The sequence below is a fragment of the Variovorax sp. Varisp85 genome (assembly GCF_047304045.1).
Lineage (GTDB): Bacteria > Pseudomonadota > Gammaproteobacteria > Burkholderiales > Burkholderiaceae_C > Variovorax.
In genome coordinates, this window is record NZ_JBGLYN010000020.1 from 1 (window position 1) to 55944 (window position 55944).

Here is a 55944-nt window from a genome sequence, read left to right on the forward strand (position 1 = left end):
CCTGCGCTTCGCCATCCGCGAAGGCGGCCGCACCGTGGGTTCGGGCGTCGTGGCGAAAATCCTCGACATCTAAGCCGAGCGAAAAGAGTACCGGAGGGGTATAGCTCAATTGGCAGAGCGTCGGTCTCCAAAACCGAAGGTTGTAGGTTCGATTCCTACTGCCCCTGCCACCTAGGTGGCACCCCGAAAAGCCCATCGTGACCCGATGGGCTTCGGCGTCTCAAGAGGCGCATTGAATAGAAGGCCGAAAGGCGCAGGAAATCAGCCAACCATGGCCACTTCTCAAATCGAAACCGTGAGCACCGGCGCAGACAAGGCCAAGTTGGCCGCGGCTGTTGTGCTGGCAGTGGGCGCCATTGTGGCGTTCTATCTGCTGTCGCGCCAAGGTTCGCTGGTCCAGTGGGCTGCGCTGCTGGTCGGCCTGGCCGCTGCGGTGGGTGCCTTTGGCAGTTCGGAGAATGGCCGTCAGTTGTGGGCTTTTGGCCGCGACTCGTGGCGCGAGGTCAAGAAGGTCGTGTGGCCGACCCGCAAGGAAGCAATGCAGATGACGGCTTATGTGTTCGCCTTTGTGGCGATCATGTCCGTCTTCCTCTGGCTCACCGACAAGACGCTCGAATGGGTGTTTTTCGACCTCATTCTGGGCTGGAGAAAGTAAGCAATGACCGACGACGTAGTTGAAACCACGCCTGAAGAGGAAAACACTCCGATTCTGGCTCCCGCCGCCAACCCCGATCTGCGTTGGTATGTGGTGCATGCCTATTCGGGCATGGAAAAGGCCGTCGAGCGCAACATCACCGAGCGCATCAACCGCGCCGGCATGCAGGACAAGTTCGGCCGCATCCTGGTTCCGACCGAGGAAGTGGTCGAGATCAAGAACGGCCAGAAGCGCACCACCGAGCGCCGCTTCTTTCCTGGCTACGTCCTGGTCGAAATGATCATGGACGACGAGAGCTGGCACCTGGTGAAGCACACCAACAAGGTGACGGGTTTCGTGGGTGGCGCCAAGAACCGTCCGGCCCCGATCTCGCAGAAAGAGGTCGAGGACATCGTCAGCCAGATGCAGCAGGGCACCGAGAAGCCGCGCCACAAGGTCGAGTTCACCGTCGGCGAATTCGTGCGCGTCAAGGAAGGCCCGTTCACCGACTTCAACGGCACGGTCGAAGAAGTCAACTACGAGAAGAGCAAGGTCAGCGTGTCGGTCATGATTTTCGGCCGCGCGACGCCTGTGGAGCTCGAATTCAGCCAGGTCGAAAAGACCTGAGCCACAGGCCGCAAGGCCTGAAGCATTCCCGGCTGCGCGTTGTCCGACTCGGCGCGCGGCCTTGATCGAAGAGTCGTTCAACCCCGGGGAGCCCTGGCCGCAAGCCAAGGCGATATCACCCGCAAGGAGCAAAAAGCATGGCGAAAAAAATCGTCGGCTTCATCAAGCTGCAAGTGCCAGCTGGTAAGGCCAACCCGTCCCCGCCGATCGGTCCCGCACTCGGTCAGCGCGGTCTGAACATCATGGAGTTCTGCAAGGCGTTCAATGCGCAAACCCAAGGCGTCGAGCCGGGTCTGCCGCTGCCGGTGGTCATCACCGCGTTCGCTGACAAGAGCTTCACCTTCATCATCAAGACGCCCCCGGCGATCACCTTGATCAAGAAGGCCATCAAGCTGGAAAAGGGCTCGGCCCGTCCGCACACCGACAAGGTCGGCAAGATCACTCGCGCACAGCTCGAAGAAATTGCCAAGGCCAAGATGAAGGACCTGACTGCCGCCGACCTCGACGCAGCAGTTCGCACCATCGCCGGCTCGGCCCGCTCGATGGGCGTGAATGTGGAGGGCGTGTAAATGTCCAAGATCACCAAGAAGCAGAAGTCGCTCGCAGGCAAGGTCGACAGCAACAAGCTGTACCCGCTGGCTGACGCGATCGTCATCGTCAAGGACGCCGCCACCGCCAAGTTCGACGAATCGATCGACGTGGCTGTGCAGCTCGGCATCGACGCGAAGAAGTCGGACCAGGTCGTGCGTGGCGCCGTCGTGCTGCCCAACGGCACCGGCAAGACCAAGCGCGTCGCCGTGTTCGCCCAAGGCGCCAAGGCTGAAGAAGCCAAGGCCGCCGGCGCCGACATCGTCGGCATGGACGACCTCGCTGCCATGGTCAAGGCTGGCGACATGCCTTTCGACGTCGTGATCGCTGCCCCTGACGCGATGCGCGTCGTCGGTACGCTCGGCCAGATCCTCGGCCCGCGCGGCCTGATGCCCAATCCCAAGGTTGGCACCGTGACTCCGGACGTCGCCACGGCCGTGAAGAACGCCAAGGCTGGCCAGGTCCAGTTCCGCGTCGACAAGGCCGGCATCGTGCACGGCACGATCGGCCGCCGCTCGTTCGACAATGACAAGCTGCAGGGCAACCTCGCCGCGCTGATCGACGCTCTGGTCAAGGCCAAGCCGGCGACCAGCAAGGGCGTGTACCTGCGCAAGGTGGCTGTGTCGTCGACCATGGGTCTGGGTGTCCGCGTGGACACGCAAACCATCTCGGCGAGCTAAAGAGATTTGCCTTGCTCCTGATCTAACGTGAAGGGGCGGGGCGAATGTGGTGGGTCGCGGCAGCTCAGGTTGCTGCGGGCCATCCAAGACCGCTGGTGTGCAGGGCGCTGCACTTAATCGCCGGATCGATCCTTCCGGTATCCAGCGCAGATGGCGATCCCGCTGCAAGGAATTTGATTTTTGTTCCGAAACAGTTGTTGGTCGCTGCATGAAGCGCGATCCCAGGCCCCGGCCGAAGATCGCATTAAAAGGAGTAGACCTTGAGTCTGAATCGCAGTGAGAAAGAAGCGGTCATCAGTGATGTGACCAGCCTCGCCGCAAAAGCTCAAACGCTCGTGATGGCGGAATACCGTGGCATCACGGTGGCCGATATGACCAAACTGCGCATCGAAGCGCGCAGCAAGGGTGTGACCCTGAGTGTTCTGAAGAACACCCTGGCACGCCGTGCTGTCGCCGGTAGCGCGTTTGAGATTGTTGGCGACCAGATGACCGGTCCGCTGATCTACGGCTTTTCCGAAGACGCAGTGGCTGCCGCCAAGGTGGTGGCCGACTTCGCGAAGACCAACGACAAGTTGGTGATTCGCGGTGGCGCGTTTGGCGGCAAGGCCCTGGACGTGAACGGCGTGAAGCAACTGGCCAACATCCCTTCGAAGGAAGTGCTGCTGGCGCAATTGCTGGGCTTGATGCAATCCCCGATCTCTCGTACCGCCCGCGTGCTCGCGGCGCTGGCCGAGAAGCGCGGTGGTGGCGAAGCTGCACCCGTTGCCGATGCACCGGCAGAAGCGCAGGCCGCTTGAGCCTCGCGTTTGAAACATTCAACCCAATTGTTAGGAAACAAAAATGGCATTCGATAAAGACGCATTTCTGACCGCACTCGACGCGATGACGGTCCTGGAACTCAACGACCTGGTGAAAGCCATCGAAGAGAAGTTCGGCGTGAGCGCCGCTGCAATGTCGGCTCCGGCCGCCGGTGGTGGCGCTGCCGCCGCTGTGGTCGAAGAGAAGACCGAATTCAATGTCGTGCTGGCCGATGTCGGCGCGAACAAGGTGTCGGTCATCAAGGCCGTGCGCGAAATCACCGGCCTGGGCCTCAAGGAAGCCAAGGACCTGGTGGAAGCCGCTCCCAAGGCTGTCAAGGAAGGCCTGTCGAAGGCTGACGCTGACGCTGCCAAGAAGAAGCTGGAAGAAGCTGGCGCCAAGGTGGAACTGAAGTAATTCAGACCCCCTAGAGGGCTGGAGGTGCTTGAAAAGGCCCTCCAGCCTTTGCCGCTTTCAGAGCGCACCCGAAAGTCGGCTTGATTGCCGGCTTCCCCGGAGATCTTCAGGTCGAAGGGAAAGTCAAAATCAAGCGGATTTTCGAGTGTCTTCTGACCCCGACTGCAGAAGATCCCTTGGTTCGGGCGATGTGCAACGCATCGCTGTCCGCCAACGGCTGGTAGTGGCCAGCCGCCAAGCAGTGGTGCCTCGGCACTGCTGACAAGTCGCTGAAGATCTCAAGCACCGGAGCTCTCATGGCCCAATCGTCCGCGTACAGTTACACCGAACGCAAGCGCATCCGAAAAAGTTTCGGCAATCGCGACAGCGTCGTCGAAATCCCCTACCTGCTGCAGATGCAGAAAGACGCGTACACCGCGTTCCTGCAAGCCGGCATTCCCCCGAAACAACGCACCGTCGAAGGCCTGCAGGCCGCGTTCGACGCCGCCTTCCCGATCGTCTCGCACAACGGTTTCGTCGAGATGAAGTTCCTCGAGTACAACCTGGCGAAGCCGGCGTTCGACGTGCGTGAATGCCAGACCCGTGGTCTGACCTTCGCCTCGGCCGTGCGCGCCAAGGTCCAGCTCATCATCTATGACCGCGAGTCGTCGACGTCGCAGTCGAAGGTGGTCAAGGAAGTGAAGGAGCAAGAGGTCTACATGGGCGAAGTTCCGCTCATGACCGACAAGGGTTCGTTCATCATCAACGGCACCGAGCGCGTGATCGTCTCGCAGCTGCACCGTTCGCCGGGCGTGTTCTTCGAACACGACAAGGGCAAGACGCACAGCTCGGGCAAGCTGCTGTTCTCGGCCCGCGTGATTCCTTACCGCGGTTCGTGGCTCGACTTCGAGTTCGACCCGAAGGACATGCTGTACTTCCGCGTGGACCGTCGCCGCAAGATGCCGGTCACGATCCTGCTGAAGGCCATCGGCCTGAACCCGGAATCGATCCTCGCGAACTTCTTCGTGAACGACAACTTCCGCCTGATGGACAGCGGTGCGCAGATGGAGTTCGTCTCCGAGCGCCTGCGCGGCGAAGTCGCGCGCTTCGACATCACTGACAAGTCGGGCAAGGTCGTGGTCGCCAAGGACAAGCGCGTCACCGCGCGTCACACGCGTGAGCTTGAGCAGGGCGGCACCACGCACATCAGCGTGCCGGAAGACTTCCTGGTCGGCCGCGTGATCGCCCGCAACATCGTCGACGCCGACTCCGGCGAAATCCTGGCCAAGGCCAACGACGAGCTGACCGAAGCGCTGCTGAAGAAGCTGCGTACGGCTGGCGTGCAGGACATCCAGGTCATCTACACGAACGAACTGGACCAGGGCGCGTACATCTCGCAGACGCTGCGCATCGACGAAACGGTGGACGAATTCGCCGCCCGCGTGGCCATCTACCGCATGATGCGCCCCGGCGAGCCGCCGACGGAAGACGCCGTGCAAGCGCTGTTCCAGCGCCTGTTCTACAACCCGGACACGTACGACCTGTCGCGCGTCGGCCGCATGAAGTTCAACGCCAAGGTCGGCCGCGACGAGTCGACCGGCCCGATGGTGCTGACCAACGAAGACATCCTGGCCGTGGTCAAGATCCTCGTCGACCTGCGCAACGGCAACGGCGAAGTCGACGACATCGACCACCTGGGCAACCGCCGCGTGCGTTGCGTCGGCGAACTGGCCGAGAACCAGTACCGCACCGGCCTGGCACGTATCGAAAAGGCCGTGAAGGAACGTCTGGGTCAAGCGGAACAAGAGCCGCTGATGCCGCACGACCTGATCAACAGCAAGCCGATCTCGGCCGCGCTGAAGGAATTCTTCGGTGCGTCGCAGCTGTCGCAGTTCATGGACCAGACGAACCCGCTGTCCGAAATCACCCACAAGCGCCGCGTGTCGGCCCTTGGCCCGGGCGGTCTGACGCGCGAACGTGCAGGCTTCGAAGTGCGCGACGTGCACGTGACCCACTACGGCCGCGTGTGCCCGATCGAAACGCCTGAAGGCCCGAACATCGGCCTGATCAACTCGCTGGCCCTGTACGCCCGCCTGAACGAATACGGCTTCATCGAGACGCCGTACCGCCGCGTGGTGGACAGCAAGGTCACCCACGAGATCGACTACCTGTCGGCCATCGAGGAAGGCAAGTACGTCATCGCCCAGGCCAATGCGGCCCTGGACAAGGACGGCGTGCTGACCGGCGACCTGGTCTCCGCGCGTGAAGCCGGCGAATCGATCCTGGTCGGTGCCGAGCGCATCCAGTACATGGACGTGTCGCCCGCACAGATCGTATCGGTGGCCGCATCGCTCGTGCCGTTCCTGGAGCACGACGACGCGAACCGCGCGTTGATGGGCGCCAACATGCAGCGTCAGGCCGTGCCCGTGCTGCGTCCCGAGAAGCCGATGGTCGGTACCGGTATCGAGCGCGTCTCCGCGGTCGACTCGGGCACCGTGGTCACGGCCACCCGTGGCGGTATCGTCGACTACGTCGATGCGACCCGTGTCGTGGTGCGCGTGAACGACGCCGAAGCGGCTGCCGGTGAAGTCGGTGTGGACATCTACAACCTGATCAAGTATCAGCGTTCGAACCAGAACACCAACATTCATCAGCGTCCGATCGTCAAGCGCGGCGACAAGATCGCCAAGGGCGACGTGGTGGCCGACGGCGCATCGACCGACCTCGGCGAACTGGCCCTCGGCCAGAACATGCTGATCGCGTTCATGCCCTGGAACGGCTACAACTTCGAAGACTCGATCCTGATCTCGGAACGTGTCGTTGCCGAAGACCGCTATACCTCGATCCACATCGAGGAACTGGTGGTGATGGCTCGCGACACGAAGCTGGGCGCTGAAGAAATCACGCGCGACATCCCGAACCTGGCCGAGCAGCAGCTCAACCGCCTCGACGAATCCGGCATCATCTATGTCGGCGCCGAAGTGCAGCCGGGCGACACGCTGGTGGGCAAGGTCACGCCGAAGGGCGAGACCACGCTGACGCCTGAAGAGAAGCTGCTGCGCGCCATCTTCGGCGAGAAGGCTTCCGACGTGAAGGACACCTCGCTGCGTGTGGACCAGGGCTCGCAAGGCACCGTGATCGATGTGCAGGTCTTCACCCGCGAAGGCATCACGCGCGACAAGCGCGCCCAGCAGATCATCGACGATGAACTCAAGCGCTTCCGCCTCGACCTGAACGACCAGCTTCGCATCGTCGAAGCCGACGCGTTCGACCGTATCGAGAAGCTGCTGACCGGCAAGGTCGCCAACGGCGGCCCGAACAAGCTGGCCAAGGGCACCAAGCTCGACAAGGCCTACCTGTCGTCGGTCGAGAAGTTCCACTGGTTCGACATCCGCCCGGCGGAAGACGAAGTGGCCACGCAGCTCGAGTCGATCAAGAACTCGCTGGAGCAGACGCGCCACAGCTTCGACCTCGCGTTCGAAGAAAAGCGCAAGAAGCTCACGCAGGGCGACGAGCTGCCCGCGGGCGTGCTCAAGATGGTCAAGGTCTACCTGGCCGTCAAGCGCCGCCTGCAACCCGGCGACAAGATGGCCGGCCGCCACGGCAACAAGGGTGTGGTGTCGAAGATCGTTCCGGTCGAAGACATGCCCCACATGGCCGACGGCACGCCGTGCGACATCTGCCTGAACCCGCTGGGCGTGCCCTCGCGGATGAACGTGGGCCAGGTGTTGGAAGTGCACCTGGGCTGGGCCGGCAAGGGCATTGGCCAGCGCATCGGTGACCTGCTGCAGCAGGAGGCCAAGGTGGCCGAGCTGCGCAAGTTCATGGAGCAGCTGTACAACGGCTCGGGCCGCCAGGAAAACATCAGCTCGCTGAACGACACCGAACTGCTCGAAATGGCAGCGAACCTGCAGAACGGCGCGACCTTCGCGACGCCTGTGTTCGACGGTGCTTCGGAAGAAGAAATCCGCGGCATGCTGAAGCTCGCCTACCCGGACGACATCGCCAAGCTCAAGGGCCTGACCGATACGCGCACGCAGGCCTACCTGTTCGACGGCCGCACCGGCGACCAGTTCGAACGCCCCGTCACCGTCGGCTACATGCACTTCCTGAAGCTGCACCACCTGGTGGACGACAAGATGCACGCCCGTTCGACCGGCCCGTACTCGCTCGTCACGCAGCAACCGCTGGGCGGCAAGGCGCAGTTCGGCGGCCAGCGTTTCGGGGAAATGGAAGTGTGGGCGCTGGAAGCTTACGGCGCCGCCTACGTCCTGCAGGAAATGCTGACCGTGAAGTCCGACGACGTGCAAGGCCGTACCAAGGTGTACGAAAGCATCGTCAAGGGCGAGCACTCGATCGAAGCCGGCATGCCGGAATCGTTCAACGTGCTGGTCAAGGAAATCCGTTCGCTGGGGCTCGACATCGAGCTTGAGCGTTCTTAAGTTGAAAAGGGAAAGAGTCTTATGAAATCGCTACTCGACCTGTTCAAGCAATTCACGCCCGATGAGCATTTCGATGCCATCAAGATCGGCATGGCTTCGCCCGAGAAGATCCGCTCGTGGTCTTTCGGCGAAGTGAAGAAGCCCGAGACGATCAACTACCGCACGTTCAAGCCCGAGCGCGACGGCCTGTTCTGCGCCAAGATCTTCGGCCCCATCAAGGACTACGAGTGCCTGTGCGGCAAGTACAAGCGCCTGAAGCACCGCGGCGTGATCTGCGAGAAGTGCGGCGTCGAAGTCACGCAGACCAAGGTGCGCCGCGAGCGCATGGGTCACATCGACCTGGCCGCGCCCTGTGCCCACATCTGGTTCCTGAAGTCGCTGCCGTCGCGCCTGGGCCTCGTGCTCGACATGACGCTGCGCGACATCGAACGCGTGCTGTACTTCGAAGCCTACGTGATCACCGACCCTGGCATGACCCCGCTGAAGAAGTTCGGCATCATGTCCGAGGACGACTACGACGCGAAGCGCAAGGAATACGGCGACGAGTTCGTCGCCAAGATGGGCGCCGAAGGCATCAAGGACCTGCTCGAGGGCATCGAACTCGACAGCGAGATCGAACGCCTGCGCGGCGACCTGACCGGCTCCGAAGTCAAGGTCAAGAAGAACTCCAAGCGCCTGAAGGTGCTGGAAGCCTTCCGCAAGTCGGGCATCAAGCCCGAGTGGATGGTGCTCGACGTGCTGCCCGTGCTGCCGCCGGACCTGCGTCCGCTGGTGCCGCTGGACGGCGGCCGCTTCGCGACCTCCGACCTGAACGACCTGTACCGCCGCGTCATCAACCGCAATTCGCGCCTGCGCCGCCTGCTGGAGCTGAAGGCTCCGGAAATCATCGCGCGCAACGAAAAGCGGATGCTGCAGGAAGCTGTCGACTCGCTGCTCGACAACGGCCGCCGCGGCAAGGCCATGACGGGCGCCAACAAGCGCGCGCTGAAGTCGCTGGCCGACATGATCAAGGGCAAGAGCGGCCGCTTCCGCCAGAATCTGCTGGGCAAGCGCGTCGACTACTCGGGCCGTTCGGTCATCGTGGTGGGCCCGACGCTCAAGCTGCACCAGTGCGGCCTGCCGAAGCTGATGGCGCTCGAGCTGTTCAAGCCCTTCATCTTCTCGCGCCTCGAGGCCATGGGCATCGCGACGACGATCAAGGCTGCCAAGAAGGAAGTCGAATCGGGCACGCCGGTGGTCTGGGACATCCTGGAAGAGGTCATCAAGGAGCACCCGGTCATGCTGAACCGCGCTCCGACGCTGCACCGCCTGGGCATCCAGGCCTTCGAGCCGATCCTGATCGAAGGCAAGGCCATCCAGCTGCATCCGCTCGTTTGCGCGGCCTTCAACGCCGACTTCGACGGCGACCAGATGGCTGTCCACGTGCCGCTGTCGGTGGAAGCGCAGATGGAAGCCCGCACGCTGATGCTGGCCTCCAACAACGTGCTGTTCCCGGCCTCGGGCGAACCGTCGATCGTTCCTTCGCAGGACGTGGTGCTGGGTCTGTACTACACGACCCGCGACCGCATCAACGGCAAGGGCGAGGGCCTGATCTTCTCCGACATCGGTGAAGTGCAGCGCGCGCTCGACGCCAACGAAGTCGAACTCACCGCCAAGGTGGCGGTGCGCATCACGGAGTACACCAAGGACAAGGAAACCGGCGTCTTCACGCCGTCGACCTCGCTCGTGGACACCACCGTGGGCCGCGCACTGCTGTCCGAGATCCTGCCGAAGGGCCTGCCGTTCTCGAACATCAACAAGGCGCTGAAGAAGAAGGAAATCTCCAAGCTCATCAACGTCTCGTTCCGCAAGTGCGGCCTGAAAGAGACCGTCGTGTTCGCCGACAAGCTGCTGCAGAACGGCTTCCGCCTGGCGACCAAGGCCGGCATCTCGATCGCGATCGACGACATGCTGGTGCCCGCTGAAAAGCACGGCATCATCGAACGCTCGGCCAAGGAAGTGAAGGAGATCGAACAGCAGTACGTCTCCGGTCTCGTGACCTCCGGCGAGCGCTACAACAAGGTGGTGGACATCTGGGGCAAGGCCGGCGACGAAGTGTCGAAGGTCATGATGGCCAAGCTCTCGAAGCAGAAGGTCATCGACCGCCACGGCAAGGAAGTCGAGCAGGAGTCGTTCAACTCCATCTACATGATGGCCGACTCGGGCGCCCGCGGTTCCGCAGCGCAGATTCGCCAGGTGGCCGGTATGCGGGGCCTGATGGCCAAGCCGGACGGCTCGATCATCGAGACGCCCATTACCGCGAACTTCCGCGAAGGCCTGAACGTGCTGGAGTACTTCATCTCCACCCACGGTGCCCGTAAGGGTCTGGCCGACACGGCGCTGAAGACGGCGAACTCGGGTTACCTGACCCGTCGTCTGGTCGACGTGACGCAGGATCTGGTCGTGACCGAGCAGGACTGCGGCACGCACGGCGGCTACCTGATGCGCGCGATCGTCGAAGGCGGTGAAGTGATCGAATCGCTGCGCGACCGTATCCTCGGCCGCTCGGCTGCGGACGACGTGCTGCACCCGGAAAACCGTTCGGTGCTGCTGAAGGCCGGCGAGATGTTCGACGAAGACAACATCGAAGTCCTGGAAGCCCAGGGCGTCGACGAAGTCAAGGTCCGCACCGCGCTGACCTGCGAAACCCGCTTCGGCATCTGCGCGACCTGCTACGGACGCGACCTGGGCCGCGGCGGCCTGATCAACATCGGCGAAGCCGTTGGTGTGATCGCTGCCCAGTCCATCGGCGAACCCGGCACGCAGCTGACGATGCGTACCTTCCACATCGGCGGCGCCGCTTCGCGCGCTGCCATCGCTTCGAGCGTGGAAGCCAAGTCGAACGGCTCGATCGGCTTCAATGCCACGATGCGCTACGTGACCAACAGCAAGGGCGAGCTGGTCGTGATTTCGCGTTCGGGCGAGATCGTCATCCATGACGAGCACGGCCGTGAGCGCGAACGTCACAAGGTGCCGTACGGCGCCACGCTGACGGTCAAGGCCGACCAGCAGATCAAGGCCGGCCACGTGCTCGCCAACTGGGACCCGCTGACCCGCCCGATCATCACGGAATTCGCCGGCAAGACGCAGTTCGAAAACGTCGAGGAAGGCCTCACGGTTGCGAAGCAGGTGGACGAAGTGACCGGTCTGTCGACCCTGGTCGTGATCGATCCGAAGCGCCGCGGCGCTGCCAAGGTCGTTCGCCCGCAGGTGAAGCTGATCGATGCGCAAGGCCAGGAAGTGAAGATCCCCGGCACCGATCACTCGGTGACGATCGGCTTCCCGATCGGCGCGCTGGTGCAGATCCGCGACGGCCAGGACGTGGGCCCCGGCGAGGTGCTGGCGCGTATTCCGGTCGAAGGCCAGAAGACCCGCGACATCACCGGCGGTCTGCCGCGCGTCGCCGAGCTGTTCGAAGCCCGTTCGCCTAAGGACAAGGGAATGCTGGCCGAAATGACCGGTACCGTGTCGTTCGGCAAGGAAACCAAGGGCAAGATCCGCCTGCAGATCACCGATCCGGAAGGCACGGTCTGGGAAGACCTCGTGCCGAAGGAAAAGAACATCCTGGTGCACGAAGGCCAGGTGGTGAACAAGGGCGAAAGCGTGGTCGACGGCCCGGCGGACCCGCAGGACATCCTGCGCCTGCTGGGTTCGGAAGAACTCGCGCGCTACATCGTGGACGAAGTGCAGGACGTGTACCGTTTGCAGGGTGTGAAGATCAACGACAAGCACATCGAGGTGATCGTTCGCCAGATGCTGCGCCGCGTCGTGGTCGACAACATCGGCGAGACCGGCTACATCTCCGGCGAACAGGTCGAACGCAGCGAAATGCTCAACACCAACGACGCCCTGCGCGCCGAAGGCAAGATCCCCGCGACGTTCACCAACCTGCTGCTCGGTATCACGAAGGCATCGCTGTCGACCGACTCGTTCATCTCGGCCGCGTCGTTCCAGGAAACGACGCGCGTGCTGACCGAAGCCGCGATCATGGGCAAGCGCGACGAGCTGCGCGGCCTGAAGGAAAACGTCATCGTCGGCCGCCTGATTCCCGCAGGCACCGGCATGGCGTACCACCAGGCCCGCAAGGTCAAGGACGCCATGGACGAAGCCGAGCGCCGCGCCATCGCCGAATCGGAAGCTGCCGAACTGGCAGGCTCCGCCGACAGCGATGCGACGACCAGTACGGCGGACGCCAGCGAAGGCGCTGCGACCGAATAACTGGGTAGCATCACCGGCCATGACCGGTACACACGCCCCCCGACCGCCCCCGGTTGGGGGGCGTTTTTCTTTGTGTTTTCCATGAGGCGTTGTCGTCGATGAGCGTGTTGCCCGAATCGCTGGCCAGCTGGATCGTCATTGCGATCCTGTTGTTCTGGTTTGTCGGTGCCTACAACCGGCTGGTGCGTTTGCGCGCGGCTGTGCTGCAGGCCTACGGCCTGCTCGACGCGGCCCTGGGCAAGCAGCTGGATTTCGTGCAGGCCAGCATCACCGCCGCGCCAGCGCCAGAAGCAGCGCCAACGGGGGAGTCGCTGTCGTCCATCGCGCCATTGCAGGCCGCGACGACCCAGCTCGCGACCTTGCTCGGTGCGACCCGGCTGCACCCGTTGGACAGCGGCGGCATGGCCGCGCTGGCCACTGCGCTCCAGGTGTGGGCCAATGCATGGCGCCGCCAGCACCCGGACGAAGTGACGGTGTTCGATGCCGACGGCACGCTGTCGCGGCCGGCGCAACTGCAGCCCGGGGCCGAGGCCATGTCGCCCAGCGCCAGCGAGCCGATCGCGTGGCCCGAGCCTTCGGCCGCGGCGGAGATCGCTCGGGGCCAGTTCAATCAGGCGGTGGGGCACTACAACGCCGCGATCGCGCAATTCCCGGCACTGCTGGTGGCATGGGCCGTGCGTCTGCGTCCGGCTGCGCCACTGCTCTGAACGAACCCGGCGCGATTCTTTTCCATCTTTCCATTGCGTGGCGCCCGGCTTTTCGGGCGCCCGTTACCATCGTCCCAACTTGTCAGAACTACCTTCCGATCCTTCCTCGAGCAGCAGCGGCACGCCGTCATTGCAGCCCCCGCTCTGGCGCCAGCTGCAACTGACCGCAGCGGCGCTGGCGTCGATCCGCGCCGGCACCTCGGGTTCCGTCGCGTTCGAAGCCGTCGAGCCCGCGCTGCGGCCCGGCGTGCAGGCGCTCGGCTTCCAGGTGCTGCGATGGCTCGGCCGCGCCGAAGCGCTGCGCCGCCACCTGGCCAAGCGCACGCCGCCGCCCCTGCCCGATGCATTGCTGTGCACCGCGCTGGCGCTGGCCTGGGACGCCGAGCGCGCGCCCTACGAACCGTTCACGCTGGTCGACCAGGCCGTCGAGGCCGCCAAGCGCAACCCCGCGACGCGGGCGCAGGCCAGCTTCATCAACGCCTGCCTGCGGCGCTTCCTGCGCGAGCGCGACGAATTGGTGGCCGCCACCGACTCCGAGCCGGTCGCGCAATGGAACCACCCTCGCTGGTGGATCGAGCGCCTCAAGCGCGACCATCCGCGCGAGTGGCAACGGGTGCTGGGCGCAGACAACGCGCAGGCGCCGATGACGCTGCGGGTCAATGTTCAGAAGTCGACCGCGGCTTCCTATCTTGTGGAGCTGGAGGCCGCCGGTCTCGGCGCGACGCGCGTGGGTCCCAGCGGCCTGCAACTGACGCGTGCACGCCCCGTGCAGCAACTGCCCGGCTTTGCCGACGGTGCCTGCTCGGTGCAGGATGCCGCTGCGCAGATGGCCGCGCCGCTGCTGCTCGAAGGCCTGTTGCCGGCGAAGCCCGGTGCCGCAGTGCCGCTGCGGGTGCTCGATGCCTGCGCGGCTCCCGGCGGCAAGACCGCGCACCTGCTCGAAATGGCGGCTCCCGGCGCCATCGACGTGACCGCGCTCGAAGTCGATGCCGCCCGCAGCCGCCGCATCGACGAAACCCTCGCCCGCCTCGGACTGAGCGCCAAGGTGCTCGTGGCCGACGCGGGGCGTCCGGCGCAGTGGTGGGACGGCACGCCTTTCGACGCCATCCTGCTCGATGCGCCATGCACCGCCTCGGGCATCGTGCGGCGCCATCCCGACGTTCGCTGGCTGCGCCGCGAGAGCGACACCGCCCAGCTCGCCGCCCAGCAGGCCGCGTTGCTGGCCGCGCTCTGGCCGCTGGTGCGGCGCGGCGGCCGGCTCCTTTACTGCACCTGCTCCGTGTTTCGCGAAGAAGGTTCGCAACAAATTGATGCGTTTCTTGTACACAACACCGACGCCCGATTGCTGCCATCGCCAGGCCATTTGCTGCCCCAAAGCGGGTCGAATGCCCGCGGCGTCCCGGACAATCCCTCTGGTGACCACGACGGTTTCTTCTACGCCCTGCTTGAAAAGCGCCCGCACTGAGCGGCGCTGGCCGGTCTGGCTGCCCATCCTGTTCTGGGCCTGGGCGATGTGCATGGCCTGGCTGCCGGCTCCGGCGGCCGCCCAGGCCCGCACCGGCGCGTCGATCACGCAGATGCGCCTCGAACAGGCCGACGACGGCGTTTATTTCAGTGCTGCGGTGCAGTTCGAACTGCCCTCGCTGGTGGAGGAGGTGCTCGACAAGGGCATCGCCATCTATTTCGTGGCCGAGGCCGAGCTCTACCAGGAGCGCTGGTACTGGACCGACCGAAAAGTCGCCCAGGTCACGCGCCACATGCGACTGGCCTACCAGCCCCTCACGCGCCGCTGGCGGCTCAACGTATCGGCAGCGCCGATGACGGGCGCGGCCGGCCTGGGCATCTCGCTGAACCAGAACTTCGACACGCTGGCCGATGCGCTCGACGCCATCAAGCGCGTCGGCCGCCTGCGGTTGGCCGACGTGTCGGAGGTCGGCGACGATCCGCTGCACCAGGTCACCTTCCGCTTCCGGCTCGACACCTCGCAGCTGCCGCGCCCGTTCCAGATCGGCGTGGTCGGGCAGGCCGACTGGAACATCGCCACCGAGCGCACGGCCCGGCTCGCAATGGAGAAGCAGAAGTGAGCATTTCCGGGCGCAGCGGCGCAGCGGCCACGCCGGCCGCGCGCCGCGCGCGGGCCACGCGCTGGGCCATTGGCGTCGGTGCCGCGCTGGTCACGGCCATCGGCCTGGTGCTGATGTTCCTGCTGGCGCAGGCCACCAACAACCGCGCGCTGTACGAGCGCTACTACGTGCGCCTGTTCGGCATCAACGTCGTGGTGGCGGTGCTGCTGGTGCTGGTGATCGGCTGGGTCGCCTTCCGGTTGCTGCGGCGGCTGCGGCAAGGCAAGTTCGGCAGCCGGCTGCTCATCAAGCTGGCGGCCATCTTCGCGCTGGTGGCCGTGGTGCCCGGGGCGCTGGTCTACGTGGTGTCCTATCAGTTCGTTGCGCGCTCGATCGAGAGCTGGTTCGACGTCAAGGTCGAAGGTGCGCTCGATGCCGGCCTGAACCTCGGGCGCGCCACGCTCGATTCGCTGTCAGACGATCTCGCCGCCAAGACGCGCGGCGCCAGCGCACAGCTGGCGCAGGTGCCCGACACGAGCGCGGGCCTGGTGCTCGAACGCATCCGCGACCAGCTCGAGGCCACCGACGTGATCCTCTGGACCGGTTCCGGGCAACTGGTGGCCAGCGCCGGCAGCTCCCGTTTCCAGCTCAGCCCCGAGCGTCCGACCCCCCAGCAGTTCCGCCAGGTCCGACCGGAGCGCGCCGTCGCGCACGTCGAGGGTCTGGACGAAACCGCCCCACCGGGCGCGACCCCGCCGGTGGCGAGCGTGCGCGCGCTCGCCATGGTGCAGAGGCCGGGCTTCGACTTCGACACCGCGCCCCGGTATCTGCAAGTCACGCGGCCGCTGCCGCCGGCCGTGGTCGCCAACGCGCTGGCCGTGCAGGAGGCCAACCGCGAATACCAGGAGCGGGCGCTCGCTCGCGAGGGCCTGCGCCGCATGTATATCGGCACGCTCACGCTGAGCCTGTTCCTCGCCGTGTTCGGTGCGGTGCTGCTGGCCGTGCTGTTCGGCAACCAGCTCGCGCGGCCGCTGCTCGTGCTGGCCGACGGTGTGCGCCAGGTGGCCGCCGGCGACCTGCGGCCCACCGCGGTGCTTCAGGGCAAGGACGAACTGGGCGGCCTCACGCGCTCGTTCGCCGTCATGACCCAGCAGCTGGCCGATGCCCGCGGCGCCGTCGAGAAGACCGTGGGCGAGCTCGATGCCGCGCGCGCCAACCTGCAGACCATTCTCGACAACCTGACCTCCGGCGTGATCGTGCTCGACGCCAAGGGCACCGTGCTGTCGACCAATCCGGGCGCGACCCGTGTGCTGCGCGCGCCGCTCGCGGCCTACGAAGGCCGGGCACTCGTCGACGTGCCGGGCCTGGCCGACTTCGGCGCCAAGGTGCAGCAGCAATTCGAGGACTTTCTCGTCGAGCGCGTGCAGCACGGCCTCGACCACTGGCAACACGCCTTCGAACTGCACGCTTCCGGCACCGACCTGCCGCAGCAGGACGGCGCCATCAACATCGTCGCGCGCGGCGCGGAACTGCCCGGCGCCGCACGGCTGCTGGTGTTCGACGACATCTCCGAGATCGTCTCGGCCCAGCGCGCGCAGGCCTGGGGCGAGGTCGCGCGCCGGCTGGCACATGAAATCAAGAACCCGCTCACGCCGATCCAGCTCTCGGCCGAGCGGCTGGAGATGAAACTGTCGGGCAAGGTCCAGCCGCCCGAACAGGCCGTGCTCGTGAAGTCGGTGAAGACCATCGTCGACCAGGTCGATGCGATGAAGCGGCTGGTGAACGAATTCCGCGACTACGCGCGACTGCCCGCTGCCGACCTCAAGCCGGTGGATCTCAACGCCTTGCTGGTTGACGTGCTCCAGCTCTACAGCGCGGAGAACCTGCCGATCACGCTGCGCTCCGAACTCGACGAGCGCTGCCCGCCCATTCGCGGCGATGCGCAGCAGATCCGCCAAGTGATACACAACCTGTTGCAGAACGCGCAGGACGCCGCCGAGGCTGCCGCCAGCGGGACCGGCAGGGCGGGCGAGGTCGTGGTGCGCACGCGGCTCGGAGATTCGGGTCAGCGCGTGCGCCTGACCGTGCAGGACAGCGGCCCTGGTTTTGCCGAGAACATCCTGAAGCGCGCGTTCGAACCCTACGTCACCACGAAAACAAAAGGTACCGGTTTGGGCCTTGCGGTCGTCAAGAAAATCGCCGACGAGCATGGCGCGCGCATCGAGCTTTCCAACCGTGTCGTCGACGGGGCTGTAGCAGGGGCGCAAGTCTCGCTATCATTCGCGCTGGCAAGCGGGCCGCGGGCAGCGGCCGCTCACACCGAAGATTCAAAGTCTTCCGCCGCCTGAGCCGCACGAATATCCGTCGCACAGGCGACGGATGGGCCCGCGGACCCTACACACATTGCAGACACCAGCGCAAACAACAAGCAGCACTCATGGCAAACATTCTCGTGGTCGATGACGAGCTGGGCATCCGGGACCTGCTCTTCGAAATTCTCAATGACGAAGGCCACAACGTGGAGCTCGCGGAAAACGCCGCCGAGGCGCGCGCTGCGCGCCAGCGCGCGCGGCCCGACCTCGTTCTGCTCGACATCTGGATGCCCGACACCGACGGCGTCACCTTGCTCAAGGAGTGGTCCACCGCCGGCCTGCTGAGCATGCCCGTCATCATGATGAGCGGCCACGCCACCATCGACACCGCGGTCGACGCCACGCGCATCGGTGCGTTCGCCTTCCTCGAGAAGCCCATCACCATGCAGAAGCTGCTCAAGGCGGTGGAGCAGGGCCTGGCGCGCGAGAGCGCGCGCCGCGCTGCTGCAGGCGTGGTGCCCGCGCCCGTCGCCGGCAGCCAGGCGGCCGCCATCACGACGACGGGCGACAGCCTGCTGATGGCCTCGCTGGCTTCCGTGCCCGTGGCCGACGCCGGCCCCCAGTCGACGCAGAGCTTCGATCTCGACCGCCCGCTGCGCGACGCGCGCGACGGTTTCGAGAAGGCGTACTTCGAGTTCCACCTCGCGATGGAGAATGGTTCGATGACCCGCGTCGCCGAGAAAACTGGCCTCGAACGCACCCATCTCTATCGAAAGCTCAAACAACTTGGTGTGGATCTTTCAAGAGGGCGCAGAAGCGCTGTATAATTTAGGGCTGCACTCAAATGCAATGGCCCGGTAGCTCAGTTGGTAGAGCAGCGGATTGAAAATCCGCGTGTCGGTGGTTCGATTCCGCCCCAGGCCACCACTCTTCTAAGCCCTTGATTCTTAACGGAATCAGGGGCTTTTCAGTTTGTGGCGCCTCGCTATCCGCTTGATTTGGTACACCAAGCAGGTACACCGTGGCATTTACGCTTCATAGAATCGGCGACGCATCAACTGTTCGCCGACGCTCGTTCATGGCCCAGCCGTTCAAGTCCCCGACTGGGATCTATCAGTTGCGCCGCAAGGTGCCGCCCGAGTTGCGATCTGCGCTCGGTCACGAGTACAAGCGATCGCTCAAGACCCGCGATCCGTACGAAGCGAAGACGAGATTTGCCGAGGAGTGGGCGAGATCGGACGATGCTTTCGCGCTCGCTCGGGCTCAATCAGACGGTCTCGATGCGCTGGGCGAACGAGACATCCAGCAGCTGGCCGCGCGATGGTTTCGCTCGGAGCAGCAGAAGCTCGAAAACACAGGTGACTTTGCGTCATGGCTCTTCGAAGCTGAGACCTGGGTCAATGAGCAAGGCAACCAATACCAAGAGTACACGCGCCTTGTCAGTGCCAGGACGGCGTTGAATGAGGGGCTCCTGGAGGAGATGGACTTCGCGCGAGACGTGGAGCGCAATGTTGCCCAGACGTTGAAAGAGAGCGGCATGCCGATGCCAGCAGACGCTCGCCTGCATGCGCGCCTCGTTCTCGCGTTTCGTGAACATTGGCTCAGGCTTTCGGAGCTTGCATCGCAGCGGTACGAAGGCAACTGGACGGCGCAACCTGATGTTCTGCCACACGAGCCGCTGACGGTGGAAGCCAAGCGGAAGGCATCGAAGCGGCCAACGAAACTGCTTGACCTCTTCAAGACCTACAGCGCCGACAAGAAGCTCAACGATGGCGACACGCGAGGCGTCCGCAAGACGCTGGACGGCTACGAAGCAACACTCAAGCAATTCATCGAACTCTGTGGCGATCTTTCTATCGAGAAGATCAGCCGCGAGACTGTCCGTGAGTATCGAGCCTACTTGGCTCAAATGCCTGCAAAGGGAGACGGCATCCGCAAGCTATCGGCAAAGCAATTGATCGCGAAAGCCGAAGCTGAGGGACTACCCAAGGTTTCTGCGCCGACCATCCGAAACAAGCTGCGAGCCCTGTCCGCCGTGCTTAGTCACGGTGTGAGGTTGGGGCTGCTTGCGGAAAATCCGGTCATCGCGGGCGGCATTGGCAGGGCCGCAGCCAAGGCCGCTGGCAGTCGTGGCGCTGCATCACGGCGGCGCAAGGATTACACCAAGGACGAACTGCGCAGCATTTTCACGAGCCCGATTTTTACTGAGGTTGACTGGTCTGCGCCCCGTGCGGATTTTGGTCGAGCGTGGTACTGGATGCCGCTGCTGATGTATTACACGGGGGCACGGCGTGAAGAACTGGCGCAACTCGCCGCAAGAGACGTGCTGACCAGGGAAGGGATTCCCTGTTTGAGCATCCTGGCAATGCCAGATGACGATGACGCAGATCGCGGAGTGAAGACGGAAGGGAGTCGGCGGATGATTCCGCTTCATCCTGATTTGGTCGAGCGAGGGTTTCTGGAATATGCGCAAAGTGTCCCGGTAGGTGGGCAGTTGTTCCCCAAGCTGAAGCCAAGTCCAGCCGGTTTTTACGGCGCAAACTTCGGTAAGCGCTGGGCAGCATATTTGCGCGACGTTGTGGGTCTAGATACTTCAGTTAGCCCTTCGCATGGTTTCCGCCACACGTTCAAAACGTTATGCCGAGAGGTGGGCATACCGGAGGACGTACACGATGCGATCACCGGTCATGCTGGGGCTGGGATGGTGGCGCGTGACTACGGGCAAATGCCGCTGGTGCGTATGGCCGCCGAAATCGCTCGCTACCCATCGTTGGACGTGCTGGAAGACGGCGTGCAAGATATTCAGGGACTGTAGCTCCGAGGCTGGCGCAGTGGTCCGGCGCGCATTGACCGCGCGAGCGGCGAGCAAAGGGTGTAAGTCGGCGGGCGCGTACGAGTGGACGTGCTTTCTCTCTTTATAGGTGGTCCCGATTTCAATCCGGCCCATGAAGACAGGTCAGGCGGAGGCCGCCTACTTGTCAATCGATGCGATTGTCTCCGTGGCAGACAAGCCGACGGCGCGGCATACCTGAACGAATTCGACAACGTCCAACCTGCGCTCCCCGCTCTCGTACTTGGAGACGAACGATTGGGGCCGTCTCATGTACTTGGCGACATCAGCCTGCGTGAGCCCGGCCTCGCGCCGTGCTTCGGCCAGCAGACGCAGTAGCTTGCGATACGGTTGAGAGTTGAGCGCGCCGGACACCCTTTGACGCTATATTCCGCTTTGGGATAACCCAACTTTGGATTTTTAAGTTGAGGGCTTCCCTCGATGTGCAAGGCACGAAGAGACTTCGCTCAAGGGGTTCGTATGAGAACGTTCGAGAAATTGCTGGCGGTCGTCGCCATGCTTGTTGTGGCGGGTGGTGCCGCTGCCGGTGCTCAGGCCGCCGATAGTTCGGCCGTCGCTGGAAGGGCTTCGGACTGGCCCCGGCTGCCCACCTACCAGCCCCCCGAGAAGGCTGCCCATGATGCTTGGCTGGCGGGCGTCCTGGCAGAGTCCACCCGCCAACTTGTAGAAGCCGAGGGGACACGAGGTGCCAGCGTGGCCCAGACCGAAGCCAGCATTGCGCAGGATCAGCAAGTACAGGCCCGCAAGGACGCCGCCACGCTCGGCGCTGCTCTTAAGACGGTGGCGAATGATTCCCGCCTGCCGGTCGGCGCGGATCGCTTGGCCGACAGCGACAAGCGGGATAAGGGCGTCCGGCCCGACTACTACTTGCAGAACATGGACAAGATCGAGGCGGGGATTGGTTCCGATGAAGAGCGCCAGTTCCTTCGGGAAAACGTCCGAGGCCCGGAATCGCTGGCTTGGGCAAGGAGGGAACTGGAATTGCGAAGGCGTGCCGATCAGGTGTACACCGACGCGGGGCCGGTGACGACATTCTTTGCAAAGGCCGCAGCGCGGTTGTTTGACCCGCTGACCTGGGTGCTGCTGGCTGTTTCAGCGTTCTTTCTTGTCCACCTCATTCGGAAGAAAGGTAAGGGCCAGAAGGCCGAGCTTTCACCAAGGCGCGAGCCTGCATTTGGTTTGCCTTCAAAGGAGGAGGGGCAAAAAGGCTGATGCTCTGAAGATTTCGCGGAATTGAGATTGACAGGTCGCATCCCCAGTATTGCGGCGATGAAGCAAGAATAAGAGGGAATATGGTTAAGTCACTATTTTCCGCTGTGGTACTCACGGCGCTCACGGGATGTGCATCATCCATTATTCAGGGCTATGTGGGAAAGCCAATTTCCGAAATCATTGAAGACTACGGCTTCCCGTCCGGCGCGTATGACACGGCACCAGGAAGGCGGACGTTTATTTGGACGAGAAAACGAGCCGACACTTTCGGGGGGTCGTCAACGACGAATGCCTCTATTGTCGGAAATCAACTCTTTGCAACCACAATCACCAGTCCCCCAACGACGATGATCAGTTCTTGCAACTATGTGGGGTATGCGGCCCGGACCCGAACGGATATCACCGGGCCGGCTGCTTGGACTCTTGTAGGATTCAAAAAGCCTAAACTTCTTTGCGAGTAGCCGGGAAGCCGTGACCCGGGAGCTTTGCTGGCTCGGTGATGCGTCAGCGGCATCTATCGCAATCGGCCATCGTTACATTAATGTTACACAAAAACGAAAAACAGGGCCTATAAGGCCATGATGTGGCATTTGGCTACTGCCCTAGCGACCCTTCGTCAATCGTGCCTTGGCGGCCCGATTTGGTGCCTTCCTGGGGCTCTAGGAGGGTTGGGGTCTGAGGATAAGTCCCTGGCCTAGGAGAAGTCTGATTTCCGTGCCCAGCATGTGCATCCAGAAACTCATGCTAAAGCCGCATCTGCAGCCGCGCGTTGAACAGCGCCAGTGTATCTCAATAAAGCGTGAATCTCCGGCTTTGGGTGCGGATGCTTTGTATTGCCTGTCAAAAGCGGGAAGGTATTTATCCTGCTCATTTCTCGCCATCCCTGGCAGACGATAATAATTTAAATGCCAACTGCCTTGGATATCAATACAGAGTAGAGATATCAATACAGAGATATCAATACAGAGATATCAATACAGAGATATCAATACCGTATCTAGCAATAATATCTATACTCAGGGATATCTATGCTCTTCTAGTCTTATCTGGGCTAGCCTAGTCTTATCTATCTCTTACCTATCTATATACTCATGCAGATGTTAGGGAAAACCCTTGGTTTTCTGTTCCGGCGAAACACCGGCTTCCGCTGATCGCTCAATCTATCGTGATGCCAATTGAATCCCTGACTCGCATGATTGTCTGACGACTGGTATTGAGATCGCGGGCAATTGCGGCGACCGCCTCCCCGTTTCGAATGCGTTGCTGGACTTCAGCAACCTGCCGCTTATCCAGGCTTTGGGGGCGGCCGAGCACCTTGCCCTCTGCCTTGGCCCGCATCAGTCCCGACTGAGTGCGTTCCACCAATAGGTCGCGCTCGAACTCCGCGACGGCCGCGATAACACCCATGGTCATCTTGCCCGCTGGGCTTGTGAGGTCTACTCCCCCAAGGGCCAAACAGTGCACTCGAACCCCCATCCCCGACAGACCCTCTACCGTGGCCCGGACATCCATTGCGTTCCGCCCGAGGCGGTCTAGCTTCGTGACCACCAGCACGTCTCCGTGCTCCAGCTTGTTGAGGAGTTGACAGAAGCCCGCACGCTCCGCAGCCGCTACGCTCCCCGACACCGTTTCCGTGATCGTTCGCGAGGCGATAACGTTGAAGCCTGCCGCCCCGATTTCCCGTACTTGGTTGTCGGTGGTTTGATCGGCGGTGGAGACGCGGCAATAAGCGAAGACGCGGGACATGGTGGGGCCTAGGTGTTCGTTAAGGGAGTCCGAATCATCTTGCATGTCCAAAAGACTGTCAAGCTAGATTTTGGACACGCCCGCAGGGTCTGTCCGTATACGGTCGTTTTTGGACAATGCAAGCTGCGGTCCAAAAGAGCTGTGCTGGAGTGGCAGCAGCTGGACAATTGGGCGAAATCCGTCCGTACAGGGACGCTTGCTGTCAGCCGCGAGGGGGGTATGGGGGCGTGGCGAGGATTTCGGGTCGGACTTGCCCCGGCGCAAATCCGGTTCAATTTTTCGGTCCGATGAGGGCTCCTGGTTGAAGAAGGGAAGGGGGCGGGGGCGCCGAGCTAACATCCGCAAATGCCTCCTCGCAAACTATCGGGCAAGCCCCCTGTGATCGAACGCGTCTTTGATCAACTGTGGGACCCAATTTCTAAAACCTTGGCGCGCACGGTTGTTACTAGTGCCGATCTTGTGGAGGCCATTGCGTGGTGCAAAGAGCATCACGGCATCACGCTTTCTGCGAAGAACCCGGCGAATTTTTTCAAAGACATCATTCGGGGCTCTGGCGCGGAAGGCATGTGGCCTCAGAAGCTCAAGGACTTGAGATGGTCGGCGCGTCAACGAACCGGTGACGGTGACGTTTTGGAGTTTGTGCCGTACAAGCACGGGCAGAACGAAGCGTTTCCGGACTTGTTTGCGTATAGGCCCGACATCCCTCATCGGCAGATTCAGAGTCTGTCGATGCCGCTTGCTTCCAAAGAACTCGGCCGCGACGATGAAACCTACCTGATCCAGGTTGCAGTCAAGCTCGCCGTAGTTGAGACCCATTTTGCGCTGGAGTCTCCACTGGATGTGGCAGAGCTCAATCATCTGCAAATGGGCATCAAGTTGCGAAAAACCGAGATTGATTCCCTATTCTCCGCGCAGTTCACGGACGAAGATAAGGTGAAGAAGCGCCTGATCATTACCGCCGAAGCGAAGAACAAGCATCAGCGAATTCTTCCCGAACAGATCATCAGCCAAGTGCGGGCCGCGTTCACGGTCGCACCTTCCGTAGAGGCTGTTGCTCCTGTCGCCATGGTTGCCCGCGCTGGCGGGATCTATTTCGTTGAGTTCAAAATCGTTCGGCGTTCTGAGCTCGCTGGCTTCGAGGAGCTAGTTCTCGAACGCGAGGCTTTCTACGAGCTCGTCCCGCACGTCAAGGGCATCTGAATTTTTAGGTTGGAGCTTCTTGGGTTTCGATATGGGCAATGGCTCCGGTACCTTGCGGTCCCGTTGGGCAATGGCAACCGGGATGCCAAAGTGGGCGGCGGCCTCGCTCATTCCAAACCGAAGAAGCGTAACGGAGCCTAGTTCGATCAATTCGGCGGGCTTGACCGGTGTTACTTTCATGGCAGAAATCAATGCCGCCGCAACTGCGCGGGCTAGCGGAGGAGGAACTGCGTTGCCAATTTGTCTCGCACCGTGCCACTTGGTCGGGTGAAAGCGAAACCAGTCCGGAAACCCGTGCAGTCGAGCCATTTCCCTTACCGTGATGCAACGGGGGTGCTTGTAGTGAATGGGTCGGGGAGACGTGAAGGCCCCCCTCGCGCTGTCTGTACCCGCTCGTAGCGTATTACTGACGCCATTGCTTGGAAGCTTGAAAAAGCGCGAGACGGGCTCCACTGCGCCTTCCTCCGTCTCCGCGAATCGCTGGCGGGAGAGTTCTGTGTGTTCTGTCCGCGTACTGCTCGTGAGCAGCTTCGGATCCCATCTGCGCTCGTAGCTAAAGTCTTGAGGGTCGATGGCTGCGCCCCTTAGCACCCTCGCGTACTGGCTGCCGCGCTTCCATTTGGCACGAACTTGGTCGGTATTCCAGAGCTCTTCGAACTCTTCGGCATCGGGAATGTCGTCTAGTGCGTCAGCGCACGATGGGCTTTCAGGCAGCAGCAGCCCCTTCGCTGTCGTTCCAGCTGGACGGCTTGTCGGCAAAGGGTAGTCAGGGAGCTTCAGCCCCTTTTTGCAACCCATGAGTATCAGCCTTTCACGGTTCTGGGGAACGCCGTAGTTGGCCGCATTCAGCACCTTCCAGGGAAGTCGAATCGAGTATCCGATGGCTTCGAACGCCTCGATAACTTCTTCCAGGAACTGAGCGTGCTTCCCCACCGTAATCCCTTTCACGTTCTCGAAAACGAAGTACTTGGCATCCAGCTCGTGAACAAGCCGAACGAAGTCTCGAACAAGTGAGTTGCGAGGATCGTCAAGGGCGCGTCGCCCCATCATCGAAAATCCCTGGCAAGGAGCTCCGCCGAACACCACGTCAACCTTTCGCCGACCAATCTTGGCAGCTTTGCGGATGGCCTCGCCTGTGAGATCTCTCACCGTAGTAGGTATGACCGCACACTGAGGGAAGTTAAAGGCATGAATGCTTGCGTGGATCGGATCGATTTCGACCGCCGCAACTACGTCGAAACCTGCCTGTTCGAAGCCGAGAGAGAGGCCGCCTGCGCCCGCAAAAAGATCCACCCCGATTGGCCGTGCCATCAAATCTCCATTGAAAACTGTGCCCACCGTGGGCCCGCAAATCGTACAAGCGTCCGAGCAAAAAGTCGATCGAATTCCGCTATGGCTCATCAAGGAATGCTCGAAGACGCTGCTCAAGCGCTTTCATCTCGCTTAGCTCACACTGCCAAACGGTGAGAATGGTCCAGCCCTCGGCTCGAAGGGCCGCGGCGTTTGCTGCATCTCTTGCCACGTTTTTCGCCAGCTTGGGGCCCCAGTACTCCAATCGAGACTTGGGCGCGCGCCCTTTCGCGCACTCGTGGGCATGCCAGAAGCAACCGTTAACGAAGATCGCTTTCCTTCGCCCTGGGAAAACGATATCCGGTTTCCCAGGGAGGTCCTTTCGATGAAGTCGGTAGCGGTATCCCAGGCCATGGAGGAGGCTGCGCACTGCCATCTCCGGACCGGTGTTCTTAGTCCGGACGGACTGCATGATCATGCGGCGCTGGGTCGGCGTTCTGGTATCGGACACTGGGGTATGCCGAACTGTCCGTTGGCTCCCGTGGTTGCTGAGAGCTAACCGTACAGGAGTGGTGTTTTTTGCGCGATGGCTTGCCGTAAAGCCCTACGTCTGGTAGTTTGTCAACCGGAGTGTAAACTCGCAGCAAAACGGAGAATACATGGGAACGCCGCTCAAGCATCCGCCAGTCTATTTCACTGTTGCCCAAGCGCGCTTTAATGCTCTTCTGAACCTTAGTGAGTACTTGCCCTCGATCCAGGACAGCCTGCGTAGAGCCGGGTTCCCTGACTACACCGCACAAAAATCGGTCGTACTTCAAATTGTGCAGGATGAAAGCGGGCAGGCTACACCGCTTCCGGTTGCGCATGAAAGCTATGTGTTTGGCAATGCTGATAGGACTCACAGTTTTATTCTTAGCCAAGATCGGCTCACTCTTCAATCGACGAACTACGGCCAGTTTGAGCTCTTCTCGGAGAAGTTTTTGAAGGGATTGGCCATCCTGCATGACGTTGTCACGCTTGATTTCACCGAGCGTGTCGGCCTGAGGTATCTGGATCGAGTTGTCCCGCGAGCGGGAGACAGTATGGGCCGGTATCTAGCGCCAGAAGTGCTCGGGCTCAGTGAGCGCTTAGACGGAACTCCGCTGCACTCCTACTCGGAAACCTTTATCGCATTTGGAGCGGTGAAGCTTCGTGCTCGGGCGGTTCTCCAAGCCGGACCGCTGGCTTTCCCTCCGGATCTTCTCCTGGGAAACCTAGTAGTCCAAGAGCGGTTCACCACTCATGATGGAGCGCACGCAATCCTCGACAATGATGGGTTCATTGAGCAACGTGAAACTTACTCGCAAGACACTGTGGCACAGCATCTAAGCGAAATCCATGGTGTTATTGACAAGGCCTTTCATGTCACAGCGATGCCGTACGCCTTTGATGTCTGGAATTCACCATGATCGCGCTCGATGCAGAATCCTTCTCGACGGGATATGTAGTTCCGCCGGCGGTGCATCGACGAGCAACGACTGAGGGCCGCCCTCCTCTCCCAACATTCGGAGACGCTGGAACGGGTGGCGTCGAAACACAGGACTTTTACATCCTGCGTACAGGCTATCGCCCATTTGAGGTCGTGGTACAGCTATCTCTGAACGGCGGCCGGCCATTTGCGAAGCAGATGGAAGCCGTCAAAGCAGGATTTGGGCGAACTATGAGCCGGTTGCCAACAGTGTTCGGCGTCTCTCGCCAAACGCTGTACAACTGGCTCGATGGTGAAACGCCCAAACTGCAGCATCGCGAAAAGCTCAGTGCCTTGGTTGACGCTGCAGCAGAGTTCAAGCGAAGGAGCTTTGTGCCTACGTCGGCGGCGCTGGATCGCAAACTTGTACGAGGTAAGTCGTTTCTGGATCTTTTGGCCGAGGGAGCTAACGGGACTGCTGTTGCAAAACAACTCATGGACATCGAAACCCGTGGGCAATCTGCACGTAGCAAACTCGACGCTCTCTTGGGGGGAAGGCGAGCGCGATTGGACGCCGCCGACATTGGTAGCCCTTCATTTCCGGAGGAGGTCTAACTCCTCATGAGTGGGCCAAGTCAGCTCTGGTCGCGGGAAATACCTTGGCGGCAGGGCCACGTTTTGCCGGCAGATGCAATCGTCGCCCTGGGGCTCGCTCATTTAGAGGCCGAGCAGACTTGTGTGGTCGTAATCTCGCATGATTGCGACTTGGCTAGTGACAATCTCGACGCTGAACCGGATGTCGAAGTCATCATCGGCCGTTTGGTCAATAAAGGCGGTGGCAACTTCACATGGGGAAAATCTCCGCGCACACTCCATATTGACATGCTTCAGGGCGAGCAGGCAGTTTCCATCGAGCTTGTATCCACCGGCAAAGCTATCGTGCCAAAGGAGGAGCTCGCCAAGTTCGTGCCGGATAGCTCGTATTCGCTTTCACCGCAGGGCCTTTCCACTCTCCGAAGCTGGTTGGCTGCTCGATACAACCGCGCCGCATTTCCCGATGCATTCGTGGATCGGATGAAAGCGACAAAGGTGGAGGAGAGGCTCGCCAAAGCGATTGAGCCCCACGGATCTCTTATCTCATTTGTGTACTTCGATATTGATGGCGGAGCGGAATTGAATCACAGCGATGGGACGCCTTATGTCCTTTCAATCGTGCTCGTCTATCCTCCAGGCGACGACGCCGATGCAGCGGCGGATGCTGCTGACGCGGTCGCCGCTGCGGTTGAAGCCTCGTGCAATGGGCGCCTTGTCAAAGAAGGAAAACAATCCCAAGATATCGTGCTCAAACAATGCATCGCCATCTCTGAGGATGACATCTCTATTAGCCAAGCCAAACTCTTGATGCATTGGCGGCTGGAACATCTCAGTAGTCGAGCCACGGATGCGCAGCCCACGCCCGTTGTGTTGTAAAGCCAGAACGCCCTCATATCATTGAGCGGCGAGCCTGCAGACCACACACGAAATCGCTCTTCGGCGACAGTCGTAAGGTACCTCGAATTGGTACACTGCCGACCTCAGTAAATTGTAAAAACCCAATCAAATCAACGGGCTAGTGAGGCAGAAAGCGTGTCGGTGGTTCGATTCCGCCCCAGGCCACCATCTTTTCATCCTCGGAAGTCCGGGGAATGCCCAAAAGCCCTCACGTGACAACACGTCAGGGCTTTTTTGTTGTCCAGGTGAATCCGGGACAAACCAACTCACTGCAGTCGGTCGAACAACGGATCGTCGGTGACCCGGAGCGGGGTGTGCCTGCCGAACTAAGATGTGCCCGGACAGCGCCACAGCACTTCGCTTACATGCCGACCGCACACTGCCCCAACAACCGATTCGGCCAACACCTGGCGAAGCAGTACGGCGTCGATGTCGTCCCGTCGCTCGTCGCTACGTCGCGCTGGGGGTCGGAGCTCGGCATTGCGCGCCTTCACTACGATCTCCCGCATCTTTTCGTCCTGCCGCCCTTGCCGGCCGAAGACGCTTTCGTGCTCAGCGTGGAAATCTCGTCGGGCGGCTCCCGGCGGATTCGCAGCGGCGGCACCGTGCTGCGGCTCGGCCCGCAGCGGGAAGGCGCTTTTCACATCACCGACCTGTCGGAATGCAACTCTGCCTATGTGTGCAGTCCGTTCCATTCGATGCTGTTCCACGTGCCGCGCGAAACCATCGACTCCTTCGCAGAGGAAATGGACGTACCCCGCGTGCGTGCACTGCGTTGCGACGCGGGCACGGTCGACACCGTGGTGGCGAGCCTCGGCCGCGCGATGCTGCCGGCATTGATGCAGCCCGGAGAGGCGAGCACCTTGTTCGTCGATCACCTCGCGCTGGCATTGAAGGCCCATGTGCTGCATGCCTACGGTGGCGCGGCGGGCGTGGCCAATGCAGACTCACGAGGCCTGGCGCCCTGGCAGGAGCGCCGTGCCAAGGCCTTCCTGATGGCGCACCTGGCCAGTGATGTGTCACTCGCCGAGGTGGCGCGCGAGTGCGGGCTGTCGCGCAGCCATTTCAGCAAGGCCTTCAAGCAGACTTTCGGCCAGGCCCCGCACGCGTGGCTGGTGGCGCAGCGCGTCGATGCCGCGCGCCGCCTGCTGCGCCAGCCCGATCTTCCAATCGCGGAGATCGCCGCGACCTGCGGCTTTGCCGATCAGAGCCATCTGACGCGTGTGTTCTCCGCGCACATCGGGACTCCGCCGGCGCGCTGGCGTCGCCTGAACGCCGGCTGATCCGCGCGCCGCTTCCGGCTGCGGCTCACGGCATCACGCCGAGCGTGGCAATAAGGCCGGCACCAACGGCCGATTCAGCTGCTTCACCCACCACTGCAGCGCCTGCCCCGTGGCACCTGTCTTCCACCCCAGCCAGAACGCCTCCGGCGCGCGCGGCTCCTCGGTCTGCAATTCAATCAGCGTGCCGCGCGCCAACTCGCCCTCGACGCAGGCGCGCGGCAGGAAACCGTGGCCGAGCCCGGCCACCTGGCACGCGACCTTCGCGGTCATCGACGGCACCGCGATGCGCGGCTGGCCCGCCAGCAGGCCCACGGTGCGGTCCGACAAGGTACGCGCGCTGTCGCTCACCACGATGGCGTTGTGCTCCAGCAGGTCGCCTCGCCGCACCGGGCGCATCACACGCGCCAGCGCATGCGTAGGGGCGACGCAGAAGGCGAAATCGAGACTGCCCACCATCACGGCCTGGTAGCCACCGCCCGCCGGACCTTCGCCAGCGGCAATGACCACGTCGGCGCGGCCCTCGCGCAGCGCCTCCCAGCTGCCGGTGAGCGCCTCGCAGCCGATGCGCAGCCGCGTGCCGCAGCGCAGCTCTTCGAAGGCGCGGACGTCGTCGATGAGCGACTGCGTGGGAATGAGCGAGTCGTGCACGAGCCGCAGCTCCGACTCGAAGCCGGTGGCGATCTGGCGCATGCGCGATTCGAGGTCGCTCGCCGCGCCGAGCAGCCAGCGCCCCTCCTTGAGCATCTCGCGGCCCGCGTCCGTGAGCGCGATGCGCGGCCCGTTGCGCTCGAACAGCTGCATGCCCAGTTGCTCCTCCAGCTTGCCCACGGCGTACGAGATGGTGGAAGGCACCTTGTTCAGGCGCGTGGCGGCGGCGGCGAAGGAGCCGTGGCGGTCGATCGCATCGACCACCTCGATGGCTTCCAGGCTGAGCTTGAGCATGCGGCGTTTCCTTCAAAAAAATGGTGCCCGGATCAATGATCGAAAAATTCGATGATAGATGGCAAAAACGTTCGTCAACAAGACCTTCTTGAAGGTCGATGATTCATCCCATGCCTCGGAAACTCCTCCGATGCCAATTATGAATTCAATCGAATTCAAGAACCGCAAAGGAATGAACCATGTTGGAAATTCGCAGTGCCGCCGACCGCGGAATCGCAGACTTCGGATGGCTGAAGTCCCGCCACACCTTCTCGTTCGGCCATTACCACGACCCGAAGCAGGAAGGCTTCTCCGACCTGCTGGTGATCAACGACGACCGCGTGACCCCCGGCCGCGGCTTCGGCACCCATCCGCACCGCGACATGGAGATCTTCTCGTACGTGCTCGACGGCGCGCTCGAGCACAAGGACTCGATGGGCACCGGCTCGGTCATCCGCCCCGGTGACGTGCAGATGATGAGCGCCGGCACCGGCGTGCGCCACAGCGAGTTCAATTCTTCGTCCACCGAGGCGCTGCATTTCCTGCAGATCTGGATCGTGCCGGCCAAGAAGGGCGTGCCGCCGCGCTACCAGCAGGTGCACTTCGCACCGGAAGAAAAGCGCGGCCGCCTGCGCCTGATCATTTCGCCCGAAGGCACCGACGGCTCGCTCGCGGTGCACCAGGACGCCCGCGTCTACGCAGGGCTGTTCGACGGCGCCGAGCAGGCCTCGCTCACGCTCGATGCCGACCGTTACGCCTATGTCCATGTGGCTCGCGGCAGCGTGGCGCTCAACGGCCAGCGCCTGAACGAGGGCGACGGTGTGCGGCTGCGCGACGTGCGCCAGCTCGACCTGGCCCAGGGTGAGGGCGCCGAAGTGCTGGTGTTCGACCTTCGCCCCAACGAGCTGCCTGCGTTCTGAGCCACGCGACGGCAAATGTCCAAACCGCCTCATTAATCGACAAGACACGCACCCTCGCTCCCAACGAGGATTGCTTCACGGGTTAACCCCAGTTTTTTCTCTCGCCGATCTCTCGTCCCATCCCATTCACGGAGTTATTTCATGTCCATCAAAGCCACCCCCACCGCCGGCGCCAAGCTGCTCACTCCCAAGGACCACACGCTCGTCATGATCGACTTCCAGTCGCAGATGGCCTTCGCCACGCACTCGATCGACGCGGTCAATTTGCGCAACAACGCTGCGCTGGTAGCCAACGCGGCCGCAGGCTTCGGTGTGTCGACCATCCTCACGACGGTGGCCGAGAAGAGTTTTTCGGGCCCGATGTTCAGCGAGATCACCGACGCCTTCCCGGGCCAGAAGATGCTCGACCGTACCTCGATGAACACCTGGGAAGATGCCGCCGTGATCGACCGCATCAACGAGATCGGCAAGAAGCGCATCGTGCTGTCCGGCCTGTGGACCGGCGTGTGCATCGTCGGCCCCGCGCTGTCGGCGCTGGACCAGGGCTTCGAGGTGTATGTGATCGCCGACGCCTGCGGCGACGTGTCCGCCGAGGCGCACAACCGCGCGATGGACCGCATGGTGCAGGCCGGCGCGCAGCCCATGACCTCGCTGCAATACCTGCTCGAGCTGCAACGCGACTGGGCTCGCACCGACACCTACGAGCTGACCACCGGCATCGCCAAGAAGTTCGGCGGCGCCTACGGCCTGGGCGTGACCTACGCCAAGACCATGTTCGGCGCGCACGAAGGCTGAATCCCGCGGTGAGCACGAAGATGAAGCCCTATGTCCTGTCGCTTGCGCTCGGCCTGCTGGTCGGCGTGATCTACGCACTGTTCCAGGTGCGCTCGCCGGCCCCGCCGGTCATCGCCCTGGTGGGGCTTCTCGGGATCCTGCTCGGCGAGCAGATCCCGCCGCTCATCAAGAGCGTGATCAAGCCCGATACCGTGGCCACCTCGTGGCTGCAGCACCAAGTCGCGCCGCATGTGTTCGGCGAGTTGCCGCAGCGCGCGAAGGCCGAGCCCGCTGCCGCAGCCGCCGCCGTATCGACCACACACAAAGAGTCATGAGCGATCTGTTCGACGAACAACGCCGCCGCCTGTGCCTGGGCACACTCGGTGCCGCCATTGCCGGCTCGGCAATGACCCCCTCTCATGCCCAAAGGAAGTCTGACATGGCCAGTTCCTCCGCCCCCGATCTGATCCTGCATAACGGCCGCTTCACCACGCTGGACCGCGCCAACCCCGAGGCCAGCGCCGTGGCCATCAAGGACGGCCGCTTCCTGCGGGTCGGTCGCAGCGAAGACGTGCTGCCGCTGGCCGGCACCGGCACCCGCGTGGTCGACCTGCAGGGCAAGCGCGTGCTGCCGGGGTTGATCGACAACCACCTGCACATCATTCGCGGCGGGCTCAACTACAACCTCGAACTGCGCTGGGACGGCGTGCGCAGCCTGGCCGATGCCATGGGCATGCTCAAGCGCCAGGTCGCCATCACGCCGGCGCCCCAGTGGGTGCGCGTGGTGGGCGGCTTCACCGAGCACCAGTTCGCCGAGAAGCGCCTGCCGACCATCGAGGAACTGAACGCCGTGGCGCCCGACACGCCGGTGTTCATCCTGCACCTGTACGACCGCGCGCTGCTCAACGGCGCTGCCATGCGCGCCGTGGGCTACACCAAGGACACACCCGCACCGCCCGGCGGCGAGATCGTGCGCGACAGCGCCGGCAACCCGACCGGCCTGCTGCTGGCCAAGCCCAACGCGTCCGTCCTGTATGCCACGCTGGCCAAGGGCCCGAAGCTGCCGTTCGACTACCAGGTGAACTCCACGCGCCACTTCATGCGCGAGCTCAACCGCCTGGGCGTGACCGGCGCCATCGACGCGGGCGGCGGCTTCCAGAACTACCCCGAGGACTACCAGGTGATCCAGCAGCTGGCCGATGCCGGCCAGCTCACCATCCGCCTGGCCTACAACCTGTTCACGCAGAAGCCCAAGCAGGAGAAGCAGGACTTCCTGAACTGGACCGCCACCTCCAAATACAAGCAGGGCGACGACTACTTCCGCCACAACGGCGCGGGCGAAATGCTGGTGTTCTCGGCCGCCGACTTCGAGGACTTCCGCCAGCCGCGCCCCGACATGGCGCCTGAGATGGAAGGCGAGCTGGAAGAAGTGGTGCGCGTGCTCGCGCAGAACCGCTGGCCCTGGCGCCTGCACGCCACTTACGACGAAACCATCGACCGCGCGCTCGATGTGTTCGAGAAGGTCAACCGCGACACGCCGCTGGCCGGCCTGAACTGGTTCTTCGATCACTGCGAGACCATCTCCGAGAAGTCGATCGACCGCATCGCGGCGCTCGGCGGCGGCATTGCCGTGCAGCACCGCATGGCCTACCAGGGCGAGTACTTCGTCGAGCGCTACGGTGCCGGCGCGGCCGAGGCCACGCCGCCCGTGAAGCGCATGCTCGAGAAGGGCGTGAACGTGTCCGCCGGCACCGACGCCACGCGCGTCGCGTCGTACAACCCGTGGGTGTCGCTGTCGTGGCTCGTCACCGGCAAGACCGTGGGCGGCATGCAGCTCACGCCGCAGCGCAACTGCATCGACCGCGAGACGGCGCTGCGCATGTGGACCGAGAAGGTCACCTGGTTCTCCAACGAGGTCGGCAAGAAGGGCCGCATCGAGGCCGGCCAGCTGGCCGACCTGATGGTGCCCGACCGCGACTTCTTCGCCTGCGCCGAATCGGACATCGCCGGCACCACCGCGCTGCTCACCATGGTGGGCGGCAAGGTGGTCTTTGGCGCCGGGCCGTTCGCGCCGCTTGACGAAGGCACACCGCCGCCGGCCATGCCCGACTGGTCGCCCGCGCGCACCTTCGGTGGCTACGCGGGCTGGGGCGACAAGGAAGGGCGCCCCTTGCAGCAGACGATCCGCCGCATGGCGGCGGATTGCGCCTGTGCCAACGACTGCAACGTGCACGGCCACCAGCACGCCACGGCCTGGAGCAGCAAGCTGCCCATTGCCGATCTGAAGAGTTTCTGGGGCGCGCTGGGCTGCGCCTGCTGGGCGGTGTGATGATGACGATGCGCTGGCAACCTTCACCCGTGCTGCGCTGGATCGCGCTGCTGCTGCTGTGCGCGGCCTACCTGCAGGGTGGTTTCAACAAGGCGATGGACTTCGGCTCGGCCATCGCCGAGATGAACCACTTCGGCGTGTCACCCGCGGCACCGATGGCGGCCGCCGTCATCGTGCTGGAGCTGGGCGCCTCGGTGCTCATCCTCACGGGCTTCTATCGTTGGCTGGGTGCCGTGGCGCTGGCTGCGTTCACACTGTTCGCCACCTTCGTGGCGCTGCGCTTCTGGCAGATGCCGGTGGGCCAGGAACGCTTCATGGCCGCCAACTCGTTCTTCGAGCACCTTGGACTGGTTGGCGGCTTCCTGCTGGTGGCCTGGCACGACTTGCAGGGACGCAAGAATGATTGAGGCCGCCAAAGCCGCGCAGCCAGCCGGTGGCGGCGGTGGCAGCTTCGCGCCGCTGCGCCAGCCCGTCTTCGCCGTGCTGTGGACCGCCACTGTGCTCGGCAACATTGGCAGCTTCATGCGCGACGTGGCGAGTTCATGGCTGGTGACCGACCTGTCGGCCAGCCCGACGGCCGTGGCGCTGATCCAGACGGCGGCCACGCTGCCGATCTTCCTGCTGGCCATTCCGGCGGGCGTGCTGTCGGACATCCTCGATCGCCGGCGCTTCCTGATCTTCGTGCAGCTGGTGCTGGCCAGCGTGAGCAGTACGTTGCTGGTGCTGTCGCACACAGGCGCGCTCACCGTCGAGTACCTGATTGCGCTGACCTTCGTCGGCGGCATCGGCGCGGCGCTGATGGGGCCGACCTGGCAGTCGATCGTGCCGGAGCTGGTGCCCAGATCCGACCTGAAGAGCGCGGTGGCGCTGAACTCGCTGGGCATCAACATCGCGCGTTCCATCGGCCCTGCGGCGGGCGGCCTGATCCTCGCGAGCTTCGGTGCGGCCCTGACCTACGGCGCCGACGTGCTGAGCTACGTGTTCGTCATTGCCGCGCTGATCTGGTGGAAGCGCCCGGCCGCGGTCGACAGCGGCCTGTCGGAGAACTTCCTCGGCGCCTTCCGTGCCGGCCTGCGCTACACGCGCGCCAGCAAGGAACTGCACCGCGTGCTGTTGCGCGCGGCCGTGTTCTTCCTGTTCGCAAGTTCGGTGTGGGCATTGCTGCCGCTGGTGGCACGCCAGATGCTGGGCGGCACCGCCGGCTTCTACGGCGTGCTGCTGGGCGCCGTTGGCGCGGGCGCCATTGCCGGTGCGCTGGTCATGCCGCGGCTGCGCCAGCGGCTCGATGCCGATGGCCTCGTGCTGCTGGCCTCGGTGATTACCGCCGCCGTGATGGGCGCGCTCGTGTTCGCACCGCCGAAGTGGCTGGCCATCGTGCTGCTGTTGCTGCTGGGCCTGGGCTGGATCATTGCGCTGACCACGCTCAACGGCGTGGCGCAGGCCATCCTGCCGAACTGGGTGCGCGGCCGCGGGCTGGCGGTGTACCTCACCGTGTTCAACGGCGCCATGGCGGCCGGCAGCCTCGGCTGGGGCCTGGTTGCACAGGAAATTGGCGTGCCCTACACGCTGGTGGCCGGCGCCATCGGCCTGGTGATCGTGGCCGTGCTGTTCCACCGTGCGCGGCTGCCCACGGGCGAGTCGGACCTGCAGGCTTCCAACCATTGGCCCGAACCGCTGGTGGCCGAGCCCATTGCGCACGACCGTGGCCCGGTGATGATCCAGGTCGAGTACCGCATCCGCAAGGAAGACCGCCCGGCCTTCCTCGACGCGATGAAGCGCCTCTCGCTGGAGCGCCGCCGCGATGGGGCGTACGCATGGGGCATCACCGAGCACACCGGTGACACCGAGCGCGTGATGGAGTGGTTCCTCGTCGAATCGTGGGCCGAGCACCTGCGCCAGCACCACCGCGTTTCGCACGCCGACGCCGACTTGCAGAGCGAGGCCGTGCGCTTTCACATCGGGCCGGACAAGCCCGCGGTGCATCACTTTCTTTCTCTCTGACGACAGATGAATTTCGCCGACAACCCGGGCGTACCAAGGAAAAACATGGCTACTTCAAAATCCACCAAGGCCGCCAAGGCCCTGGCCAGCAGCACCAAGGCGCGCCGCGTCGCGTCGCTGCACACCCCGAGCGACCTGGGCGCCGACGCCACGCGCGACATCTCCGCGGCGCTCAATGTGCTGCTGGCCGACGTGTTCGCGCTGTACTTCAAGACGAAGAACTTCCACTGGCACATGTCGGGCCCCTCGTTCCGCGACTACCACCTGCTGCTGGACGAGCAGGCCGACCAGATCTTCGCCACGGTCGACCCCATTGCCGAGCGCGTGCGCAAGGTGGGCGGCACCACGCTGCGCTCCACCGGCCACGCCGCGCGGCTGCAGCGCCTGTCGGACAACGACGCCGACTTCGTGACCCCCATCGGCATGCTGGCCGAGCTGCGCGAGGACAACCAGCGCCTGGCCGGCTTCATGCGCGGCACGCACGCAGTGTGCGACGAGTACGGCGACGTGGCCACGGCCAGCGTGCTGGAGAACTGGATCGACGAGGCCGAGCAGCGCACGTGGTTCCTGTTCGAGTCCGTGCGCCAAGGCTGAGCGCACCCGCCTTCCTGCATCTTTTTTTCCCCTTCACACCATTCCGAAAAGGAAGACCATGACCACACTCACCCTGCGCGACGGCACCGAGCTCTACTACAAGGACTGGGGCTCGGGCCAGCCCATCCTGTTCAGCCACGGCTGGCCGCTGAGCGCCGACATGTGGGACGCGCAGATGCTGTTCTTCGCGGAGCGCGGCTACCGCACGATCGCGTTCGACCGCCGCGGCTTCGGCCGTTCGAGCCAGCCCTGGACCGGCTACGACTACGACACCTTCGCCGACGACATCGCCGAGCTGATCGAGAAACTCGACCTGAAGGACGTGATCCTCGCGGGCTTTTCCATGGGCGGCGGCGACGTCACGCGCTACATCGCACGCAAGGGCAGCTCACGCGTCGCCAAGCTCGCGCTCATCAGCGCCGTGACGCCGCTGTTCATGAAGACGGCCGACCATCCCGGGGGCCCCGATGCGTCGCTGTTCTCCAGCATCCGCGCCGGCCTGGCTGCCGATCGGCCGCAGTTCCTGGACGACTTCAGCACGCTGTTCTACGGCACCAACCGCCCGGGCGCCAAGGTGTCCCAGGGCGTGTTCAAGCAGACGCTGCAGATCGCGCTGCAGGCCTCCATCAAGGCCACCATCGACTGCGTGACGGCCTTCTCCGAAACCGATTTCCGCCCCGACATGGCGAAGATCGACGTGCCCACGCTCGTGATCCACGGCGACGACGACCAGGTCGTGCCCATCGAGGCCACGGGCAAGCTGGCGGCCGAGATGATCAAGGGCAGCCAGTTCAAGGCGTACGCCGGCGCGCCGCATGCCACCTGCAACACGCACGCCGACCAGGTGAATGCCGACCTGCTGGCTTTCATCAAGGGCTGATGCTGCCGCCGCCCCGTCAGGGCGCCTGTAGCGACCTGCCGGGACGGTGCTGCATGCGCGCCCGGCACATCAAGAATTTCTCATGACCACTTCTCCTTCTTCTATCCAGGTCCGCGACAACCCCGCAAAGCACCGCTTCGAATACGCGGCTCAGGGTGAGCGTGCCGTCGCAATCTATTCGCTCGAAGGCAACGTCATCACCTTCATCCACACGCTGGTGCCCGAAGCCCTGCAAGGCCAGGGCATCGCGAAGCAACTGGTGCTGGCCGGCCTCGCTTCGGCGCGTGAGCGCGGGCTGCGCGTGGTGCCGCAGTGCCCCGTGTTCAACGCCTACATGCGGTCTCACCCCGAGACGCACGACCTGCTGGCCGACGAAGGCCGCAAGCTGCTCGGCCTCTGAGAAAAGGCACCGCGCATGACCGCCGACGACCGCCAACCCGGGTTGCGCACCGCCACGCTGGACGAGATTGCCGGGCGCGTGCTGCCGGGTGCCGAAACCGTCACCGCCGTCATCCAGCAGACGGTGAAGCGCGAGTCCGTGGCCGCCTACGAGCAATGGCTGAAGAAGGTGGTGCCTATCGCCTCGCGCTTTCCCGGGCACCGCGGCGTCAACATCATCCACCCGGCCGGCGGCGGCGGCCTGCAGTACACCATCGCCATCCGCTTCGATTCGCTCACGCATGCGCAGGACTGGTTCGCCTCCGTCGCGCGCCGCCAGCTGGTGGAAGAGGTGGCGCCGTTCCTCGACGCCGACGAGAAGGTGGAAACGCGCAGCGGGCTCGAGTTCTGGTTCCATCCGCCCGCAGGGCAGCCGCCGGCCAAGCGCTACAAGCAGTTCCTGTTGACGCTGTCGGTGATCTATCCGCTGACCATGCTGGTGCCGGCGGTGCTGCACCGTCTGCTGGCCTCGGTGCCCGTGCTGTCCGACTACTGGCTGGCGCACTTGTTGGCCGCGGCGACCATCGTCGGGCTGATGGTGTACCTCGTCATGCCGAGGTACACGCGCCTGATGGCGCGCTGGCTCTACAGGTGAGGCGCAGCTGACGCCGGCGCAGGATCGCCTTCGTGCGTACTGCGCTGGAGCATCACGGCGCAGGCTGCCAGCACCGGCGGCACGGCAAAGCACCATACGTTCCACTGCAGGTAGATGAGCGCCGCCGCCGCGCAGCCGGCGGCGAACCAGACCACCGCGGTCGACATGCGCCGCATGCGCGCGCGGGCGGCGGCCGCTTCTTCGGGCGCCTGCTTGCCGCGCATCAGGTCGGCGAGATCGACCATGACCTGCGTCGTCGTGCCGGTCATCAGCGTGGTCGGCGGTGCGCTGCCCAGGTGGATGCGGTGCACCGCGTTCTGGATCGCCATGGCCGACACCAGCACCAGGCCCGTGAGCATCGCGCTTGCGCTGTCGCCATCGGCGAAGGGGCCGAAGCGGATGGCCAGGATGGCGCCCGCCAGCAGCAGCGCGGCCTTGAGCACCAGCATCGTGCGCAGCACCGGCAGGCCGAAGCCGGGAAGGCCATAGCTCAACAACCGTGCGAGCACGACCACGATGCAGAACACCGGCAGCGCAAGCAGCTTGGTGATCGTGCCCGAGGTGCCATGCACCAGCGCCGCGCCGATGGTGACGAAGTTGCCGGTGACGTGCGCGGTGAACAGGCCATGCAGCGCCAGGAAGCCGGCGGTGTCGACGAAGCCGCCGTTGAGGCTCATGAGCTGCGGCAGGGAGGGTTTCATGGTGGTTCCTTCGATGGGGATCCCATGGTGCGCGCGGCGGCGCGCGCCGTCTTGCAGGGTTGGACGCGGCTTTGCATATTCGGACGCATTCCGTATCGGCGTCCGCATTCGGATCCTTTCACATGCCGATTCGGATCTCTCTGCGCCAGGCGCCTGGCGGCTTGCCGGTGTACTGGGAAAAGACGCGTGTGAAGTGGCTCTGGTCCGCAAAGCCGCAGGCCGTCGCAATCTCCACCAGCGGTCGTTCGAAGTCCATCAGCAGCGCTTGCGCACGTTCGATCCGCTGCGCGATCAGCCATTGGTGCGGCGTTTGTCCGGTGGTCTCGCGGAAGGCGTGGATGAAATAGCTGCGCGACAGGTTGCAGGCGTCGGCGATCTCGGCAATCGAGATGCCGCCATTCATCTTGCTGCGCAGCATCTCCTTGACCCGCGCCTCGTGCGAACGCGAAAGCAGCCGGTTCGTCCGGGGCCCGGTTGCCGTGGCTCCGCGGCCGTAGTTGTCGACCAGGTAGCTCGTCATCGCGACGCCGATCTGGTCGATGAACAGCTGGCTGACCTCGGCAGGGCGTTCCAGCGCAGGGATCAGCGCGCTCGCGAGGTGGGCGAGCACGTCGTCCCTGGCGCCCGCAACATCGACGAGCCCGCCGACGCGAGGCCCCTGCTTTTCGTCGATGGCGCGTTCCAGGGCCGGATGCGAGATCTCGAGCAGCACGAAGTCGAAGCCGCTTTGCATGTCCGCGCGGTAGCGGTCGCAAAAATCACGGACATAGATCGAGCCCTTGCCGAAGTCATGGCACGACGCATGGTGCTCATGGAGGATTCGCCTGCGGTGGCCGTCGCGCAACGAGATGCCGAGCAGCACTCCGCGCGCGCTTGCGGCTGTTTCCACGTAGTGGAGCTCATTGGCGTTCACGGTCTTGCGGTAGATCCGCAAGCCGTTGGCCGAGAGTGCCTGGTCTTTCTGGAGATGACCGACCGTGCATCCCAGCATGTCTTTTGGCGTGGGCCCTGCCGCCGGCTGGGGGAGGCCACTTCGTGCCTCGAGGAGACCGCTTTCAGCGCGCATGGATGGAAGAGAGCGGAGATTGAATTAGCCGAGTATCCGATCGGCGACGCTGCGGCCGATCACAGATGGGAATTTTGCACACTTTCCTGGTGAAGTTTCGTTCGGAATCGAGCGAGAACGCGAATTTTCAGGTAATGCACCGGCGGCGCCCGTTTTTGGACAATGACCGTACGATGAAAAAAGCGGCCTTGTCAGGCCGCCCGGAAGAGGTGCAGGAGCAGATCGCCTTGTCGCTCACGAGCCGGCCAATTGCTTGCCGTCGTTCCCCGGCTCGGTTCGCGGCCGGCCGGCATCGACCATCTGCGCAGACGCAGACCGGCCGTGATTGATCAGAAGAACCGCAACCATGCCGATCACGGCCGGAATCGCGATCGCCATGAAGTTCTGCTGCAGCGGCAGGTTCATGCCCACGAGCACGCCGATCAGGATGGGAGCCAGGATCGCGCCGCTGCGCCCGATTCCCAGTGCCCACCCGAGACCCGTGGCGCGCACTGCCATCGGATAGAACTGGCCGGTGTATGCGTTGGCCACGATCTGCGTGCCGATGGTCGACGCACCGGCCAGGCCGATGAGGACGAACAGCACCGGCGTCGGCATCTTGTAGCCAAGCAGCGTGAGCGAAATCGCGGCCAGCGCATACATGCCTGCCAGCACGTACTTGATGTGGAAGCGGTCCGCGAGCCAGCCGCCGCCGATTGCACCGACCATCGCGCCCGCGTTGAGCACCAGCACGAACGTCAATGCCGAACCGAGGCTGTAGCCCGCACCGGCCATGAGTTTCGTCAGCCATGAACTCAGCGCGAACACCATGAAAAGGCACATGAAGAATGCGAGCCAGAACATGACGGTGCTGAAGCCGCGGCCCTCCTGGAAGAGATGCCTGATCGGTGCGCCGGCAGCCCGGTCGGCGGGCGGCACGACGAAGCGGTCGGTTGCCAGCGGCTTGTAGCCCGGGTCGAGCCTGGAGGCGATCTTCTTCAGCTCTTCGGTTCGTCCCCGGGCCAGCAGGAACGGCATCGATTCCGGCATGTACTTCAGGATGAAGGGGATCAGAACCAGCGGCATGCCCGCCGCGAAGAACACCGACTGCCAGCCGTAGGTTTCGATCAGGCCCTTGCCGAGCAGCGCGGCGATGATCCCGCCGACCGCATAGCCGCTGAACATCAGCGTGACGAGGGTCGCGCGCATTTTCTTCGGCGAGTATTCGGTCATCTGCGCAACGACGTTCGGCATGACCCCGCCGATGCCCAGCCCCGCGAGGAAGCGGACCACGCCGAAGGTGACGGGGTCCCTGGCGAACCCGGCTGCCGCGGTGAACACGCTGAACAGGCCCACGCAGATGACGATGGCCCATCGACGGCCGATCCTGTCGGCGATGGTGCCGAGAAAGATGGCGCCGAACATCATGCCGAAGAGTGCCGAACTGACCATGAAGCCGGCGTTGGTGGGCTGGACGCCCATGTTCGCCATGATCGAAGGCAGCGCGATGCCGACCACGGAGAGGTCGTAGCCATCGAACACGATGATCAGGGCGCACCAGAACAGCACGAGCCCGTGGAAGCGGTTGAAGCGGGTTTCGTCGGCCAGCTTGTGAAGGTCGATCTGACGCATGACTCGTGTCTCCGAGTTGATGGAAAAAGGGGTGCGTCAGCGCCTTGTCGGCGGGCGAACGTTGACGGCGTTCGCATGGTGGATTGCGGGTGCGCGAAGGTCCAACGCATTTTCAGGATGTTCTCTATGAAGCCTGGAAATGTTGGGGCGGGTCTACCCACAAGCTGCCCTTCATGCGAAATCCAGATGTGCGCCATCACCGAATTTCGTTCGACGCTGCAGCGAGGCTTTCGTAAATTGACCTGCAAGGCAAGCGCCGCTGTTGGCGCTGCCGCGAATCAACAGCTGCGGACCGTGCCCCGCAAAAAAGGAAACAGCCATGCAAGGAAAGATCGGCCTCGAGGAACACTTTGCGCTTCCCGAGACGCTGCAGGACTCGGCCGGCTTCGTGCCTGGGGATTACTGGAAGGAACTCAGCAGCCGTCTCATCGACATCCATGAAGGGCGCTTGCGCCAGATGGACGAAAACGGCATGGAGATGATGATTCTTTCGCTCAACGCGCCCGCCGTGCAGGCGGTTCCCGATCCGGTCAAGGCCCATGAACTCTCTGTCCGCGCCAACGATTTCCTGGCGGAGCAGGTCGCGAAGCGGCCCGACCGCTTCCAGGCATTCGCCGCCTTGCCGATGCAGGACCCCGACAAGGCGACCGAGGAGCTCGAGCGCTGCATGACCGTGCTCGGTTTCCGTGGCGCGCTGGTCAACGGGTTCTCGCAGGTCGGCACGGCCGACAACGCCGTCTACTATGACGCGCCGCAGTATGCGTCCTTCTGGGCCGCGGCGGAGCGGCTCGATGCGCCGTTCTATCTGCATCCGCGCAACCCGCTCGCGAGCTGGGCCCAGATCTACGAAGGCCACCCGTGGCTGCTCGGGCCCACGTGGGCCTTTGCACAGGAAACCGCCGTCCATGCCCTGCGCCTCATGGCCAGCGGCCTCTTCGACCGGCATCCCGGCCTGAAGATCATCCTTGGCCATCTCGGCGAAGGCCTCCCATACAACATGTGGCGGGTCGACCACCGCAATGCCTGGGTCAAGGCGCCCAAAGGCTATCCCGCCAAGCGCAAGCTTTGCGAGTACTTCCACGAGAACTTCTATCTCACGACGTCCGGCAACTTCCGCACCCAGACGCTGATCGACGCGATGCTGGAAGTCGGTTCGGACCGGATCCTGTTCTCGACCGACTGGCCCTTCGAGAACGTGGACCACGCATCGAACTGGTTCGCCGATACGAGCATCAGCGAAGCCGACCGGCTGAAGATCGGCCGCACGAACGCGCTGTCGCTGTTCAAGCTGAAGCAATCCTGAGGTGCCGGCGCGGCGAGAAGACCAGATGATCGACATCGACGAATGGACCATCACCGGCGCAACGCTGAAGGCGCAGGGCGGAACAGCCAGCGCGCGCCTGAAGACGGTGATGGACAGCCTTGTGCGCCATCTGCACGATTTCGCGCGCGAGGTGCAGCTCACCGAAGCCGAATGGTCCCGCGGCATCGACTTCCTCACGCGCGTCGGCAGGATCACCGATGACAAGCGCCAGGAGTTCATCCTGCTGTCGGATGTGCTCGGGCTTTCGACGCTCGTTACCGCGCAGTGCAACCGGCGTCCGACGGGCTGCACGGAGGCGACCGTCTTCGGTCCCTTCTATGTCCCCGACGCACCGAAGTACCAGAACGGCGACGACATCTCCAACGGCGCGCACGGCATGCCCTGCTTCGTCCGGGGCAGCGTGCGGGGCATCCAGGGCGAGCGCATCGCCGATGCGCGGATCGACGTCTGGCAGTCCGACGACGAAGGCTTCTACGACGTCCAGCGCCCCGAACTGGGCAGTGCCCAGGGCCGTGGCCAGCTGAGCACGCGCGAGGACGGCCGCTTCGATTTCAGGTCCATCTTGGCCGTGCCGTATCCCATCCCCCACGACGGCCCCGTGGGGCAGCTGCTGGAGCAACTCGGCCGCCATCCCTGGCGTCCTGCCCACCTGCACTTCATGATCCAGGCGCCGGGGTACGAGACGCTCATCACCCACGTGTTCCGCTCGGGCGGCACGTACCTGGATTCCGATGCCGTGTTCGGCGTGCGCTCCTCGCTCATCGCCGACTGGAAGCGCCATGAGCCCGGCGTCGCGCCGGACGGAACGCGCATGGACGAACCCTTCTACACGCTCGACCACGACTTCGTGCTGAACAAGGCGCCACGGGATTGAAGGCATGGAAATCAAGCACATCGTCATGTGGCGCGTCGCCGGAGCCTCGGCCGCGGAACGAAGCGCGAACTGCATCGCGGTGCGCAATGCATTCGAAGGGCTGCGCGGCCGCATCCCGGGGCTCCTGGAGCTGGAAGTCGGAATCGATGTGAGCCGCATCGACTACGCCTGCGACGTGGTGCTCTGCACGCGCTTTCGCGATGCGCGCAGCCTCGAAGACTATGCGACCCATCCCGAGCACCTTCGCGTGAAGCGCGAACTCGGCAGCATCCGCACCGAGCGCCATCAGGTCGACTACGCCTGCTTGCCGGCGCCCTGATGCCGCTGCGAGCGCTCATGGAACAGGCCGAATATCAGCTCGCGCAGCCAGCGGTTGCCGCTGTCCTGGTGAAATCGCTCGTGCCACTGCTGCCGGATCTCGAAGGGCACGACCTCGAACGGCGCATTGACGATGTGCAGGTCAGTGCGCGACGCCACCATCGCCTGGGCGAGGCGCGCCGGTGCCGTCAGCAGCAGTCCCGACGAGGCGACGATCGAAGACAGGCCCAGTGAATGGGCGGCCGTCAGCACCACGCGCCGCCGATCGAGCGCGCCGGCTCGTTCCAGTGTCTGCTGCAATTGAAAGTCGGTCGTTCCATGGGGGCGGTACGCGATGTGTTCGGCCGCAAGATACTCGTCGAGACCAATGCTGTCGCGCCCGCCCAGGGGCGAGGCCCTGGACGTGAGCACGACGAATGTCTCGTCGAACAGCCGCTGCTGGTAGAACGACGGCCCTATAGGCTCCCAGCTGCCCAGGGCGATGTCGATCTGCCCGTGGAGCATGCGCTGGCGCGCCTCGGCAATGGGCACATCAACGGTCTCGAATCGCACCCCTGGCGCTATGCCGCGCGCGACCAGGAGCAGCTCCGACATCATGACCAGCTGCCCGATGTCGTTGACGGCAATTCGAAACGTGCGCCCGGATGTTTGCGCCTCGAAGGTCCTGCCCTGGTCGACCGCCTGCATCAGGCAGGCGAGGCCTTCCTCGATCGGGGTGATGAGCCGCTCGGCGACCGGCGTCGGGACCATGCCGTCGGTCGAGCGCACGAACAGCGCGTCGTTGAAGCGCTCGCGCAGGCGCTTCAGGGCATTGCTCATCGCCGACTGGGTCATGCCGAGGCGCTCGCCCGCCAGCGTGACGCTGCGCGTGGCGTAGATCGCCTGGAACGCCAGGAAGAGGTTCAGGTCGATGGTGTTGATGTTCACCGCGGCATCACTCGTTGTCGAGCACTTCCAGGTTGTCGTAGACCATGCGAAGCATGTCCCTCAGCGATTCGGCCTGCGCGAAGCTCAGCCCTGACAACGACACCCGCTCGTAGAGCTGCGCCAGCGGAATGATCCGCAGCGCGAGGTCGCGCCCCGCGTCGGTCAGGCTCAGGGCGAGCGCGCGGGCGTCTTCGTCCGACCGGTCGCGCACCAGGATGCCGCGCTGCAGCAGCCCGTCGACCACCCGCGAAAGCGTGGAGGGCTCCGTCGAGGTGTGCAGCGCCAGGTCGGACAGCCGCTGATGCGCCGCGTGGTGCAGTGCGACGCACACCCGCCACTCGGTCAGCGAGAGGTTGAACTGCTTGAGCTCCCTGCTGAACGATTGCCCCATTCTTGTTCCTGCGCGCGCAAGCAGGTAGGGGATTGCGCGCTCCAGGTCATGCTGGGGCGATTTATCTGTAGATGCATTCAATTCAAGCGCCAATTCCGCCGACGGACCGGGTCGCCCGGAGGAAGGGGCCGAGGAGGGTGTTCTCTTTGCCATGGCCGATCTTACAAACAATCATCGGCGCCTTTATAGCGTTAATACCTAGGTTTATTTGATTGCATTTGCAAATGTTTTCTTCTCCAATCAAGGCTCCAACCCGAGATTCATCCGACCCTTCCTGGAGACCCCCATGACAGATGCCGCGAACCCGTTTGCCCAACTCAATCACGTCGACCTCCCGGCCCCCGGCAGAAAATCGCCCGTGAAAGACGCGCCTCCGATCGAATCGATAGTTGCATCCGCAAGCGAATTGGTGCCGCTGCTTCGTTCCCGGGCGCAGCGCACCGAGCAGGATCGACGCGTTTCCGACGAAACCACGCGTGCCTTCCACGATGCGGGCTTCTTCAAGCTGATGCAGCCGGCGCGCTATGGCGGCTTCGAGTACGGATTCACAGCCTTCATCGATGTGGTGAGCGAACTGGCGCGGGGCTGCACCTCGTCGGCGTGGGGCTGCTCGCTGGGAGCCATCCACCAGTGGCTCGTCGCGACCTTTCCCGAGGAGGCACAGGACGACGTGTGGCGCAAGGACCCCGGCGCGATCGTCTGCGGTTCGTACGCGCCCGCCACGATGGCCGAGAAGGTCGACGGCGGCTACCTCGTGCAAGGCAAGTGGCTCTTCGCGTCCAACGTGGACAACTCTCAGTGGGCCTTGCTGGGCGTGCAGTTCCCGCCCGAGGAAAAAGGCGCGCCGCCGACCGCGGGCTTCCTGCTCGCCCCTCGGTCGGACTGGTCGATCGAGGACAACTGGCACGTCGCCGGCCAGGCGGGCACGGGCTCGAAGGCGGTCGTCATCGACAAGCCCGCCTTCATCCCCGGGCATCGCAAGCTCACGTTCGCCGAGGCCTCCTCGAACTGCCCTCCCGGCGCCAGCGTCAATGCGAATCCGATCTACCGCATTCCCTTTCTCTCGGCGGTGCCGGTCTGCCTCGTGTCGCCCATCCTCGGCACCGCTCAGGGCGCGGTCGACGAGCTGATCGAGCTGGCCGGCTCGCGCGTCACCCGCGGCGCGGTGGCCGGCGCAGGCAGCAGGCTGAGCGAGTTCTTCCCTGTGCAGTCCCGCCTGGCCGAGGCGTCGGCAAGCGTCGATGCGGCGCGGCTGCTGCTCTACCGCGACACCGCGCAGGTGGAGCAGATGGCGCTCGACGGCCATGTCATCAGCGTCGAGCAGCGCATCCGCAATCGCCGCGACCATGCCTTCGCCGCGCGCCTGTCGCGCGATGCCGTCGAGGCGGTTTTCGCCAGCGTGGGAGGCGCGGGCCTGTCGCTGAACCAGCCGATCCAGCGGATGTGGCGCGACGCCAATGCCATCTCGCGCCACATCAGCCTCAACTGGGACGCGGTCTCCTCCATGGTGGGGCAATACCTGCTCGGCCTCGAGCCGAAGGGCCAGTACTGATCGAGGCGCCGGCCATGTACTCCTGGGCTCTGATCACGGGCGACGCCGCCGAAACGGCCGATGCCCGCCAACTCCGGCAGGCGCTCGGCGCGTTTCCCACGGGGGTGTGCCTCGTGACGACCACCACGCCGGACGGCAAGCGCGAGGGGATGACGATCAACTCCTTCTCGTCGGTGTCGCTGGACCCGCCGCTGATCCTGTGGAGCATCCGCGACGACACGCGCAGCGCCGACGCGTTTCTTGCGGCGCGCTCCTTCAACCTCAGCGTCCTGGCTGCCGAGCAGCGCGACCTGGCCTGGCATTTCGCCAAGCCTGCGGCGGACAAGTTCGAGCGCTTCGGCGAAGCCTTCGCCCTTGCATCCAACGGATGCGCGCGATTGACGCGCAGCGTCGCGACATTCGAATGCTCGACGTATTCGCGCCACCAGGAGGGGGACCACACGATCATCCTCGGTCGCGTGGATCGCTTCTCGCGCACCGACACGCCGCCCTTGCTCTTTCATTCGGGGCAGATGGGCTCGCTGTGGGAGCTTGCGGAAACGCTGGCGAGGCCGCAGTAGCGTTGCGTGTGTCCGGTCAGGCCCTTCGCTTGAACAGCGCGGAGGCCCCGCTGGCCAGCGCCACGTCCTCGGCCGACGCCAGCAGCACCGGCCCGAGCTCGAGCATCCGTTCTTCCGTGAGCCGCACCAGCGGCCCGGCGATGGTGATCACGCCGATCACCGCGCCGTTGCCGCTGCGCACCGGTGCGGCCATGGCCGTCATCGCCGGTGCGAACACCTCGCTGATCATCGCGAAGCCGCGCTTGCGTGCCGCGCGCAGGTATGCGAGCAATGCCTTCACGGTGGTCGGCGCCTTCGGGCCATAGTCCTCGGGCTTGCCGAAGCCCCGCTTTGCCACGAGCTGCAGCGCTTGCTCGTCCGTCATCGTCGAAAGCCAGGCGTGGCCCGCGGAGCTGCACGAGAGGTTCACCGACAGGCCCATGTCGGGGTCGTAGCGCAGGCCGCGCGTCGCGCCCTGGGCCTTGGCGACGAAGGTGAGTTCCTCGCCGTCGACAACGGCCAGCCGCACCAGTTCGCCAGACTCGGCCGCGAGCCGGTCGAGCAGCGGTTGCGCCACGTCGACGATGCCGCTGTTGCTCAGGAAGCTCAGGCCCAGCGATACCAGCTTGATCGTAAGAAAGTAGTCGCCGTGGCTCTGGTCCTGGCGCACGTAGCCGCAGCGCACCAGCTCGGCCAGCAGGCGATGGGTGGCGCTCAGCGGCATTTCCAGCTCGGCCGAGAGGGTGGACAACGCCCGGCCTTCGGGGTGGCCGGCCAGGTGTTCGAGGACCTTGAAGCTGCGTTCGAGTATGGCTGTCATGGCGGCACTCTAGCGTTTTTGCCAAGCGTTTTCACTAGTGGAAATACTTTCCACATTCCGCCTAAGATCGCGCCGCACTGCACCTTCGCACCGCTGGAGACATACATCTTGAGAACCCTTCATCGCTCGCTGGCCGCCGTCGGCCTGACCCTCGCGCTGGCCGTTCCCGCGCTCGCGCAGGGCGTGCAGGACCGTGTGATCCGCTTCGGCCACCTCAACAACGCCGACCATCCCGTGAGCTTCGGCGTGAAGCGTTTCGCCGAACTGCTCGCAGCCAAGAGCGGCGGCAGGATGAAGGTGCAGGAGTTTCCCGCTTCTCAGCTGGGCAACGAGATGCAGCAGCAGTCGGCGCTGCAGGGCAGTGTGCAGCAGATGTCGGCGCCGGCCACCACTTCGCTGGCGGGCATCGTCAAGGAGTTCGGCCTCATCGACTTTCCGTTCGCGGTGGGCAGCTTCGCGCAGGCCGATGCGCTGCTCGACGGTCCGCTGGGGCAGGCGCTGATCGCGAAGCTGCCGGAGAAGGGCCTCGTGGCGCTGGGCTACTGGGACCTGGGCTTTCGCAACGTCACCAACAGCAAGCGCCCGATCACCAAGCCCGAAGACCTGGAAGGCCTGAAGATCCGCGTGATTCCGAACCCCGTGTTCCTCGAGACCTTCAAGGCCTTCAAGGCGAACCCTGTGCCGATGCCCTTCGCCGAGCTGTACGGCGCGCTCGAGGCGAAGGCGGTCGACGGCCAGGAGAACCCGTACGCGGTAATTCTGTCGAACAAGTTCTACGAGGTGCAGAAGTACGTGAGCGCCACGAACCACGTGTACGCGGCCAACATCGTGCTGGTCAGCAAGAAGTTCTGGGACTCGCTGAGCCCCGCCGAGCAGAAGATGATGCACGAGGCCGCCGACGAAACGCGCGGCTACCAGCGCCAGGTGAGCCGCGCCGCCGCGCAGCGCGCCGTGGGCGACCTGCAGGCCAAGGGCGCGCAGTTCAACGAACTCGCACCCGCCGAACAGGCGCGCATGCGGCAGGTCGCCAGGCCCGTCACCGAGCGCTTTGCCGCGAGCTACGACCCCGCCATCGTCAAGCTCTACACCGACGAGCTTGCGCGCATCCGCAAGCAGTAAGCAAGACTCCGACCGAAGGCGCCTCCATGAAGATCCTCGTGCTGCACGGGCCGAACCTCAACCTGTTCGGCCGCCGCGAACCCCATATCTACGGCAAGACCACGCTGGCCGAAATCAACGCGCAGCTGCAGCAGCTCGCCAACGAACTCGGCGTGGCGCTGGACATCATCCAGTCGAACCACGAAGGCGAGCTGGTCGACTTCCTGCACACGCATATCGATGACGCCCAGGGCGCGCTGGTCAACCCGGCCGGCCTCACGCAGCACGGCGTGCCGCTGCACGACGCGATCAAGGCCATGCCGTTCCCGATCATCGAGGTGCACATGTCCAACATCGCCGCGCGCGAAGCATGGCGCGCGCATTCGATCATCTCGCCGGCCGTGAAGGGCACGGTCCAGGGGCTGGGTCCGCACTCGTACCTGGCTGCGCTGCGCGCGCTGGTCGAGATGCAGAAGCAGCCCGCGTCGGCCTGAGTGGGAAGCACACCCATGAATCGATGGATCGACCGATGCTGCGCCGGCATCGAAGCCGTGATCGCGGCCGCGCTCGCGGTCATGGTCGTGCTGGTCTTCGGCAACGTGGTGCTGCGCTACGGCTTCAACTCGGGCATCACGGTGTCCGAAGAGGTCTCGCGCTGGCTCTTCATCTGGATGACTTTTCTCGGCGCGGTCGTCGCGCTGAAGGAGCACGGCCACCTGGGCGTCGACATGGTGGTGCAGAAGCTGCCGCCCATCGGCAAGAAGATCTGCCTCGCGGTGGGACATGCGGTGATGCTCTACATCGTGTGGCTGCTGTTCCAGGGCAGCGTGGTGCAGGCGCGCATCAACTGGGACGTGACGGCGCCGGTCACCGGCGCATCGATGGCGGTGGTGTACCTGTCGGGCGTGGTGTTCTCGGTGCTGGCTGCATTCATCCTCGCGCTCGATCTGCTGCGCCTGCTCACCGGGCGCATTGCCGAAAGCGATCTCGTGATGGTGCAGGAGTCCGAAGAAGCGGTGCAGCTGCAGCAGATCCTCGGTTCGCAAGGCGATCCACAACAGGGGCCGCGCAAATGACCATCTTCGTCTTCGTCGGCTCACTGCTCGTCGCCATGGCGATGGGCATTCCCATTGCGTTCTCCCTGTTGGCCAGCGGCGTTGCGCTGATGTGGCATCTCGACCTGTTCGACGCGCAGATCCTTGCGCAGAACGTGATCGGCGGCGCAGACAGCTTTCCGCTGCTGGCCGTACCCTTCTTCATGCTGGCCGGCGAGATCATGAACGTAGGCGGCCTCTCCAAGCGCATCGTCGACTTCGCGCTCGCGGTGGTTGGCCACGTGAAGGGCGGCCTGGGCTACGTGACCATCATGGCTGGCTGCCTGCTCTCCGCGCTTTCAGGCTCCGCTGTGGCCGACGCGGCCGCGCTCACCGCGCTGCTGCTGCCCATGATGGTCAAGGCGGGCCACGACAAGGCGCGCGCGGGCGGGCTCATCGCGGCAACCGGCGTCATCGGGCCCGTGATACCGCCGAGCATTGGGCTCGTGATCTTCGGCGTGGCCGCCAACGTGTCGATCTCCAAGCTGTTCCTTGCGGCCATCGTGCCGGGGCTCCTGATCGGCGGTGCGCTGTGGATCACCTGGGCATGGCTGGTGCGCCGCGAGAAGATCGTGCCGCCGCCGCGCAAGTCGGGCGCCGAGATATTCACCGCGTTCCGCAAGGCGCTGTGGGCGCTGATGCTGCCGGTGATCATCCTCGTGGGCCTGCGCATGGGCGTGTTCACGCCCACCGAGGCGGCCGTGGTGGCCGCCGCCTACGCGCTCTTCGTGTCGATCGTGGTCTACCGCGAGCTGAGCTGGAAAGACCTCTACGCGGTGTTCGTGGGCGCGGCCAAGACCAGTGCCATCGTGATGTTTCTGATCGCCGCGGCCATGGTGAGCGCATGGCTCATCACCGTGGCCGACCTGCCGTCGAAGGTGGTCGGCTTGCTGCAGCCCTTCATGGGCAACCAGATCCTGCTGATGTTCGCGATCATGGTGCTCGTGATGGTCGTGGGCACCGCGATGGACATGACACCGACCATCCTGATTCTCACGCCCGTGCTGATGCCCATCGTGAAGGCCGCAGGCATCGACCCCGTGTACTTCGGCGTGCTCTTCATCATCAACAACTCGATCGGGCTGGTGACACCGCCGGTGGGCACGGTGCTCAACGTGGTGGCCGGCGTCGGGAAGATATCGATGGACGACGTCACGCGCGGCGTGGTGCCTTTCATGATTGCCGAGTTCGCCGTCATGTTCCTGATGGTGCTGTTCCCGTGGCTGGTGACGGGGCCGGCCAGGCTGTTCCACGGATAGACAACTACAAGGAGATATTCACCATGAAGAAGCGTTCGATTCTAAAAATGCTGGTTGCTGCCGTTGCGGTGTTCGCCGTGTGCAGCGCCGGCGCGCAGGTCAAGGAGCGCACGCTCAAGTTCGCATTCCAGAACCAGACCGGCCATCCGCAGGCGCAAGGCGCGCAGAAGTTCGCCGACCTCGTGGCAGCCAAGTCGGGTGGCAAGATCACCGTCAAGCTGTTCGCGGGCGGCGCGCTCGGCGGCGACCTGCAGACCGTGTCGGCGCTGCAGGGCGGCACGGTGGAACTCACGGTGCTCAACGCCGGCATTCTCTCGGCGCAGGTGAAGGAGTTCGCGGCCTACGACTTTCCGTTTCTGTTCAACAGCGGCAAGGAGGCCGATGCCGTCACCGACGGGCCCTTCGGCCAGAAGCTGATGGCCAAGCTCGAAGACAAGGGCCTGCACGGCCTGGGCTACTGGGACCTGGGCTTTCGCAATCTCACCAACAGCAGGCGGCCGGTCGTGAAGGCCGACGACATCGCGGGGCTGAAGATCCGTGTGATCCAGTCGCCGATCTACATCGACCTGTTCAGCGCGCTGGGCGCCAATGCCACGCCGCTGCCGTTCCCCGAGCTGTACCCGGCGCTCGACCAGAAGGCGGTCGACGGGCAGGAGAACCCGAACACCACCATCCTGTCGTCCAAGTTCGCCGAGGTGCAGAAGTACATCACGCAGACCCGGCATATCTACAACCCGCAGGCGCTGCTGATCAGCAAGAAGACCTGGGACGGCATGAGCGCGGACGAGAAGAAGATCATCACCGAGGCGTCGGCCGAATCGACCGCGTTCCAGCGCCAGGCCTCGCGCGGCGCCGCCGACAGTGCACTCGATGCGCTGAAGAAGGCGGGCATGACCGTGTCGGAGTTGCCGCCCGAGGAAATGGCGAAGCTGCGCGCGAAGGTCAAGCCGGTGATCGACAAGTACTCGGCCTCGGTCGGCGAGGCCACCGTGAAGGAGCTGATGGCCGAGATCGACAAGGTGCGCAAGTAGGCGGCAGCGCCTCTCAGCCGGCTGTCGCGCGCCGCAGCGCTGCGCGTGCCAGCAGGCGCGTCGAGTCGAGCGTCGGCAGCGCGGAGTTGCCGTCGCTCAGCACCAGCGGCAGCTCGGTGCAGCCCAGCGCCACGGCATCGCAGCCGCGCGCCTTCAGGTTTTCGATCATCCGCTGCAGCGCGGCCGTGGATTCCGGCCGGAACACGCCGCACACCAGCTCGTCCATGATGATGCGGCCGAGCTCGGCGCGTTCGCCGGCATCCGGCCGCACGGCGTCCAGCCCGGCGGCCGACAGCGCCTGCGGGTAGACCTCGCTGTCGACCAGCCAGCGCGTGCCCAGCACGCCCACGCGGCGAAAGCCCCGCGACAGCGCCTGCGCCGCGACCACCTCGGCGATGTGCAGCCATGGCAGCGGCGAGCGCGGCAGCACAAGGTGCATCGCCTGGTGGATCGTGTTGTCGGGGCAGACCAGGAAATCCGCACCGGCCGCCGCCAGCTTGCCCGCCGAGGACAGCATCAGCTGCGCGACGCCGTCCAGGTCGCCGCGGTCGAGGCAGTCCACATACGCGGCGAGCGAGTGGGTATGCATCGACACCTCCGGGTGCGCGTGGGCCGCGCCAAGGTGCGAGGCGCCTTCAACGCAGAGCGTGCGGTAGCAGAGCGCGGCGCCTTCGGCCGAGCAACCGACCACACCGATATGCAATGGCATGACAACTTCTCCTGAACGGGTGAATGGAAGATCGGGCGCGTCCACGGCTGTAGCGTTCATCGCCTGTGCGATACCGCCATGCCGGCCTGGCGATCGAGCCGCAGCGTCATCAGCGTCGCGATGGCCATCAGCAGGCCGACCACGTACCAGGCATGGTGGAAGTCCGCGAGCTGCACGGCCGGCGCGCCGCGCAGCGCCTGCGATGCGCCGAGCACCATCGCGCCCAGCGCCACGCCGAGCGCGAGCGACACCTGCTGCAGCATCGTGCCGAGCGTGCTCGCGCCGGCGCGCGATTCGTCGGGCACGTCGGCAAAGGCCAGCGTGTTGACCGCGGTGAAGTTCATCGAGCGCGCCATGCCCGCCGCGACGAGCAGCACGCACACCCACGGCAGCGGGTCGCCCGGCGACAGCAGCCCGCAGCCGAACAGCGTGGCGGCGCAGATCGCGCCGTTCACCGTCAGCACCCTGCGAAAGCCGAAGCGCCGCAGCACCGCCGTGGTGGCGCTCTTCATCACGAGGTTGCCGCCCATGTACACCAGCAGCATGGAGCCGGCCTGGAACGCGTTCATGCCGAAGCCGATCTGGAACATCAGCGGCAGCAGGAAGGGCGAGGCATTGATCGCGACACGCGAGACGAAGCCGGCCGTCGCGGTGGCCAGCGCATAGGTCGGCACCGCCAGCGCGCGCAGGTCGAGCAGGGGCGCCGCCGTCCGTCGCGCATGGCGCACCGCGGCGGCAGCCGCCACGGCGCCCAGGGCCAGCAGGCCGAGGGTGGTGGGCGAGCCCGGCTGCGGCCCGCCCAGGCGCGTGAGGCCTTCGACCAGCGCGGCCAGCGCGACGGCGGTGAGCACGAAGCCGGCCGCATCGAAGCGCGCCGGAGCCGCGTCGGTGCGGCGCGGAAACAGCCGCATGATCAGCCACAGCCCCGCGAGGCCCAGCGGCACGTTCAGCAGGAAGATCCAGCGCCACGATGCATGCGTGGCGATGAGCCCGCCCAGCGGCGGGCCGATCACCGGCGCGATGAGCCCCGGCCAGGTGATGGTGCCGATGGCCTCGATCAGCCGGTGCTTCGGCGTCTCGCGCAGCACCACGAGCCGGCCCACCGGCGACATGAAGGCAGCCGCCGCGCCCTGCAGCACGCGCGCCGCGACGAA

General features: G+C 64.1%; 53 protein-coding genes, 2 tRNA genes and 1 pseudogene (1 of these 56 only partly in view). 43 read left to right on the forward strand and 13 right to left on the reverse strand.

All coding sequences use genetic code 11. From position 1 onward, the window contains the following. The 17 genes and pseudogenes from ACCC97_RS10525 to ACCC97_RS10605 all read left to right on the forward strand — a co-directional run. Nucleotides 1-73, forward strand: a pseudogene (locus tag ACCC97_RS10525) (elongation factor Tu); the annotation flags it as partial. Between the two features lie 21 nt (nt 74-94). After that, a tRNA-Trp gene (locus tag ACCC97_RS10530) sits at nt 95-170 on the forward strand. Between the two features lie 101 nt (nt 171-271). After that, nucleotides 272-655, forward strand: coding sequence for a preprotein translocase subunit SecE (gene secE / locus ACCC97_RS10535; protein ID WP_007831049.1), 384 nt, complete (start codon nt 272-274; stop codon nt 653-655). Between the two features lie 3 nt (nt 656-658). Then, the gene (nusG, locus tag ACCC97_RS10540) at nt 659-1261 is read left to right on the forward strand and encodes a transcription termination/antitermination protein NusG (protein ID WP_007831050.1); all 603 of its coding nucleotides are present in this window, start codon (nt 659-661) and stop codon (nt 1259-1261) included. Between the two features lie 137 nt (nt 1262-1398). After that, a complete protein-coding gene (gene rplK, locus ACCC97_RS10545; RefSeq protein ID WP_007831051.1) occupies nt 1399-1830 on the forward strand; it encodes a 50S ribosomal protein L11 in 432 nt (143 codons plus the stop codon). After that, the gene (rplA, locus tag ACCC97_RS10550; RefSeq protein WP_007831052.1) at nt 1831-2529 is read left to right on the forward strand and encodes a 50S ribosomal protein L1; all 699 of its coding nucleotides are present in this window, start codon (nt 1831-1833) and stop codon (nt 2527-2529) included. 260 nt (nt 2530-2789) lie between these two features. Continuing rightward, nucleotides 2790-3326 (forward strand): 50S ribosomal protein L10, encoded by a 537-nt coding sequence (rplJ, locus tag ACCC97_RS10555; protein WP_007831059.1) that lies wholly within the window; start codon nt 2790-2792, stop codon nt 3324-3326. 43 nt (nt 3327-3369) lie between these two features. Further along, nucleotides 3370-3744, forward strand: coding sequence for a 50S ribosomal protein L7/L12 (rplL, locus tag ACCC97_RS10560; protein WP_007831060.1), 375 nt, complete (start codon nt 3370-3372; stop codon nt 3742-3744). Between the two features lie 296 nt (nt 3745-4040). Further along, nucleotides 4041-8165: a DNA-directed RNA polymerase subunit beta gene (rpoB, locus tag ACCC97_RS10565; RefSeq protein ID WP_007831061.1), complete on the forward strand. Its 4125-nt coding sequence runs from the start codon at nt 4041-4043 to the stop codon at nt 8163-8165. Nucleotides 8166-8186: 21 nt separating this feature from the next. Next, nucleotides 8187-12422 (forward strand): DNA-directed RNA polymerase subunit beta', encoded by a 4236-nt coding sequence (rpoC, locus tag ACCC97_RS10570; protein ID WP_007831062.1) that lies wholly within the window; start codon nt 8187-8189, stop codon nt 12420-12422. 98 nt (nt 12423-12520) lie between these two features. Then, nucleotides 12521-13129 carry a lema family protein gene (locus ACCC97_RS10575; protein WP_413314953.1) on the forward strand — a complete coding sequence of 203 codons (609 nt, stop codon included), beginning with the start codon at nt 12521-12523 and terminating at the stop codon, nt 13127-13129. A gap of 79 nt (nt 13130-13208) precedes the next feature. After that, nucleotides 13209-14594 (forward strand): 16S rRNA (cytosine(967)-C(5))-methyltransferase RsmB, encoded by a 1386-nt coding sequence (gene rsmB, locus ACCC97_RS10580; RefSeq protein ID WP_413332711.1) that lies wholly within the window; start codon nt 13209-13211, stop codon nt 14592-14594. Nucleotides 14595-14646: 52 nt separating this feature from the next. Next, a complete protein-coding gene (locus ACCC97_RS10585) occupies nt 14647-15213 on the forward strand; it encodes a DUF4390 domain-containing protein (protein ID WP_007831065.1) in 567 nt (188 codons plus the stop codon). Beyond that, nucleotides 15210-17540 (forward strand): sensor histidine kinase, encoded by a 2331-nt coding sequence (locus ACCC97_RS10590; protein WP_413332713.1) that lies wholly within the window; start codon nt 15210-15212, stop codon nt 17538-17540. The genes ACCC97_RS10585 and ACCC97_RS10590 overlap by 4 nt, the downstream gene beginning before the upstream one ends. 89 nt (nt 17541-17629) lie before the next feature. Further along, nucleotides 17630-18331, forward strand: a complete 702-nt coding sequence (locus ACCC97_RS10595) for a response regulator (RefSeq protein ID WP_007831069.1) — start codon at nt 17630-17632, stop codon at nt 18329-18331. 24 nt (nt 18332-18355) lie between these two features. Further along, a tRNA-Phe gene (locus ACCC97_RS10600) sits at nt 18356-18431 on the forward strand. 151 nt (nt 18432-18582) lie between these two features. Then, nucleotides 18583-20319 carry a DUF6538 domain-containing protein gene (locus tag ACCC97_RS10605; protein ID WP_413332715.1) on the forward strand — a complete coding sequence of 579 codons (1737 nt, stop codon included), beginning with the start codon at nt 18583-18585 and terminating at the stop codon, nt 20317-20319. A 156-nt stretch (nt 20320-20475) separates the two neighbouring features. On the opposite strand, the gene ACCC97_RS10610 is transcribed toward ACCC97_RS10605, so the two are convergent. Beyond that, nucleotides 20476-20709: a helix-turn-helix domain-containing protein gene (locus tag ACCC97_RS10610; RefSeq protein WP_413332717.1), complete on the reverse strand. Its 234-nt coding sequence runs from the start codon at nt 20707-20709 to the stop codon at nt 20476-20478. A 105-nt stretch (nt 20710-20814) separates the two neighbouring features. Between ACCC97_RS10610 and ACCC97_RS10615 the strand changes: the two genes are divergently transcribed. Further along, on the forward strand, nt 20815-21567 hold the full coding sequence (locus ACCC97_RS10615; RefSeq protein WP_413332718.1) for a hypothetical protein: 753 nt from the start codon (nt 20815-20817) through the stop codon (nt 21565-21567). 1155 nt (nt 21568-22722) lie between these two features. On the opposite strand, the gene ACCC97_RS10620 is transcribed toward ACCC97_RS10615, so the two are convergent. Then, complete coding sequence (locus tag ACCC97_RS10620; protein ID WP_413332720.1) at nt 22723-23313, reverse strand: recombinase family protein; 591 nt, start codon at nt 23311-23313, stop codon at nt 22723-22725. A gap of 345 nt (nt 23314-23658) precedes the next feature. Between ACCC97_RS10620 and ACCC97_RS10625 the strand changes: the two genes are divergently transcribed. After that, nucleotides 23659-24513, forward strand: coding sequence for a hypothetical protein (locus ACCC97_RS10625; protein ID WP_413332722.1), 855 nt, complete (start codon nt 23659-23661; stop codon nt 24511-24513). On the opposite strand, the gene ACCC97_RS10630 is transcribed toward ACCC97_RS10625, so the two are convergent. Next, a complete protein-coding gene (locus ACCC97_RS10630; protein WP_413332724.1) occupies nt 24457-25941 on the reverse strand; it encodes a DNA cytosine methyltransferase in 1485 nt (494 codons plus the stop codon). The two genes, ACCC97_RS10625 and ACCC97_RS10630, sit on opposite strands and share 57 nt — an antisense overlap. Next, entirely contained in the window at nt 25904-26314 is a 411-nt protein-coding gene (locus tag ACCC97_RS10635; protein WP_413332726.1) for a very short patch repair endonuclease, read from the reverse strand. The genes ACCC97_RS10630 and ACCC97_RS10635 overlap by 38 nt, the downstream gene beginning before the upstream one ends. A gap of 148 nt (nt 26315-26462) precedes the next feature. On the opposite strand from ACCC97_RS10635, the gene ACCC97_RS10640 reads away from it, so the two are divergent. From ACCC97_RS10640 to ACCC97_RS10655, 4 genes are all read left to right on the forward strand, one after another. Further along, nucleotides 26463-27251 carry a TIGR04255 family protein gene (locus ACCC97_RS10640; protein WP_413332727.1) on the forward strand — a complete coding sequence of 263 codons (789 nt, stop codon included), beginning with the start codon at nt 26463-26465 and terminating at the stop codon, nt 27249-27251. Then, nucleotides 27248-27865 carry a hypothetical protein gene (locus ACCC97_RS10645; RefSeq protein WP_413332729.1) on the forward strand — a complete coding sequence of 206 codons (618 nt, stop codon included), beginning with the start codon at nt 27248-27250 and terminating at the stop codon, nt 27863-27865. The genes ACCC97_RS10640 and ACCC97_RS10645 overlap by 4 nt, the downstream gene beginning before the upstream one ends. Before the next feature lie 6 nt (nt 27866-27871). Then, nucleotides 27872-28720, forward strand: coding sequence for a hypothetical protein (locus ACCC97_RS10650; RefSeq protein WP_413332731.1), 849 nt, complete (start codon nt 27872-27874; stop codon nt 28718-28720). Between the two features lie 233 nt (nt 28721-28953). Next, nucleotides 28954-30024 carry a helix-turn-helix domain-containing protein gene (locus ACCC97_RS10655; protein WP_413332732.1) on the forward strand — a complete coding sequence of 357 codons (1071 nt, stop codon included), beginning with the start codon at nt 28954-28956 and terminating at the stop codon, nt 30022-30024. Between the two features lie 33 nt (nt 30025-30057). On the opposite strand, the gene ACCC97_RS10660 is transcribed toward ACCC97_RS10655, so the two are convergent. Then, the gene (locus ACCC97_RS10660) at nt 30058-30966 is read right to left on the reverse strand and encodes a LysR family transcriptional regulator (RefSeq protein WP_007831090.1); all 909 of its coding nucleotides are present in this window, start codon (nt 30964-30966) and stop codon (nt 30058-30060) included. A gap of 179 nt (nt 30967-31145) precedes the next feature. Here ACCC97_RS10660 and ACCC97_RS10665 point away from each other — a divergent pair, with 179 nt between their 5' ends. The 10 genes from ACCC97_RS10665 to ACCC97_RS10710 all read left to right on the forward strand — a co-directional run bounded on the left by ACCC97_RS10665 (nt 31146) and on the right by ACCC97_RS10710 (nt 39476). Further along, nucleotides 31146-31865, forward strand: a complete 720-nt coding sequence (locus ACCC97_RS10665) for a pirin family protein (protein ID WP_413313608.1) — start codon at nt 31146-31148, stop codon at nt 31863-31865. A 141-nt stretch (nt 31866-32006) separates the two neighbouring features. Beyond that, a complete protein-coding gene (locus ACCC97_RS10670) occupies nt 32007-32660 on the forward strand; it encodes a hydrolase (protein ID WP_007831100.1) in 654 nt (217 codons plus the stop codon). A 20-nt stretch (nt 32661-32680) separates the two neighbouring features. Continuing rightward, nucleotides 32681-32974 carry a DUF1427 family protein gene (locus ACCC97_RS10675; protein ID WP_413313613.1) on the forward strand — a complete coding sequence of 98 codons (294 nt, stop codon included), beginning with the start codon at nt 32681-32683 and terminating at the stop codon, nt 32972-32974. Nucleotides 32975-33078: 104 nt separating this feature from the next. Continuing rightward, a complete protein-coding gene (locus ACCC97_RS10680) occupies nt 33079-34968 on the forward strand; it encodes an amidohydrolase (protein ID WP_413332734.1) in 1890 nt (629 codons plus the stop codon). Then, nucleotides 34968-35375, forward strand: a complete 408-nt coding sequence (locus ACCC97_RS10685) for a DoxX family protein (protein WP_007831106.1) — start codon at nt 34968-34970, stop codon at nt 35373-35375. Before ACCC97_RS10680 ends, ACCC97_RS10685 begins: the two co-directional genes overlap by 1 nt. Continuing rightward, the gene (locus ACCC97_RS10690; protein ID WP_413332735.1) at nt 35368-36969 is read left to right on the forward strand and encodes an MFS transporter; all 1602 of its coding nucleotides are present in this window, start codon (nt 35368-35370) and stop codon (nt 36967-36969) included. Before ACCC97_RS10685 ends, ACCC97_RS10690 begins: the two co-directional genes overlap by 8 nt. Before the next feature lie 45 nt (nt 36970-37014). Next, nucleotides 37015-37563: a Dps family protein gene (locus ACCC97_RS10695; RefSeq protein ID WP_007831109.1), complete on the forward strand. Its 549-nt coding sequence runs from the start codon at nt 37015-37017 to the stop codon at nt 37561-37563. Nucleotides 37564-37621: 58 nt separating this feature from the next. Continuing rightward, nucleotides 37622-38443, forward strand: coding sequence for an alpha/beta fold hydrolase (locus tag ACCC97_RS10700; protein WP_413332737.1), 822 nt, complete (start codon nt 37622-37624; stop codon nt 38441-38443). Nucleotides 38444-38525: 82 nt separating this feature from the next. Beyond that, on the forward strand, nt 38526-38843 hold the full coding sequence (locus ACCC97_RS10705; RefSeq protein ID WP_007831113.1) for a GNAT family N-acetyltransferase: 318 nt from the start codon (nt 38526-38528) through the stop codon (nt 38841-38843). Between the two features lie 15 nt (nt 38844-38858). Continuing rightward, nucleotides 38859-39476, forward strand: coding sequence for an antibiotic biosynthesis monooxygenase (locus tag ACCC97_RS10710; RefSeq protein ID WP_413332739.1), 618 nt, complete (start codon nt 38859-38861; stop codon nt 39474-39476). Here the strand turns inward: ACCC97_RS10710 and ACCC97_RS10715 are convergent. The 3 genes from ACCC97_RS10715 to ACCC97_RS10725 form a co-directional block, all read right to left on the reverse strand. Beyond that, complete coding sequence (locus tag ACCC97_RS10715; RefSeq protein WP_413332741.1) at nt 39467-40177, reverse strand: DUF1275 family protein; 711 nt, start codon at nt 40175-40177, stop codon at nt 39467-39469. The genes ACCC97_RS10710 and ACCC97_RS10715 overlap by 10 nt on opposite strands. Nucleotides 40178-40295: 118 nt before the next feature. Further along, nucleotides 40296-41243, reverse strand: a complete 948-nt coding sequence (locus ACCC97_RS10720) for a helix-turn-helix domain-containing protein (protein WP_413332743.1) — start codon at nt 41241-41243, stop codon at nt 40296-40298. A 234-nt stretch (nt 41244-41477) separates the two neighbouring features. Further along, nucleotides 41478-42854 carry an MFS transporter gene (locus ACCC97_RS10725; RefSeq protein ID WP_007831118.1) on the reverse strand — a complete coding sequence of 459 codons (1377 nt, stop codon included), beginning with the start codon at nt 42852-42854 and terminating at the stop codon, nt 41478-41480. A gap of 319 nt (nt 42855-43173) precedes the next feature. On the opposite strand from ACCC97_RS10725, the gene ACCC97_RS10730 reads away from it, so the two are divergent. From ACCC97_RS10730 to ACCC97_RS10740, 3 genes are read left to right on the forward strand one after another with little or no spacing between them, the layout of a single operon-like run. Then, nucleotides 43174-44157, forward strand: a complete 984-nt coding sequence (locus ACCC97_RS10730; RefSeq protein ID WP_413332745.1) for an amidohydrolase family protein — start codon at nt 43174-43176, stop codon at nt 44155-44157. 25 nt (nt 44158-44182) lie between these two features. Beyond that, nucleotides 44183-45052, forward strand: coding sequence for an intradiol ring-cleavage dioxygenase (locus tag ACCC97_RS10735; protein ID WP_007831120.1), 870 nt, complete (start codon nt 44183-44185; stop codon nt 45050-45052). Between the two features lie 4 nt (nt 45053-45056). After that, nucleotides 45057-45371: a Dabb family protein gene (locus ACCC97_RS10740; RefSeq protein ID WP_413332747.1), complete on the forward strand. Its 315-nt coding sequence runs from the start codon at nt 45057-45059 to the stop codon at nt 45369-45371. Here ACCC97_RS10740 and ACCC97_RS10745 read toward each other — a convergent pair. Together ACCC97_RS10745 and ACCC97_RS10750 are read right to left on the reverse strand one after the other, a co-directional pair. After that, the gene (locus ACCC97_RS10745; protein ID WP_007831123.1) at nt 45347-46297 is read right to left on the reverse strand and encodes a LysR family transcriptional regulator; all 951 of its coding nucleotides are present in this window, start codon (nt 46295-46297) and stop codon (nt 45347-45349) included. The genes ACCC97_RS10740 and ACCC97_RS10745 overlap by 25 nt on opposite strands. 7 nt (nt 46298-46304) lie before the next feature. Next, nucleotides 46305-46688: a MarR family winged helix-turn-helix transcriptional regulator gene (locus ACCC97_RS10750; protein WP_007831124.1), complete on the reverse strand. Its 384-nt coding sequence runs from the start codon at nt 46686-46688 to the stop codon at nt 46305-46307. Between the two features lie 286 nt (nt 46689-46974). Here ACCC97_RS10750 and ACCC97_RS10755 point away from each other — a divergent pair, with 286 nt between their 5' ends. Both ACCC97_RS10755 and ACCC97_RS10760 read left to right on the forward strand, forming a co-directional pair. After that, the gene (locus ACCC97_RS10755) at nt 46975-48240 is read left to right on the forward strand and encodes an acyl-CoA dehydrogenase family protein (protein ID WP_007831126.1); all 1266 of its coding nucleotides are present in this window, start codon (nt 46975-46977) and stop codon (nt 48238-48240) included. Nucleotides 48241-48254: 14 nt separating this feature from the next. After that, nucleotides 48255-48800 carry a flavin reductase family protein gene (locus ACCC97_RS10760; protein WP_007831128.1) on the forward strand — a complete coding sequence of 182 codons (546 nt, stop codon included), beginning with the start codon at nt 48255-48257 and terminating at the stop codon, nt 48798-48800. A gap of 16 nt (nt 48801-48816) precedes the next feature. Here the strand turns inward: ACCC97_RS10760 and ACCC97_RS10765 are convergent, their stop codons facing one another. After that, nucleotides 48817-49599: an IclR family transcriptional regulator gene (locus tag ACCC97_RS10765; RefSeq protein ID WP_413332748.1), complete on the reverse strand. Its 783-nt coding sequence runs from the start codon at nt 49597-49599 to the stop codon at nt 48817-48819. Nucleotides 49600-49707: 108 nt separating this feature from the next. Here ACCC97_RS10765 and ACCC97_RS10770 point away from each other — a divergent pair, with 108 nt between their 5' ends. The 5 genes from ACCC97_RS10770 to ACCC97_RS10790 are packed head-to-tail and all read left to right on the forward strand — an operon-like array spanning nt 49708 to nt 54081. Next, on the forward strand, nt 49708-50718 hold the full coding sequence (locus tag ACCC97_RS10770; protein WP_413332749.1) for a TRAP transporter substrate-binding protein: 1011 nt from the start codon (nt 49708-49710) through the stop codon (nt 50716-50718). 26 nt (nt 50719-50744) lie between these two features. Continuing rightward, entirely contained in the window at nt 50745-51191 is a 447-nt protein-coding gene (locus ACCC97_RS10775) for a type II 3-dehydroquinate dehydratase (RefSeq protein WP_056512998.1), read from the forward strand. Between the two features lie 15 nt (nt 51192-51206). Further along, complete coding sequence (locus tag ACCC97_RS10780) at nt 51207-51773, forward strand: TRAP transporter small permease (protein ID WP_413332751.1); 567 nt, start codon at nt 51207-51209, stop codon at nt 51771-51773. Continuing rightward, on the forward strand, nt 51770-53050 hold the full coding sequence (locus ACCC97_RS10785) for a TRAP transporter large permease (RefSeq protein WP_413332753.1): 1281 nt from the start codon (nt 51770-51772) through the stop codon (nt 53048-53050). Before ACCC97_RS10780 ends, ACCC97_RS10785 begins: the two co-directional genes overlap by 4 nt. 23 nt (nt 53051-53073) lie before the next feature. Further along, on the forward strand, nt 53074-54081 hold the full coding sequence (locus ACCC97_RS10790; protein ID WP_413332755.1) for a TRAP transporter substrate-binding protein: 1008 nt from the start codon (nt 53074-53076) through the stop codon (nt 54079-54081). Nucleotides 54082-54094: 13 nt separating this feature from the next. Here ACCC97_RS10790 and ACCC97_RS10795 read toward each other — a convergent pair whose 3' ends face one another. Further along, nucleotides 54095-54790: an aspartate/glutamate racemase family protein gene (locus ACCC97_RS10795; RefSeq protein WP_413332756.1), complete on the reverse strand. Its 696-nt coding sequence runs from the start codon at nt 54788-54790 to the stop codon at nt 54095-54097. 56 nt (nt 54791-54846) lie between these two features. Then, a protein-coding gene (locus tag ACCC97_RS10800; RefSeq protein WP_007831131.1) for an MFS transporter crosses the window boundary here: on the reverse strand, nt 54847-55944 show its 3' portion. The gene runs 321 nt beyond the window's last position; 1098 of the gene's 1419 nt are visible here — the last part of the coding sequence; the start codon falls outside the window, past its right edge — the gene reads right to left on this strand; the stop codon is at nt 54847-54849.

What these genes read in the sequence shown, in the direction of transcription:
- secE (WP_007831049.1), top strand. Translation starts at nt 272, where the DNA reads ATGGCCACTTCTCAAATCGAAACCGTGAGCACCGGCGCAGACAAGGCC.
- nusG (WP_007831050.1), top strand. Translation starts at nt 659, where the DNA reads ATGACCGACGACGTAGTTGAAACCACGCCTGAAGAGGAAAACACTCCG.
- rplK (WP_007831051.1), top strand. Translation starts at nt 1,399, where the DNA reads ATGGCGAAAAAAATCGTCGGCTTCATCAAGCTGCAAGTGCCAGCTGGT.
- rplA (WP_007831052.1), top strand. Translation starts at nt 1,831, where the DNA reads ATGTCCAAGATCACCAAGAAGCAGAAGTCGCTCGCAGGCAAGGTCGAC.
- rplL (WP_007831060.1), top strand. Translation starts at nt 3,370, where the DNA reads ATGGCATTCGATAAAGACGCATTTCTGACCGCACTCGACGCGATGACG.
- rpoB (WP_007831061.1), top strand. Translation starts at nt 4,041, where the DNA reads ATGGCCCAATCGTCCGCGTACAGTTACACCGAACGCAAGCGCATCCGA.
- rpoC (WP_007831062.1), top strand. Translation starts at nt 8,187, where the DNA reads ATGAAATCGCTACTCGACCTGTTCAAGCAATTCACGCCCGATGAGCAT.
- ACCC97_RS10575 (WP_413314953.1), top strand. Translation starts at nt 12,521, where the DNA reads ATGAGCGTGTTGCCCGAATCGCTGGCCAGCTGGATCGTCATTGCGATC.
- ACCC97_RS10585 (WP_007831065.1), top strand. Translation starts at nt 14,647, where the DNA reads ATGGCCTGGCTGCCGGCTCCGGCGGCCGCCCAGGCCCGCACCGGCGCG.
- ACCC97_RS10595 (WP_007831069.1), top strand. Translation starts at nt 17,630, where the DNA reads ATGGCAAACATTCTCGTGGTCGATGACGAGCTGGGCATCCGGGACCTG.
- ACCC97_RS10605 (WP_413332715.1), top strand. Translation starts at nt 18,583, where the DNA reads ATGGCCCAGCCGTTCAAGTCCCCGACTGGGATCTATCAGTTGCGCCGC.
- ACCC97_RS10615 (WP_413332718.1), top strand. Translation starts at nt 20,815, where the DNA reads ATGAGAACGTTCGAGAAATTGCTGGCGGTCGTCGCCATGCTTGTTGTG.
- ACCC97_RS10620 (WP_413332720.1), bottom strand. Translation starts at nt 23,313, where the DNA reads ATGTCCCGCGTCTTCGCTTATTGCCGCGTCTCCACCGCCGATCAAACC.
- ACCC97_RS10625 (WP_413332722.1), top strand. Translation starts at nt 23,659, where the DNA reads ATGCCTCCTCGCAAACTATCGGGCAAGCCCCCTGTGATCGAACGCGTC.
- ACCC97_RS10640 (WP_413332727.1), top strand. Translation starts at nt 26,463, where the DNA reads ATGGGAACGCCGCTCAAGCATCCGCCAGTCTATTTCACTGTTGCCCAA.
- ACCC97_RS10645 (WP_413332729.1), top strand. Translation starts at nt 27,248, where the DNA reads ATGATCGCGCTCGATGCAGAATCCTTCTCGACGGGATATGTAGTTCCG.
- ACCC97_RS10650 (WP_413332731.1), top strand. Translation starts at nt 27,872, where the DNA reads ATGAGTGGGCCAAGTCAGCTCTGGTCGCGGGAAATACCTTGGCGGCAG.
- ACCC97_RS10660 (WP_007831090.1), bottom strand. Translation starts at nt 30,966, where the DNA reads ATGCTCAAGCTCAGCCTGGAAGCCATCGAGGTGGTCGATGCGATCGAC.
- ACCC97_RS10665 (WP_413313608.1), top strand. Translation starts at nt 31,146, where the DNA reads ATGTTGGAAATTCGCAGTGCCGCCGACCGCGGAATCGCAGACTTCGGA.
- ACCC97_RS10670 (WP_007831100.1), top strand. Translation starts at nt 32,007, where the DNA reads ATGTCCATCAAAGCCACCCCCACCGCCGGCGCCAAGCTGCTCACTCCC.
- ACCC97_RS10675 (WP_413313613.1), top strand. Translation starts at nt 32,681, where the DNA reads ATGAAGCCCTATGTCCTGTCGCTTGCGCTCGGCCTGCTGGTCGGCGTG.
- ACCC97_RS10680 (WP_413332734.1), top strand. Translation starts at nt 33,079, where the DNA reads ATGGCCAGTTCCTCCGCCCCCGATCTGATCCTGCATAACGGCCGCTTC.
- ACCC97_RS10685 (WP_007831106.1), top strand. Translation starts at nt 34,968, where the DNA reads ATGATGACGATGCGCTGGCAACCTTCACCCGTGCTGCGCTGGATCGCG.
- ACCC97_RS10690 (WP_413332735.1), top strand. Translation starts at nt 35,368, where the DNA reads ATGATTGAGGCCGCCAAAGCCGCGCAGCCAGCCGGTGGCGGCGGTGGC.
- ACCC97_RS10695 (WP_007831109.1), top strand. Translation starts at nt 37,015, where the DNA reads ATGGCTACTTCAAAATCCACCAAGGCCGCCAAGGCCCTGGCCAGCAGC.
- ACCC97_RS10700 (WP_413332737.1), top strand. Translation starts at nt 37,622, where the DNA reads ATGACCACACTCACCCTGCGCGACGGCACCGAGCTCTACTACAAGGAC.
- ACCC97_RS10705 (WP_007831113.1), top strand. Translation starts at nt 38,526, where the DNA reads ATGACCACTTCTCCTTCTTCTATCCAGGTCCGCGACAACCCCGCAAAG.
- ACCC97_RS10710 (WP_413332739.1), top strand. Translation starts at nt 38,859, where the DNA reads ATGACCGCCGACGACCGCCAACCCGGGTTGCGCACCGCCACGCTGGAC.
- ACCC97_RS10715 (WP_413332741.1), bottom strand. Translation starts at nt 40,177, where the DNA reads ATGAAACCCTCCCTGCCGCAGCTCATGAGCCTCAACGGCGGCTTCGTC.
- ACCC97_RS10720 (WP_413332743.1), bottom strand. Translation starts at nt 41,243, where the DNA reads ATGCGCGCTGAAAGCGGTCTCCTCGAGGCACGAAGTGGCCTCCCCCAG.
- ACCC97_RS10725 (WP_007831118.1), bottom strand. Translation starts at nt 42,854, where the DNA reads ATGCGTCAGATCGACCTTCACAAGCTGGCCGACGAAACCCGCTTCAAC.
- ACCC97_RS10730 (WP_413332745.1), top strand. Translation starts at nt 43,174, where the DNA reads ATGCAAGGAAAGATCGGCCTCGAGGAACACTTTGCGCTTCCCGAGACG.
- ACCC97_RS10735 (WP_007831120.1), top strand. Translation starts at nt 44,183, where the DNA reads ATGATCGACATCGACGAATGGACCATCACCGGCGCAACGCTGAAGGCG.
- ACCC97_RS10740 (WP_413332747.1), top strand. Translation starts at nt 45,057, where the DNA reads ATGGAAATCAAGCACATCGTCATGTGGCGCGTCGCCGGAGCCTCGGCC.
- ACCC97_RS10750 (WP_007831124.1), bottom strand. Translation starts at nt 46,688, where the DNA reads ATGGGGCAATCGTTCAGCAGGGAGCTCAAGCAGTTCAACCTCTCGCTG.
- ACCC97_RS10755 (WP_007831126.1), top strand. Translation starts at nt 46,975, where the DNA reads ATGACAGATGCCGCGAACCCGTTTGCCCAACTCAATCACGTCGACCTC.
- ACCC97_RS10760 (WP_007831128.1), top strand. Translation starts at nt 48,255, where the DNA reads ATGTACTCCTGGGCTCTGATCACGGGCGACGCCGCCGAAACGGCCGAT.
- ACCC97_RS10765 (WP_413332748.1), bottom strand. Translation starts at nt 49,599, where the DNA reads ATGACAGCCATACTCGAACGCAGCTTCAAGGTCCTCGAACACCTGGCC.
- ACCC97_RS10775 (WP_056512998.1), top strand. Translation starts at nt 50,745, where the DNA reads ATGAAGATCCTCGTGCTGCACGGGCCGAACCTCAACCTGTTCGGCCGC.
- ACCC97_RS10780 (WP_413332751.1), top strand. Translation starts at nt 51,207, where the DNA reads ATGAATCGATGGATCGACCGATGCTGCGCCGGCATCGAAGCCGTGATC.
- ACCC97_RS10785 (WP_413332753.1), top strand. Translation starts at nt 51,770, where the DNA reads ATGACCATCTTCGTCTTCGTCGGCTCACTGCTCGTCGCCATGGCGATG.
- ACCC97_RS10790 (WP_413332755.1), top strand. Translation starts at nt 53,074, where the DNA reads ATGAAGAAGCGTTCGATTCTAAAAATGCTGGTTGCTGCCGTTGCGGTG.
- ACCC97_RS10795 (WP_413332756.1), bottom strand. Translation starts at nt 54,790, where the DNA reads ATGCCATTGCATATCGGTGTGGTCGGTTGCTCGGCCGAAGGCGCCGCG.